Source organism: Shewanella sp. SM74 (assembly GCF_025653725.1).
In the GTDB taxonomy this organism is placed as follows: domain Bacteria; phylum Pseudomonadota; class Gammaproteobacteria; order Enterobacterales; family Shewanellaceae; genus Shewanella; species Shewanella oncorhynchi.
The window spans coordinates 1-57,671 of the sequence record NZ_JAKKRZ010000013.1 but is presented as its reverse complement, the minus strand read 5'-3'; the positions used below and the strand labels follow the sequence as shown (position 1 = coordinate 57,671).

The 57,671-nt window shown below is 46.0% G+C and carries 53 protein-coding genes, 1 tRNA gene and 1 pseudogene (1 of these 55 running past the window's edge); 17 read left to right on the top strand and 38 right to left on the bottom strand.

The window, feature by feature from the left end; translation table 11 throughout:
* Together L5M49_RS14395 and L5M49_RS14390 are read right to left on the bottom strand one after the other, a co-directional pair.
* Positions 1-474, bottom strand: partial view of an NnrS family protein gene (locus tag L5M49_RS14395; protein ID WP_263266322.1) — the beginning only. It extends 738 nt beyond the left edge of the window; only the first 474 of its 1,212 coding nucleotides appear in the window; it begins with the start codon at positions 472-474; its stop codon lies off the left edge, out of view.
* Positions 475-1,146: 672 nt separating this feature from the next.
* A tRNA-Trp gene (locus L5M49_RS14390) sits at positions 1,147-1,223 on the bottom strand.
* Positions 1,224-1,604: 381 nt separating this feature from the next.
* Between L5M49_RS14390 and L5M49_RS14385 the strand changes: the two genes are divergently transcribed.
* Positions 1,605-1,943, top strand: coding sequence for a PBPRA1643 family SWIM/SEC-C metal-binding motif protein (locus L5M49_RS14385; protein ID WP_028761503.1), 339 nt, complete (start codon positions 1,605-1,607; stop codon positions 1,941-1,943).
* Between the two features lie 104 nt (positions 1,944-2,047).
* Here L5M49_RS14385 and L5M49_RS14380 read toward each other — a convergent pair whose 3' ends face one another.
* From L5M49_RS14380 to L5M49_RS14365, 4 genes are read right to left on the bottom strand one after another with little or no spacing between them, the layout of a single operon-like run.
* Positions 2,048-2,992, bottom strand: coding sequence for a hypothetical protein (locus L5M49_RS14380; protein WP_263266321.1), 945 nt, complete (start codon positions 2,990-2,992; stop codon positions 2,048-2,050).
* A gap of 40 nt (positions 2,993-3,032) precedes the next feature.
* Complete coding sequence (locus L5M49_RS14375; RefSeq protein ID WP_263221772.1) at positions 3,033-3,191, bottom strand: hypothetical protein; 159 nt, start codon at positions 3,189-3,191, stop codon at positions 3,033-3,035.
* Complete coding sequence (locus L5M49_RS14370; RefSeq protein WP_263221771.1) at positions 3,188-4,120, bottom strand: 3'-5' exonuclease; 933 nt, start codon at positions 4,118-4,120, stop codon at positions 3,188-3,190. The genes L5M49_RS14375 and L5M49_RS14370 overlap by 4 nt, the downstream gene beginning before the upstream one ends.
* A gap of 35 nt (positions 4,121-4,155) precedes the next feature.
* Complete coding sequence (locus L5M49_RS14365) at positions 4,156-5,088, bottom strand: DUF808 domain-containing protein (RefSeq protein WP_105251669.1); 933 nt, start codon at positions 5,086-5,088, stop codon at positions 4,156-4,158.
* Between the two features lie 251 nt (positions 5,089-5,339).
* On the opposite strand from L5M49_RS14365, the gene rpiA reads away from it, so the two are divergent.
* Complete coding sequence (rpiA, locus tag L5M49_RS14360) at positions 5,340-6,002, top strand: ribose-5-phosphate isomerase RpiA (RefSeq protein ID WP_263266320.1); 663 nt, start codon at positions 5,340-5,342, stop codon at positions 6,000-6,002.
* Between the two features lie 181 nt (positions 6,003-6,183).
* On the opposite strand, the gene L5M49_RS14355 is transcribed toward rpiA, so the two are convergent.
* Together L5M49_RS14355 and L5M49_RS14350 are read right to left on the bottom strand one after the other, a co-directional pair.
* Positions 6,184-7,374, bottom strand: coding sequence for a class I SAM-dependent rRNA methyltransferase (locus L5M49_RS14355; RefSeq protein ID WP_263266319.1), 1,191 nt, complete (start codon positions 7,372-7,374; stop codon positions 6,184-6,186).
* A gap of 278 nt (positions 7,375-7,652) precedes the next feature.
* Positions 7,653-8,858 (bottom strand): endonuclease/exonuclease/phosphatase family protein, encoded by a 1,206-nt coding sequence (locus L5M49_RS14350; protein ID WP_263140024.1) that lies wholly within the window; start codon positions 8,856-8,858, stop codon positions 7,653-7,655.
* 784 nt (positions 8,859-9,642) lie between these two features.
* Between L5M49_RS14350 and L5M49_RS14345 the strand changes: the two genes are divergently transcribed.
* From L5M49_RS14345 to L5M49_RS14330, 4 genes are all read left to right on the top strand, one after another.
* Positions 9,643-10,350: a hypothetical protein gene (locus L5M49_RS14345; protein WP_263221770.1), complete on the top strand. Its 708-nt coding sequence runs from the start codon at positions 9,643-9,645 to the stop codon at positions 10,348-10,350.
* A 19-nt stretch (positions 10,351-10,369) separates the two neighbouring features.
* On the top strand, positions 10,370-11,743 hold the full coding sequence (gene mgtE / locus L5M49_RS14340) for a magnesium transporter (protein WP_263266318.1): 1,374 nt from the start codon (positions 10,370-10,372) through the stop codon (positions 11,741-11,743).
* Between the two features lie 265 nt (positions 11,744-12,008).
* Positions 12,009-13,097, top strand: a complete 1,089-nt coding sequence (locus L5M49_RS14335; RefSeq protein ID WP_028761511.1) for a methyl-accepting chemotaxis protein — start codon at positions 12,009-12,011, stop codon at positions 13,095-13,097.
* Between the two features lie 216 nt (positions 13,098-13,313).
* The gene (locus L5M49_RS14330) at positions 13,314-14,087 is read left to right on the top strand and encodes a substrate-binding periplasmic protein (protein WP_263266317.1); all 774 of its coding nucleotides are present in this window, start codon (positions 13,314-13,316) and stop codon (positions 14,085-14,087) included.
* 66 nt (positions 14,088-14,153) lie between these two features.
* On the opposite strand, the gene L5M49_RS14325 is transcribed toward L5M49_RS14330, so the two are convergent.
* From L5M49_RS14325 to L5M49_RS14290, 8 genes are all read right to left on the bottom strand, one after another.
* Positions 14,154-14,885, bottom strand: coding sequence for an RluA family pseudouridine synthase (locus L5M49_RS14325; RefSeq protein WP_263238453.1), 732 nt, complete (start codon positions 14,883-14,885; stop codon positions 14,154-14,156).
* A 172-nt stretch (positions 14,886-15,057) separates the two neighbouring features.
* The gene (gene carB / locus L5M49_RS14320) at positions 15,058-18,282 is read right to left on the bottom strand and encodes a carbamoyl-phosphate synthase large subunit (RefSeq protein ID WP_131523202.1); all 3,225 of its coding nucleotides are present in this window, start codon (positions 18,280-18,282) and stop codon (positions 15,058-15,060) included.
* A 27-nt stretch (positions 18,283-18,309) separates the two neighbouring features.
* Complete coding sequence (gene carA, locus L5M49_RS14315) at positions 18,310-19,470, bottom strand: glutamine-hydrolyzing carbamoyl-phosphate synthase small subunit (protein WP_113941188.1); 1,161 nt, start codon at positions 19,468-19,470, stop codon at positions 18,310-18,312.
* Between the two features lie 168 nt (positions 19,471-19,638).
* A complete protein-coding gene (gene dapB, locus L5M49_RS14310; RefSeq protein WP_105251661.1) occupies positions 19,639-20,451 on the bottom strand; it encodes a 4-hydroxy-tetrahydrodipicolinate reductase in 813 nt (270 codons plus the stop codon).
* Between the two features lie 70 nt (positions 20,452-20,521).
* Entirely contained in the window at positions 20,522-21,139 is a 618-nt protein-coding gene (locus tag L5M49_RS14305; RefSeq protein WP_006083907.1) for an FKBP-type peptidyl-prolyl cis-trans isomerase, read from the bottom strand.
* A 219-nt stretch (positions 21,140-21,358) separates the two neighbouring features.
* Positions 21,359-22,168: a M48 family metallopeptidase gene (locus tag L5M49_RS14300; RefSeq protein WP_028759303.1), complete on the bottom strand. Its 810-nt coding sequence runs from the start codon at positions 22,166-22,168 to the stop codon at positions 21,359-21,361.
* A gap of 149 nt (positions 22,169-22,317) precedes the next feature.
* A complete protein-coding gene (locus tag L5M49_RS14295) occupies positions 22,318-22,902 on the bottom strand; it encodes a GNAT family N-acetyltransferase (RefSeq protein WP_263238451.1) in 585 nt (194 codons plus the stop codon).
* Positions 22,903-23,039: 137 nt separating this feature from the next.
* Positions 23,040-24,371: a DEAD/DEAH box helicase gene (locus L5M49_RS14290; protein WP_263266316.1), complete on the bottom strand. Its 1,332-nt coding sequence runs from the start codon at positions 24,369-24,371 to the stop codon at positions 23,040-23,042.
* Between the two features lie 543 nt (positions 24,372-24,914).
* Between L5M49_RS14290 and L5M49_RS14285 the strand changes: the two genes are divergently transcribed.
* Positions 24,915-25,193: a DNA polymerase III subunit epsilon gene (locus tag L5M49_RS14285; RefSeq protein ID WP_263161691.1), complete on the top strand. Its 279-nt coding sequence runs from the start codon at positions 24,915-24,917 to the stop codon at positions 25,191-25,193.
* A 322-nt stretch (positions 25,194-25,515) separates the two neighbouring features.
* Entirely contained in the window at positions 25,516-26,523 is a 1,008-nt protein-coding gene (locus L5M49_RS14280; RefSeq protein WP_263266315.1) for a sugar-binding protein, read from the top strand.
* A 749-nt stretch (positions 26,524-27,272) separates the two neighbouring features.
* On the opposite strand, the gene L5M49_RS14275 is transcribed toward L5M49_RS14280, so the two are convergent.
* The 3 genes from L5M49_RS14275 to dnaK form a co-directional block, all read right to left on the bottom strand.
* The gene (locus L5M49_RS14275; RefSeq protein ID WP_263161686.1) at positions 27,273-27,866 is read right to left on the bottom strand and encodes a hypothetical protein; all 594 of its coding nucleotides are present in this window, start codon (positions 27,864-27,866) and stop codon (positions 27,273-27,275) included.
* Positions 27,867-28,162: 296 nt separating this feature from the next.
* Complete coding sequence (dnaJ, locus tag L5M49_RS14270; RefSeq protein ID WP_113941183.1) at positions 28,163-29,299, bottom strand: molecular chaperone DnaJ; 1,137 nt, start codon at positions 29,297-29,299, stop codon at positions 28,163-28,165.
* 110 nt (positions 29,300-29,409) lie between these two features.
* Positions 29,410-31,329: a molecular chaperone DnaK gene (gene dnaK / locus L5M49_RS14265; protein WP_105251655.1), complete on the bottom strand. Its 1,920-nt coding sequence runs from the start codon at positions 31,327-31,329 to the stop codon at positions 29,410-29,412.
* 288 nt (positions 31,330-31,617) lie between these two features.
* Here dnaK and L5M49_RS14260 point away from each other — a divergent pair, with 288 nt between their 5' ends.
* The 3 genes from L5M49_RS14260 (at position 31,618) to L5M49_RS14250 (ending at position 33,658) form a co-directional block, all read left to right on the top strand.
* The gene (locus tag L5M49_RS14260) at positions 31,618-32,538 is read left to right on the top strand and encodes a DMT family transporter (protein WP_263207321.1); all 921 of its coding nucleotides are present in this window, start codon (positions 31,618-31,620) and stop codon (positions 32,536-32,538) included.
* Positions 32,539-32,657: 119 nt separating this feature from the next.
* On the top strand, positions 32,658-33,134 hold the full coding sequence (ybaK, locus tag L5M49_RS14255; RefSeq protein ID WP_263161682.1) for a Cys-tRNA(Pro) deacylase: 477 nt from the start codon (positions 32,658-32,660) through the stop codon (positions 33,132-33,134).
* Between the two features lie 215 nt (positions 33,135-33,349).
* Positions 33,350-33,658 (top strand): hypothetical protein, encoded by a 309-nt coding sequence (locus L5M49_RS14250; RefSeq protein WP_212599364.1) that lies wholly within the window; start codon positions 33,350-33,352, stop codon positions 33,656-33,658.
* Positions 33,659-33,762: 104 nt separating this feature from the next.
* Here L5M49_RS14250 and L5M49_RS14245 read toward each other — a convergent pair whose 3' ends face one another.
* The 5 genes from L5M49_RS14245 to L5M49_RS14225 all read right to left on the bottom strand — a co-directional run bounded on the left by L5M49_RS14245 (position 33,763) and on the right by L5M49_RS14225 (position 38,596).
* A complete protein-coding gene (locus L5M49_RS14245; protein WP_263266314.1) occupies positions 33,763-35,040 on the bottom strand; it encodes a glutamate-5-semialdehyde dehydrogenase in 1,278 nt (425 codons plus the stop codon).
* 12 nt (positions 35,041-35,052) lie between these two features.
* Positions 35,053-36,171: a glutamate 5-kinase gene (gene proB / locus L5M49_RS14240; RefSeq protein ID WP_105251651.1), complete on the bottom strand. Its 1,119-nt coding sequence runs from the start codon at positions 36,169-36,171 to the stop codon at positions 35,053-35,055.
* A 203-nt stretch (positions 36,172-36,374) separates the two neighbouring features.
* Positions 36,375-37,664, bottom strand: coding sequence for an NCS2 family permease (locus tag L5M49_RS14235; RefSeq protein ID WP_131523194.1), 1,290 nt, complete (start codon positions 37,662-37,664; stop codon positions 36,375-36,377).
* Between the two features lie 241 nt (positions 37,665-37,905).
* The gene (locus tag L5M49_RS14230; protein ID WP_263161677.1) at positions 37,906-38,244 is read right to left on the bottom strand and encodes a carbon starvation protein CstA; all 339 of its coding nucleotides are present in this window, start codon (positions 38,242-38,244) and stop codon (positions 37,906-37,908) included.
* A 25-nt stretch (positions 38,245-38,269) separates the two neighbouring features.
* The gene (locus L5M49_RS14225) at positions 38,270-38,596 is read right to left on the bottom strand and encodes a winged helix-turn-helix domain-containing protein (RefSeq protein ID WP_219255339.1); all 327 of its coding nucleotides are present in this window, start codon (positions 38,594-38,596) and stop codon (positions 38,270-38,272) included.
* Between the two features lie 207 nt (positions 38,597-38,803).
* Between L5M49_RS14225 and L5M49_RS14220 the strand changes: the two genes are divergently transcribed.
* Both L5M49_RS14220 and L5M49_RS14215 read left to right on the top strand, forming a co-directional pair.
* Positions 38,804-39,355, top strand: a complete 552-nt coding sequence (locus L5M49_RS14220; RefSeq protein WP_113941177.1) for a DUF924 family protein — start codon at positions 38,804-38,806, stop codon at positions 39,353-39,355.
* Positions 39,356-39,506: 151 nt separating this feature from the next.
* The gene (locus tag L5M49_RS14215; protein WP_263139984.1) at positions 39,507-40,364 is read left to right on the top strand and encodes a substrate-binding periplasmic protein; all 858 of its coding nucleotides are present in this window, start codon (positions 39,507-39,509) and stop codon (positions 40,362-40,364) included.
* 15 nt (positions 40,365-40,379) lie between these two features.
* Here L5M49_RS14215 and L5M49_RS14210 read toward each other — a convergent pair whose 3' ends face one another.
* The 3 genes from L5M49_RS14210 to L5M49_RS14200 form a co-directional block, all read right to left on the bottom strand.
* A complete protein-coding gene (locus L5M49_RS14210; RefSeq protein WP_219251157.1) occupies positions 40,380-40,817 on the bottom strand; it encodes a universal stress protein in 438 nt (145 codons plus the stop codon).
* A 171-nt stretch (positions 40,818-40,988) separates the two neighbouring features.
* Entirely contained in the window at positions 40,989-41,420 is a 432-nt protein-coding gene (locus tag L5M49_RS14205) for a universal stress protein (protein ID WP_263139983.1), read from the bottom strand.
* A 108-nt stretch (positions 41,421-41,528) separates the two neighbouring features.
* Positions 41,529-41,912, bottom strand: coding sequence for an STAS/SEC14 domain-containing protein (locus L5M49_RS14200; RefSeq protein WP_028761699.1), 384 nt, complete (start codon positions 41,910-41,912; stop codon positions 41,529-41,531).
* 226 nt (positions 41,913-42,138) lie between these two features.
* Between L5M49_RS14200 and L5M49_RS14195 the strand changes: the two genes are divergently transcribed.
* Complete coding sequence (locus L5M49_RS14195) at positions 42,139-43,563, top strand: coniferyl aldehyde dehydrogenase (protein WP_263266313.1); 1,425 nt, start codon at positions 42,139-42,141, stop codon at positions 43,561-43,563.
* A gap of 17 nt (positions 43,564-43,580) precedes the next feature.
* A complete protein-coding gene (locus L5M49_RS14190) occupies positions 43,581-44,186 on the top strand; it encodes a TetR/AcrR family transcriptional regulator (protein ID WP_181800896.1) in 606 nt (201 codons plus the stop codon).
* Positions 44,187-44,333: 147 nt separating this feature from the next.
* On the opposite strand, the gene L5M49_RS14185 is transcribed toward L5M49_RS14190, so the two are convergent.
* From L5M49_RS14185 to L5M49_RS14140, 10 genes are all read right to left on the bottom strand, one after another.
* Complete coding sequence (locus L5M49_RS14185) at positions 44,334-45,140, bottom strand: CsgG/HfaB family protein (RefSeq protein ID WP_105251644.1); 807 nt, start codon at positions 45,138-45,140, stop codon at positions 44,334-44,336.
* Positions 45,140-45,535 (bottom strand): curli assembly protein CsgF, encoded by a 396-nt coding sequence (locus L5M49_RS14180; RefSeq protein ID WP_106649655.1) that lies wholly within the window; start codon positions 45,533-45,535, stop codon positions 45,140-45,142. Before L5M49_RS14180 ends, L5M49_RS14185 begins: the two co-directional genes overlap by 1 nt.
* 10 nt (positions 45,536-45,545) lie before the next feature.
* On the bottom strand, positions 45,546-45,956 hold the full coding sequence (locus L5M49_RS14175) for a curli production assembly/transport protein CsgE (protein ID WP_131523186.1): 411 nt from the start codon (positions 45,954-45,956) through the stop codon (positions 45,546-45,548).
* Positions 45,957-46,255: 299 nt separating this feature from the next.
* Positions 46,256-47,944 carry a sensor histidine kinase gene (locus tag L5M49_RS14170; RefSeq protein WP_263139976.1) on the bottom strand — a complete coding sequence of 563 codons (1,689 nt, stop codon included), beginning with the start codon at positions 47,942-47,944 and terminating at the stop codon, positions 46,256-46,258.
* A gap of 39 nt (positions 47,945-47,983) precedes the next feature.
* Positions 47,984-49,462 carry a sigma-54-dependent transcriptional regulator gene (locus tag L5M49_RS14165; RefSeq protein ID WP_263139974.1) on the bottom strand — a complete coding sequence of 493 codons (1,479 nt, stop codon included), beginning with the start codon at positions 49,460-49,462 and terminating at the stop codon, positions 47,984-47,986.
* Positions 49,463-49,585: 123 nt separating this feature from the next.
* Positions 49,586-50,785: an FtsX-like permease family protein gene (locus tag L5M49_RS14160; protein ID WP_263186663.1), complete on the bottom strand. Its 1,200-nt coding sequence runs from the start codon at positions 50,783-50,785 to the stop codon at positions 49,586-49,588.
* A gap of 10 nt (positions 50,786-50,795) precedes the next feature.
* Positions 50,796-52,106: an ABC transporter permease gene (locus L5M49_RS14155; protein ID WP_198571797.1), complete on the bottom strand. Its 1,311-nt coding sequence runs from the start codon at positions 52,104-52,106 to the stop codon at positions 50,796-50,798.
* A gap of 11 nt (positions 52,107-52,117) precedes the next feature.
* Positions 52,118-52,867 carry an ABC transporter ATP-binding protein gene (locus L5M49_RS14150; protein WP_028761691.1) on the bottom strand — a complete coding sequence of 250 codons (750 nt, stop codon included), beginning with the start codon at positions 52,865-52,867 and terminating at the stop codon, positions 52,118-52,120.
* Positions 52,868-52,966: 99 nt separating this feature from the next.
* A complete protein-coding gene (locus L5M49_RS14145) occupies positions 52,967-53,230 on the bottom strand; it encodes a hypothetical protein (protein ID WP_028761690.1) in 264 nt (87 codons plus the stop codon).
* 122 nt (positions 53,231-53,352) lie between these two features.
* Positions 53,353-54,615 (bottom strand): efflux RND transporter periplasmic adaptor subunit, encoded by a 1,263-nt coding sequence (locus L5M49_RS14140; RefSeq protein ID WP_131523180.1) that lies wholly within the window; start codon positions 54,613-54,615, stop codon positions 53,353-53,355.
* A 399-nt stretch (positions 54,616-55,014) separates the two neighbouring features.
* On the opposite strand from L5M49_RS14140, the gene pyrC reads away from it, so the two are divergent.
* Entirely contained in the window at positions 55,015-56,046 is a 1,032-nt protein-coding gene (pyrC, locus tag L5M49_RS14135; protein WP_263266312.1) for a dihydroorotase, read from the top strand.
* 131 nt (positions 56,047-56,177) lie between these two features.
* Entirely contained in the window at positions 56,178-57,224 is a 1,047-nt protein-coding gene (locus L5M49_RS14130) for a hypothetical protein (RefSeq protein WP_263266311.1), read from the top strand.
* Between the two features lie 215 nt (positions 57,225-57,439).
* Here the strand turns inward: L5M49_RS14130 and L5M49_RS14125 are convergent.
* Positions 57,440-57,671, bottom strand: a pseudogene (locus tag L5M49_RS14125) (IS4 family transposase); the annotation flags it as partial.

Sequence of the window (57,671 nt, the reverse complement as noted above, 5' to 3'; positions counted from 1 at the left end):
CATGATCGGAAAACCAATATTGCGCCATTGCTTCACCTTATAAATACAGCGCCATAGGGTAAGGCTTGCCATACCAAGGAACAATGAATCAAACACGGCGGGCAAAATGAGCGGAACTTGCATTGGGAGTAAGAGTAATAATCGTGCCAATAGCCAGCAGCTAAAGGTCAATGCGAGTGGCCATCCCTTTAATGTGGGTTGGTTCGTCCAATTTTGAACGGCAGTCAGCAAAAATCCACACACAATTGCCATAGCAAAACCGAACAGCATTTCATGTGGATGCCACCATAGCGGCAATATCTTGCTCCAAAAGGATGAAGGGAAAAAACTATATTGGGGAGTAAACCAAGTTAATAGCCATAAAGGGATATATAGCGCAGCTAATATTGCTCCCCCAAGGAAAAAAGGTCTAAAGCCTAAGCGCCATAACGCGTGAGTACGTTCGGTTTGTGTAGGATCATCAATATTTAGCATAGTAGTTAGCCGAGTAGCAGAACGATGATGAACACACTTAAGATGCATTCAATATAGTTCTTATATTGTACTGTTATGGCCTTCAATTCAAACTAAATCTTAGATTTTGGAACTAAGATCCCAAAGATGAACAAAAAATAAAGTGTCGTGGAATACTCATTTCTGACGGCTAATAGTCTTGATCAATGTACTGTGGGTTCATGACAGGCAAAGGTTCAATGCAGACTTTTACACAAGTAACGGCACAAACCAGTCACACATTCGTAAATTTTAGATAGGATAAATACCGTTTTGATTTAAATAACCGTGGTTTTATCAGCCTATCTTATTTTGAACAAAGCCAAGACTTTGATAGCACAGGCAGCTCGATTTATAACGGCGATGACAGTTGCAGATGATTATGTGGTAACTCGCTTTAGCATCGATTATCAGTCTAAAAACTGGCGGATTAGTGACTTCGCCAACAACCTATTTGATGAACAAGCATTGACAGTAAATGAGCCTACAAGCCGCAGTTATGTAGAGGGTTACGACAAAAAAATGGAAATAATACTGGCAATTGGTAGCGTTAAAAAATGGCGAGTTATTCAATCCAAGCAAAATCATTTTTTCCGTTTTATTCGACACAAAATAAAACGGCTCGCATATTTCTATGCAAGCCGTTGTTTTATTTGGCAGGGGTGGCAGGACTCGAACCCGCAACCATCGGTTTTGGAGACCGCTGTTCTACCAATTGGAACTACACCCCTGTTGACGTGGGGCATTATGCTAAAAGCACTTCCAAAGGTAAAGTACTTTTTATGGCAAAACTCATTAACTGAAGGTTTTTCAAACAAGTTAGGCTATTGCTGTTGATTTAACTGCCACTGAGATTAAAAAGCCATCGCATATTAGCGATATGACGTAGTAGATACTTAGTTTAGAGCCCATAGGTTAATAGTAACTCGACTAAATGATCCCACAACAAATCAGTTTGATGACGTCGAATAAGTGTGCCGTTTCGGCCATTTTGAGGTGCTTAAGGGTTAAAGACGCGCATTTATCGAAAAAAGATCTGAGTTCGATTTATAAAATCGGCGTTTTATAGTATAAGCATCGTCAATTTCATACACAGCTCGACGGAACCACTCATGTCTGACAAATTTTTCTTCAAGGGTCGTAAAACCCCTAAGCCGAAGCACGAAAGCTATGGCTACAACACTAAGCGTGCCGCTAAACCGGGTACAGAAGCATTACCATTACAATTAATTGTTGCCGACGAAGCGCGTAAACTCGAAGTTGCCGCGATTGTTGCCGAACACCAGCTGTTCGCCAATATCGAAGTCAATGCCGACGTCGCTGAAGATATTGTTGAATTAGAAGGTTTATTAAATAAGCCTAAGACCACGACTTTCGAGAAAAAACCGAATCGTAACGAGCCCTGCGTGTGTGGTAGCGGTCAAAAATTCAAGAAGTGCTGCGGCAAGTAAGCGCTTTCATCAGCGTGATATAGATAGGGACTTTTACTGTAACGCTTTTGTGCGTCGGGAATAGCCCCTTTTCTCCCCTCTTTTTTTTCTCTCACCAAAGCCAATTAATCTTCCAACTTGGAGATAAAAATCCGCTGCAAATCGTTATTCCATAGCTGAATAATTTTGCGGGTCTTTTCTTTATTCCAAAAACATTTACCAAATAAAATCAAACCAGCACCTTCAAAGCAGCGTTTATCTTCTATTTCAAATTGCGCTAATAATGGTTGCTTTATCCCATCGATAGGAATGCCGATATCTTTGCTGTCGGCGGGGTTAAGCCAGCTCATCGTCGGGTCAGTGTGGGATATCGTGCCCCAATACATGTGGGGTTTATTGTCGCTTGGGTCCGCATCGGCAAAATTGACAAACAGGTTCTTCGCCCGCCAACGGTATTTTCGCTCAGCGTCTGTGTATACCCAGAGATCCGATTTCGCCAAATCTGTGCCGCGCAATAAACTGTGGAGTAACTTTTCGAGCCCTTGGCTGGGCACTCGTTTTTCAGTGGTATGTTCAGCGGTGTTAACTTGGTAGCCTGTTTTCGACTCTTGTATTCGATCATCCACTGACGATGCAATAGACACTTTCGATGGCTCAGGCATAGAGGACAATTTAGGCGTTGGCTCAGTCTTGCTGGTTAATACCTGTGCAGTCGAAACTTTGTTTGCAGGTGAATGGCGACGAGGTTTACGGCTAAAGTCGATCATTAAGGCATCGGCGTCCACCAGCTGTTGCTGCACTTCGAGGGCATCTTGTTCTTCACGGGACTTTTGTGCTGAAGGTTTAAATTCAATGCAATCGGCTTGGTGATATCGCGAGCCAAAACAAGCGGCTTTACCGTCTTTTGAGGATTTACGGAAATATGCTTTACCACCGCAGGCGGGGCAAATTAACCATTGCCGCAAACGCTCGATATCCTCATCGGGTAATTGTTGAAACTTAAAAACACTATAAGTCGTTCTCGCAATTAAATGATCCTCTGTTTCGAGTTCACAAATAGCATCTAACATAGTGTTCTCCTTTATTTTCAACTGCTGGCAATACCGCTATCTATGCCCAAGCATTAATCCCAAAAGTGATAACACTTAACAGAAGCAAGATGCCAAATACGCGGTAAATCAAACCTAAAGTACTGGTGCCTTGCGAGCTCGCATCCGAATGTAATGACATGATTTTAACTTTTGCGGCATCTTGGGTTTTGTGTTTCATTCGGCATCCTTAAAATATTTCGCCAATGGCATTATCAAACTTGAAGGAATTAATAATGCGGCTTTTGCGGCACTTGATGCATGATAAAAGGGTGTCAACTGAGATATTAACGCGTTGAAGCATTTGAGTGCGGCCAAGGCATCGGCGGCAGCATAATGAATTTGCGCACTGGATAAAGGCACGTACTGCCAATTCGATAAGGTGACTTTTTTAGGTTTGTCGATACGAGCACCCAAAAGCGCCGCAACTAATTGGCGCGTCCCCATTTCCTTCTCCGCTCCAAGTTGAGCCAGTGCCCAATTTAAATCTAATGTTGAGGCGACATTAATGCCCCATTGCCGCCTGAGAGCGTGTGCATCACTGCGTAAACCAACCCCGACTTTGAGTATGGTTTCATCTTCTAATAAGGCTTTTAACTGGGTGAATTGCTCACCCAAAATGGCATGCTGAAATAAATAACAGGTATCCACTGTCGCGATTTGGATAAGACTCAAGGGGTGTTGCACGCCGCGCTCAAAGCTTGCACGGGTTTCAGTATCAAAACCTAAGACTTGCTCAACCTGTAATCGCGCGACAACCGCATCGAACTCCGACGGCTCAACTACCTCGATGCGGACATGTTGAAATTCAAAAGCTGCTAACGCTGCAAGTTCAATATCATCAATACGTGTAGTCAAAGCGATACGTTGCTGCAGCCACAAATATGCCCACTGACGCTGCGCTTGAAGTTGAGTTTTAGCTTTAATTGCATTTTCAGCCTCGGCCGATACCTGCTCACTTTTCTGCAGCTCGGTCAAGGCATTGAGGTTATCAAGATAAGCCGTGCCAGCAGCATCCATTGCCGCCATTAACCCATCGGCATCTTTGCCAAACTCTTTACGTAACCAAGCCAACTTACTCGGGGAGACACAGTACTTCATTAACTTCATCGTGCTCATCCTTGATGGTTGATGCGCGCAGCTAGTTAACTACGCAATTTCTGTATTCCTGTCATCGCAATAAGTGCAACAGCGCCAGCAACGACACCAAATAAGCCATTAAGAATACTTGGCGTCAGCACAGCAAACACAGGCCCAACAACACCAATGGCAGCAACCGCTTGTTCAGCATGGTGGATTTGCTCGCCGACTAGGTGTAGGCCATGAGTTAAAATCCCACCGCCCACCATAAACATGGCTGCCGTGCCAATAATCGTTAAACTTTTCATTAATACGGGAGCTGCACTCAATAAACCAAAACCTAATTTACGGTTCATTTGAGTTAATACAGAGGCGCCTTCACGTTGGCTCAAGTACAAACCCGCATCATCCATTTTCACAATTGCCGCCACTAAGCCATACACGCCTATGGTCATGACTATCCCTATGACAGCTAACGTAAAAAACTGTGTCGATAGGGATTTGTCCGCCACGATACCAAGGGTAATGGCAATAATTTCCGCCGATAACACAAAGTCGGTACGAATCGCCCCTTTGACTTTTTCGGCCTCGTAGGCGGCGAAATCTTTAATCTCAGGTAACTCATTCTCTACTTGGGTTTCGTGTTGTTGCTGGCCTTTTCTATGGCTATAGCTGTGATGCAGTTTTTCAAACCCTTCGTAGCATAAAAACAGTCCACCAAACATTAATAAAGGGGTGACAGCCCAGGGAATAAAAGCGCTGATAAGCATTGCTGCTGGCACTAAAATCAACTTATTACGGAATGATCCCTTGGCCACCGCCCACACGACGGGTAATTCACGATCGGCGCTTACGCCCGTCACTTGCTGGGCATTGAGGGCTAAATCATCCCCCAGTACACCCGCGGTTTTCTTTGCCGCTACTTTACTCATTACCGCTACGTCATCCAAAATCGATGCGATATCGTCGAGTAAGGTTAATAAACTCGCGCCTGCCATGCTAAATCCCTCTACAAATCATCTATAAACCATTCTGCTTTTGCCATAGTAGCTTAGTTAGATTAGTTGCGTATAGCGAAATGCTTTCCAACTTAACTGCTTAAGTTACTTACGTTATTGGGACTGGTTGCTAATGTAAAAATGCCAGCAATCTAGATCACACCCACGGTGGAATTGCGCCACATTATTTATCGGAAAAGAGTATACTAAGCGCAGAATTTTTTACTCATTTGCCGTTACAGGATGTCAACATGACTCAAGATGAAATGAAAAAAGCTGCCGGTTGGGCCGCACTCAAGTACGTTGAAAGAGACAGTATTGTTGGTGTTGGTACTGGTTCGACTGTGAATCACTTTATTGATGCACTGGCGACCATGAAAGCTGATATCGAAGGCGCCGTCTCTAGCTCTGAGGCATCAACTCAGAAAATGAAGGCGCTGGGTATTCCCGTTTATGACTTAAACAGCGTCGATCGTTTATCTGTCTATGTGGACGGTGCCGATGAAATCAACGGCCATATGGATATGATCAAAGGCGGCGGCGCGGCGTTAACTCGCGAGAAAATTGTTGCGGCTGTGGCTGAAAAGTTTATTTGTATCGTGGATAACACTAAGCAAGTCGACATCCTAGGTGAATTCCCACTGCCAGTTGAAGTCATTCCTATGGCGCGCTCTTATGTGGCACGTCAGTTAGTTAAGCTAGGCGGCGATCCTGTGTACCGTGAAGGCGTTGTGACAGATAACGGCAACGTGATCCTCGATGTGTACAATCTTAAGATCCTTAATCCAAAAGAATTGGAAAGTCAGATCAATGAGATAGTCGGTGTCGTCACTAACGGTCTGTTCGCTAAACGCGGCGCAGATGTGTTGTTAGTCGGCACCCCTGATGGCGTAAAAACCTTTACCGCCAAATAAGTTAAGCGTTAAAGCTTCCATCGCAGTCACAAGGCTGCTGATTGTAAAAATACGCTGTAAAAATGCCAGCCACTTTTTCAAAGGGCTGGCATTTTTTATGGTTCTTTTTATAGCTCTTTTTTATAGTTCAATGTTATCTGACTCAGCTGCCCATCGCAGACAGCTTATATCAAACGCTGGCTTACCAAGCTCTGGCAACTAGACCTTTTAAGTAGAATCCTTCTGGGAAGGCGCTACCGATAGGGTGATCGCTCGCTTGGCTTAAGCGTTCGATAAACTGGATTTCACGTTTCGCATCGAGCGCGGCATCGGCCACGATTTTTTGGAACAGATCCGCAGGCATTAATCCTGAGCAAGAGAAGGTCAATAACACGCCGCCCGGATTCAACAACTGCAATGCAATCATATTGATGTCTTTATAACCACGGCAAGCCCCGTTTAACTGTGCCTTGTTATCGGCAAACTTAGGCGGGTCGAGCACAATCACATCAAAGGTTTTGCCTTCATCACGGTACTGGCGCAACAACTTGAACACATCGGCTTCGTTGTAATGCACATTGTCATCACTCAAACCGTTCACTTGCATATTGAGGCGCGCTGTCGCCAAGGCGAGAGAAGACACATCGACGTTTTCAATACTGGCAGCGCCTGCTTTCGCAGCGTACAGACCAAAAGTCCCAGTGTAGCAAAAACAGTTCAATACCGATTTATCTTTGACAAAACGGGCGGCAATGGCGCGGTTATCACGTTGATCGAGATAGAAACCTGTCTTATGGCCTTTAATCACATCGACGGCGATCTTGATGCCGTTTTCTTCGATAATCACTGGCATTTCTGGCAGAGTGCCGTGCAGTAAACCCGTAACCAGCAACAGGCCTTCTTTCTTACGGGAATCCACATCAGAACGCTCATAAATAGCGCAATCAGGATATTGCTCAGCCAATAGCTCAACTAAGGTATCGCGCCATAAATCAGCACCTGTGCTCAGTAACTGGCACACCAGCACATTGGCATATCTGTCGATGGTAATCCCAGGTAAACCATCGGACTCAGCAGCCACTAAACGGTAACCCGTTAAGCCTTGCTCGCGGATTAAATCGTTACGGCCGATTTGCGCCCGATGTAAACGTCTGGCAAAAAACGCGCGATCAATTTCTTCTTCGCGATCGAAAGTCCAAATCCGCACTTGAATTTGCGACTCAGGCGACCAAGCACCACGACCTAACCAATGACCATCATGCGCGACCACATCGACTGTCTCACCCGCTTCAGGTTTTCCCTTAATGTTATGAATAGCATTGGAAAATACCCAAGGATGGCGACGCTCGAGTGACTTCTCGCGGCCGGGTTTAAGTTTGATTCTGATAGCCATAGTTGCCTTAAAAATAGTGCCGCCACTAAAAAGGGCTGCTGTCTAAAAATGGGAAACGGATGATATACCCAATGCCACCTAAGTGCGAGTACCGAACACGCCGAAGCGCTTATTTACCATCATCCACGGGTGGCCGATCATACCTTATTTTAACGGTTAATTCTGAATGATATTCATGCGAAATGATGTAGGGATGGTTAATGAAACAACGCTAACAAAACCGTAAAGACAACTGACATGATTTGAAATAAGACGAATTAATCAGTAAACACGAGAACTTAGCTACGTAGCGCTAACTCAACAATGACGGGCGCATGGTCAGTACTGTAGGCGTCGCGTTCATATTCAGGTCTGACTAAGTGTCTATCGCAGGTCTGATAATCTACGACTTGCGCTAAACTGCGGCCATGGCTCGCATCAAACTCACTCGAAAGCAAAATATAATCCAGCACTGAACCTTTAGGGCCATAGTAATGGGTCGCCGCTCTGTGTTCCCTATGGTAAGCGGTATTGCCAGTCAAACTGTCCCTCAAGTTCGCTTCAATAAATAACTCATAGGCATCCTTAAGTTGATACTGAGCAAACACCGCCGCTAACGCCGCATCAGATAAATGCCCAAGGCCAGCGGCTTTAATGTCATTACTGTGAATGCTCTCACCCTGTATCGTTAACGCATCTAAGGCGCCCATTGTCAGACTGTCATTAAAGTCCCCCATCACGATAACGGGATGTTTAGACTCTTGCCTGCGTACCAATATGCCATTGAATAATAACGCAGCTTCCGCGCCGCGCTGCATGGTGGATGCCCAGCGGCCTAAGGCTTGCTCTGTGAGTAGTTGGGTTTCTGAATGCAGTTTCATGCTCGCTGCGGGAGCCAAGTTATCTAACCCAAGTGGCTGATGTTCGAGAGGTTGATGTTCAAGGGACTGATGTTCAAATAGCTTAGGCTCGAGCGCTAATCCGGCACGTTTTGACTTAAAGTGCACCACATAATAGTCACACTTGCCGATGTGTGGCACTTCAACGGTTGCGCGCAGCACCTTACGGCTAAAGGCAAATTCACTCGATAATCCCATGGCAGCCACTAAACGCGCATCAGGTTCGACACTGCTAATTTCCACTATGGGATAACGGGAGGCAAGCGCGACCACAGGGCTACGATAAATGTAATCACTGATAAGAGTTGGCTCATCAACGACCGCAAAATACCCTAGACCTTGCTCGCTGGCGATTCGTTTGAGCGGTTCAGGGCTAAACACTTCTTGAAATCCCACAATATCGAGCTGGCGATGTACGAGAAACTCACTCAACCACTGACACTTTTTCTGCCATTGCCCATGGCTATAGATATTTTCAAAATCATAGTAAGCCAAAGGCGGCTCAATAAAGTTAAACAGATTGATACTGGCGATCTTGATATTCGCGGTGCACTTATGATCGATAGGTGCAGCCATTGATTCCAACTCATCGATATTGTGTGCCACAGCTTAATCCCCCCAAATCTGAATACAGCAAACTCTCTTAATCTGACTTAATCTGACTTAATCTGACTTAATCTGAGTGAGCACAATGACTCACCGCAGGCACGACAAGGGTATACCCGAAGTGCACTAATACCAAATCCCCATTATGGATAAAGTGTTAACTCATCTCTGGCGACTCAAACACAGCTTACTGAGATAAGTCATACCGTTAAAAACCACAATTCAATATCACAGTTAAATCCGACAACAAAAATCAACCGCTACCAGCCAAAAAACAAACAATTACACAACAATGATTAGTGCACAAAACCATCAGCACTCCCAACAAAATCACGCAAGCCCAAGAATGATCATAAAATTAACTTTTCCTCAAAGTGTAAATTCAAACAAAAAACATATGTAACAACATGTGCGGTTGACTTTACATTTCAGTCCCTTAGAATGTGGCGACTTTAATCATTGCGGAGACCCACTGTGGGCACACACATAAGCGACAGTAGATGCCCTGTCCAAAAGACAGGATTTAACGCCTAGCACTAGCCCGCAATATTTGCTGCTACCTGCTAAGCAGGGTAGTAGTGTGAACCATTCTTCACTCAGCCTCCCCAAAAATATCAATCACAGACAATAAGCCTGAGCCTATGGCTGCGCTTTAGCAATTCCAGCATTTTGCTGGGATTCAGTTATGTGTATTTATTGCATCTCAAAGCAAGTTTTTTGCCTCAGTGGACTTCGTTTTCCCTATGGATTTACACCTATGGGTTTACATCTGAGGAGCCTAAATATGGCTTACATAAACAACACATCAATTTTGCGATCTTTATCCTGTGCAAGTATCAGCTTGTACTACAGCATGAGTGCGGCGGCATCCCATCTCGAAGTAGATGATCCGGCCCTCGCGGAGCGCTGTGAATTAGAAATGGGCTGGCAACAACCTAGGTCGGATCATGCTCGCCCACAATTAAACGCGGCCACGACTTGCAGCCGCAATCAATGGGAATGGCATTTAGGATTAGCGTCCAATGCCAATGACGATATTCGTGAGGAGCAAGCAGAGGTCGGCATTAAGCTACCACTCAACGTAAACTCCCACTCAGATCCAGAGCAGCAACAGGATGATTGGCACAGCGCACTGGTGATTAACTTGCAGAAAAACCTCGATGCCAGTAACGAATTAGCCACCGAAGTCTTCGGCATTTTTGGCAAAACCTTAGGCGATTCTGATGTCAGTCTCTATGCCAATGTAGGTTTTACCCATGAGTTTAATCAATCAACCCAATTGCTTGTGGGTATCGCGGCGGCGTATGAACTCAGTAGTCACCATCGCGTGATAGCTGAGATTTATCAAAAAGAATTGAGCGAGACTACCTATCAGTTCGCTTATCAACACACACCGCAACAACAGCTACAGCTGGAATTGAGCTTAGGCAATGCCCTTCGTGGCAACGCGCTGCAACTTGGCGCAGACATCACCTTTTACTTTGGTCACTAGATCGTTGAGAGAATGAACTATGAACATGAATAACAGCACAAACAACACTAAAAAAATCATCCATAACCTGCAAATGATTATCGAGCAACGCAGTGCCAGCGCCATGGCTGAATTAGCCGAAAAACGCCACCCTGCCGATATTGCAGCCGTATTTAACGTCTTTAATCAAGCTCAACAAGTCCTATTATTGCAACTGGCCTCACCTAAGGTTTGCGCCAATTTGTTTCGCTATCTGACCGATGAATTGCAGGCGAGCTTAGTACAGCAATTAGATAAAACTACGCTATCTGCGCTGCTGGTTCACATGGCAGCAGATGAACGTGCCGACCTCTATAATCTGCTCGATGAAGCCCAGCAAGCGGCAATTTTACCTGCGCTAGCATTGGCCAAACGGGAAGATATGCGCACCCTCGCCGCCTATGATAAAGCTAAAGTCGGCGCGGTCATGACTTCGGATTACACCTTGCTCAATAGCCGCCATACTGCGGCAGAAGCCATCGATACTCTGCGTACTGAAGCGGCTGATAAAGAAACGATTTATCAAACCTATGTGGTGGATATGTTAGGCCGCTTAATAGGAACTGTATCTTTAAGGCAGTTATTGCTGGCGCAACCGCACGAGCGAGTGGTCGACTTTATGAAACCCGACCCCGTCGCGCTCGATGCCAATGCCTTTCGCGAAGAAGCGGTGCAGATGATCGCCCATTACGACTTAATGGCGCTGCCAGTAGTCAATGGCAAAGGCCAGCTCGTCGGTATCGTCACCTATGATGATGCTATGGATATCGCCAGCTCACAGGCGGATCTTGAGTTCACAAAAACTGCGGCCATCGGCAATATTGACCATAACCTTAAGACCGCCAGCATAGGCTTACTCTACCGCAAGCGCGTGGTTTGGCTGGTGATTTTGGTCTTTGGTAATATCTTCTCAGGGGCCGGTATCGCCTTCTTCGAAGACACGATTGCCAGTTATGTCTCTTTAGTCTTCTTCCTGCCGCTACTGATCGATAGCGGCGGTAATGCGGGATCACAATCGGCGACCTTAATGGTACGTGGCTTAGCCACAGGGGAAGTGGTTCTCAAGGATTGGTTATCTATGCTAGGGCGCGAGTTATTTGTCGCCGGATTATTAGGAGCCAGCATGGCAGCGGCAGTGTCCTTGCTAGGATTTTGGCGCGGCGGACCTGAAATCGCGCTGGTTGTGGCACTCACAATGCAAATTGTGGTGATTATTGGCAGCTTGATTGGTATGTCTCTGCCTTTCTTACTGAGCAAGTTAAAGATGGACCCTGCGGCCGCTAGTGCGCCACTCATCACCTCCATCGCCGATATCATAGGTGTACTCGTGTATTTCAGCATAGCCACAGTGGTGCTCGACTTACCTATGCCATAGGCCTAAGACCTAAGACCTCAAAGTGAACCAAGCTAAGTTAACCTTAGCGTGGTTCACTTATCATTCGATAGTACTAACCCATTTATGACAAAGCATAAAAGCTTCAATAACCTTAAAAAAATTAAGAATAAAGCTTAAAGATCAGTTAATATTTCCATACCTGAATCGTTTTACTTTTTATTAACATTGCAGTATTTACCGCTGAGCCCAGTCACAGTAAGTCGATAAGCAATAGTGATAGTCCTAGCGACTTGAGAGGTTTTATATGTGGTTTAATTCCCAGCTCAAAGCTGAAAACCAGGCGCTAAAAGAGCGACTCATCCAACTAGAACGCCAACACCAAAATGAAATAGATGAACTGCGTGGCATGATCCGTGAAAATGAGACTATGCAGCAACAGTCGCGCCAAAATGCAGACCACTACACTGAAGTGATCGCCTGCCAAAACCTAGGCGGAGATATGCTTAATGCCGTGCGCGAAGGCTTAGCCAGCAGTGCCGAATTACTCTCTGCGGAAAAAGAATCACTGTCTGAACTCAATCACGTTTTTGATCAAACCCGTGTGGCCATTGCCAATTTAGGCACTAGAGCAACTTATATTAATGATCAAGCATCGAACAGCATGAAAGCTGTCACAGAACTCGATGCTACGACCTCTTCAATCAATCAATTTGTCGCGGCTATTCAAGGAATTTCAGAACAAACAAACTTGCTGGCATTGAACGCCGCCATTGAAGCCGCCCGTGCAGGCGAAGCGGGACGGGGGTTTGCCGTGGTGGCCGATGAAGTGCGCCAGCTTGCAAGCAAAGCCCATGAAGCCAGTAGCCATATTGAAAAACTCGTGAAACAAATCGTCGCGCAAGCGGCTGAGATTAAAGAAATTGTTCATAATAATCAAAGTAGTGCCGTTGATGTAGCCACCTCCTCAACCCAAATTGGTCAAGTCGTTGAAGATGTCCTGCAACGCTCAAAACAAATGCAGCACGTTATCCATAACGCAGCCACAGCGTCATTCTTGAATACCACTAAGCTCGACCACGCAGTCTGGAAAAGTAGCGTTTATCAATTAATTGAAAAACCACAGCATAACCACAATGTGAACTCACACACTGAGTGCCGCCTAGGGCAATGGTATTTCAAAGGATTTGGTGCCGAGAATTATCAGCATTTAAGTAATTTCAAAGCATTAGATGCACCACATAAAGCGGTACACGAGGCAGGAAAAGCGGCGCTCAATGCGAGACAAAAAGGTAATTTGCCTGAGATGGTCAAACAACTGCACTCAATGGAAGACGCCAGTATGCGTGTTGTACATTGCATTGATAACCTTATGCGAGATGTATATCGAGCGTGATATATAGGCACAGAAAGATAAGCTATCACCCATAAATAAGCCTACCTAAGAGCGCCATACTCGCGCTCTTTTTTTATCGTTCAAAACGGTATAGTAAATTTAATCTTAGAAAATGAACCCCTAGCTATACTTGATTTAAGCACAGCCTTCATCTTTAATCGTTTCAAGAGCAAGCAGTGAGACTCAATTATAACATTCTAATTTTTAGGGTTATTAATGAAATTAGTCACAAGTTTATTGTTATCACTCACCCTTAGCAGCGCAGTTTCTCTTCGCGCGCAGCCGCTCAACATCTATACCGAAGAATGGTCACCAATCAGCTTTTCTGTCGATGGCAAACCCGATGGTCTAGCTGTACAGATAGTACAAGAAATTCAAAAGCGCATAAACAACCCAGATCCAATCAAGGTCGTACCTTGGGCTCGCGGCTGGAAAATGCTGACCGAGCAACCTAATACTGTGTTGTTTACTATGACGCGCACAGCAGAAAGGGAGCAAATGTTTACTATGATTGGGCCTGTTGCTGTCGGCACGACTAATTTTTATGCCTTAAAAAATAGCGGTATAAAAATAACCACTATAGATGATGCAAAGACAGCTAAGGCAATTGGTGTCTATCGTGCCTCGGTGGAAGAACGCCTATTGCTCGAACTGGGATTTACGAATGTTGCGGCCTCATCCGAGCCCTTATTGAGTGCCAAACAATTGATGAAGCAACGTGTCGATCTTTGGTGTAATGCCAATCTCACCGCGCCGAGTATTCTGTCGGATGCAGGCGCGAGCATTGATGATGTAGAGTCGCTCTTCACGATTAGTGCTAATCATCTTTACATTGCCTTCTCACAAGGCACGCCCAATGATGTGATCGAACAGTGGAAAAACAGCCTAGAAGCGATAAAAGCAGATGGCACCTTCGCAACGATTTACCGTACTTGGCTCCCCAACGATGCGCCGCCCATGCAAACCGAACGTATCGGGTTTAGCAACTAAACCCATTGATCTAAATTCTAAGTGCTGAATGCTGAGAGCTAAACTCTATTGCTCTTTTAAAAGCGCTTAAAAAGGACACTCACAAACCCAGTCGATACGCTCACCCGTGATAGGATGATTAAACGCTAAGCGGGTCGCATGCAGCATTAATCTGCTGCTCGTCGTATTAGTGATATCAGCTTCATCTGCATCAGCCTTATCAGTCACGCACTCACCCACGCCGCCGTAGAGATCGCACCCCAGTATTGAGTGACCCAATTGCTGACTGTGGATCCGCAGCTGATGAGTGCGACCAGAAACTGGGATAAACTCGACCCGCGTGGCGAAAGGTTCGGTTAATCGTTCCAGCACCTGATATTCACTGATCGCAACTTTGCCTGTGCTATGGCAAATCTTTTGTAGCGGGAAATGGTCACTATCTTTAGCAATCGGCAGATTAATCACACCGCTGTCAGCGGCGACATGCCCGTGCAGCAAGGCGGTATAACGCTTTTCAACCGTGCGCGCCTGAAACTGCTTTGTCAGCAAACCATTCACACTTTTATTCAGCGCCACCAGCATGATACCGGAAGTGCCAAAATCGAGCCTGTGCAGCAAAGTGGCCGTCGGGAAATCCTGCACTAAACGATAATGCACTGAGTCGAGGTTCAGCGGATTCTTCCCCGACAGACTCAATAATCCGCTCGGCTTATCAATCAGTAGAATATCGCTATCTTGATAGAGCACGCGTATTTGCCCGAGGCAAGGCGGCGCAATAAAAGTATCGACTTTGGCAAGGCTATCGGCTGGCACAGGCATAGTTTTCTCAGGCAACATAAGTAGGTGAAAAGTAGATCAATGGGCGATCACAACAAACTAAACCATTCAGTAAAACAGACTCATAAACTTAGCAAAACAGATATAGCCTAAATAATAAGGCCGCATAACCTAAGTTATGCGGCCCTCTAATTCACGGCATTAACGCTGTGGCTTATTTAGCCAATACGCGCAGATGCAGTTCTTGTACTGACGTCACGTTAGTACGGTCATCCGCAGCATGGGCCATACAAGTAGCGAATGCAGCATTCATGGTCGTCGTGTAGTTAACTTTGTAACGCAGAGCACCGCGGCGCAATTGACGAGAATCTTCAATCGCTTGGCGACCTTCGGTAGTGTTCACGATATAAGTGTATTCACCATTCTTGATGCGATCGAGAATGTGTGGACGCCCTTCGTGTACCTTGTTCACTAAACGTGGGTTGATACCCGCTTCGCCAAGGATAATCGCAGTACCGTGAGTGGCATCGATTTGGTAACCGAGCTCGATTAACTTAGCCGCTAAATCGGCAACGCGTTTCTTATCGCTGTTACGCACAGATAATAACGCACGACCCGACTTAGGCACTTCAGAAGTGGCTCCTAACTGCGCCTTAGCATAGGCTTCGGCGAACGTATCGCCCACGCCCATGACTTCACCGGTAGAGCGCATTTCTGGGCCTAACAGTGGGTCAACACCCGGGAACTTGTTAAATGGCAATACCACTTCTTTCACTGAGTAGAAAGGTGGGATCACTTCTTTAGTGAAGTTTTGCGACGTTAAGCTTTGACCCGCCATCACACGCGCGGCAATCTTAGCTAAAGGCACACCGGTCGCTTTGGACACAAATGGCACAGTACGGGCAGCACGTGGGTTAACTTCAATCATATAGATTTCGTTATCTTTCACGGCAAACTGTACGTTCATCAGGCCAACAACACCGAGTTCCATCGCCAACTTGCCGACTTGAACGCGCATGCGATCTTGGATTTCTTGGCTTAGCGTGTATGGCGGCAGCGAACAACCTGAGTCACCTGAGTGAACACCCGCTTGTTCGATATGCTCCATAATCGCGCCAATTACCACGATTTCACCGTCACATACTGCATCAATATCCACTTCAATCGCATCATCTAAGAAGCGATCGAGCAGTACTGGCGACGCGTTAGATACGCTCACGGCTTCGTTGAAGTAACGTAGCAAATCTTGCTTATCATAGACGATTTCCATCGCGCGGCCGCCCAGTACATAGGATGGACGCACAACTAGCGGATAACCGATACGCTCAGCGGCAATCACAGCACCTTCAACCGTAGTCACGGTATCATTTTCAGGCTGCTTCATCTCTAAGCGTTGAATAGCTTGCTGGAAACGCTCACGGTCTTCGGCGCGGTCGATGGCATCTGGGCTAGTACCAATTACAGGTACGCCAGCGGCTTCTAAGGCACGGGCCAATTTCAATGGCGTTTGACCACCGTACTGCACGATAACGCCCTTTGGCTTCTCGATACGGACGATTTCTAATACGTCTTCCAGTGTGACGGGTTCGAAGTACAGACGGTCTGAAGTGTCGTAGTCGGTTGAAACGGTTTCAGGGTTACAGTTCACCATGATGGTTTCATAACCGTCTTCACGTAGCGCTAACGCCGCGTGCACACAGCAATAATCGAACTCAATACCTTGACCGATACGGTTTGGCCCGCCACCTAACACCATGATTTTGTCACGGGTCGATGGGTTAGCTTCACATTCTTCTTCATACGTTGAGTACATGTAAGCCGTGTCTGTTGCAAACTCAGCCGCACAGGTATCCACACGCTTATAGACTGGGTGCAGGTCGAACTTATCACGCAGCTTACGCACTTCGGCTTCGTTCACGCCTAATACATCGGCCAAACGCGCATCGGCAAAACCTTTACGTTTCAGCTTACGCAGTAAGTCGATATCCAGACCCGCCAGACCCGCTTCAGCGACAACACCTTCGAGCTGAACCAGCTCTTCGATTTGCACGAGGAACCAAGGGTCGATATTGGTCAGTTTAAAGATTTCATCTAAGCTCAGCCCCGCACGCATCGCATCGGCTATGTACCAAATACGGTCGCAACCAGGCTCTTTCAGCTCGTGGCGAATACGCGACATCGCCTCAGGTTTAGACATATCTGTGACAGGATCTAGACCGTTACGGCTAACCTCTAAACCACGTAAGGCTTTTTGTAGTGACTCTTGGAAAGTACGGCCAATCGCCATCACTTCACCCACAGACTTCATCTGGGTTGTTAAGCGATCATTCGCACCGGCAAACTTTTCAAAGTTAAAGCGTGGCACTTTAGTCACAACGTAATCGATAGCAGGCTCGAATGACGCTGGCGTGCGACCGCCAGTGATGTCGTTCATCAGCTCATCAAGAGTGAAACCAACTGCTAACTTAGCAGCGATTTTCGCAATCGGGAAACCCGTTGCTTTTGATGCTAATGCTGAAGAGCGCGATACACGTGGGTTCATCTCGATGATAACCATACGGCCATCTTTCGGGTTGATACCAAACTGTACGTTCGAACCGCCGGTCTCAACACCAATCTCACGCAGTACGGCCATAGAGGCGTTACGCATGATTTGGTATTCTTTATCAGTCAGGGTTTGCGCGGGTGCAACTGTAATAGAGTCGCCCGTGTGCACGCCCATAGGATCGAAGTTTTCGATGGCGCAGACGATAATGCAGTTATCGTTGCGATCGCGGACCACTTCCATCTCGTATTCTTTCCAACCGATCAGTGATTCGTCGATCAGCAGTTCACTCGTTGGCGATAACTCTAAGCCCTGTGAACAGATCTCTTCGAACTCTTCCCTGTTGTAAGCGATACCGCCACCCGAGCCACCCATAGTAAAGGATGGGCGGATAATACAAGGGAAACCCACTTGATCAAGTACGCCATAAGCTTCGTCCATATTGTGGGCAATGCCCGCGCGTGGACAATCAAGACCAATACTTTTCATCGCTTTATCAAAGCGGCTACGGTCTTCAGCTTTATCGATAGCATCGGCAGTCGCGCCAATCATCTCGACGTTAAATTCTTTCAGTACACCTTTGGCTTCAAGTTCTAATGCGCAGTTCAGTGCGGTTTGGCCGCCCATGGTTGGCAGAATCGCATCTGGGCGTTCTTTAGCAATAATGTTACGGACCACTTCCCAGTGAATCGGCTCGATATAAGTGGCATCGGCCATTTCTGGATCAGTCATAATGGTGGCAGGGTTAGAGTTCACCAGAATGACACGGTAGCCTTCTTCACGCAGCGCTTTACACGCTTGTGCGCCAGAATAGTCAAATTCACATGCCTGACCAATCACGATTGGGCCGGCGCCTAGGATAAGAATACTCTTTATATCTGTACGTTTTGGCATTGCTTCTCTCTTCTCCTAGCTAGCGTACTACTTGGCGTTCTGACGGTATATGTCGATTAGCTCGATAAAGTGATCGAACAGCGGGGCGGCATCGTTCGGGCCAGGGCTCGCTTCAGGGTGACCTTGGAAGCTGAACGCGGGCTTGTCCGTGAGATGGATACCTTGGAGTGAACCATCAAACAGCGACTTATGCGTCACCTTAATGTTGGCGGGTAAGGTCGTTTCATCGGCAGCAAAACCGTGGTTTTGGCTGGTGATCATCACGTTACCTTTCTCGATATTGCTCACTGGGTGGTTTGCACCGTGGTGACCAAACTTCATCTTCAAGGTTTTTGCACCTGAGGCCAGCGCGAGTAGCTGATGACCTAAACAGATACCGAAAATCGGCGTGTCGGTTTTCAGAATTTGTTGAATCGCTTCAATCGCGTAATCGCATGGCTCTGGATCGCCAGGGCCGTTCGAAAGGAATACACCATCGGGATTCATCGCTAACACTTCGGCAGCTGAAGTTTTAGCAGGCACTACGGTGACGTCACAACCGCGGTCCACTAACATGCGCAGAATGTTTTGCTTAACGCCGTAGTCGTAGGCTACTACTTTGTATTTAAGCTCATTTGCTGGCGTATCTTCTGGTAAGCCGCCCACTAAACGCCAGCTACCTTTACGCCATGGATAGGCAGTTTTGGTCGTGACTTCTTTAGCCAGATCCATGCCTTTTAAACCGGGGAAAGCTTTGGCAGCGGCGAGCGCTTTTGCTTCGTCTAAGTCTGCACCTGCCATAATACAACCGGCTTGAGCACCTTTTTCACGGAGAATACGAGTTAACTTGCGAGTATCAATATCAGCTATGCCAACGACATTGTTCGCTTTGAGATAATCACTTAAGCTTTGTTGATTACGGAAACTACTTGCGATGAGCGGAAGATCACGAATGATAAGACCACAAGCGTGAACCCCATCGGATTCAATATCTTCATCATTGGTACCAGTGTTGCCTATGTGTGGGTAGGTTAATGTTACAATCTGGCGTGAGTAGGATGGATCAGTTAAAATTTCTTGGTATCCTGTCATGGAAGTGTTAAAAACAACTTCACCAACAGAGAGACCATCGGCACCAATTGCTGTGCCAGAGAATACAGTTCCATCTTCGAGTACGAGTAAGGCAGACTTTGTCAACGCGACCTCCATAAAGAGCCAAGCCACTGAAATATAATGTTTTTATGTTATGTTAAGATACCAATTTCCGCTAATTTACGAAATTTTGACAAATTCCAGCGAGTTTACAGTAAAAACGCGAAACCGTCCACCCACTGGTAACTGGGTGCAAAAAAAAACGCCATATCGGCGTTTTTAATATTAATGCAAACCTAAAACCTGCTGCATATCATACAAGCCCGGCTTTTGCTCCACGAGCCAGTGAGCGGCACGCATAGCACCATTAGCAAAGGTCATACGACTCGAAGCTTTATGGGTGATCTCTAAACGCTCACCGATATCGGCAAACATGGCCGTGTGTTCACCAACTAAATCACCGGCACGAATAGTCGCAAAACCGATAGTTTCACGGTCACGTTCACCCGTGATCCCTTCGCGGCCATATACGGCACATTTTTCAAGATCGCGACCTAAGGTCTTAGCAATCACTTCACCCATTTTCAGGGCTGTACCCGACGGCGCATCTTTTTTGTGTCTGTGGTGGCCTTCGATAATTTCGATATCCGTGTAATCACCCATGACTTCGGCAGCCAGTTCGAGTAATTTCCACATCAAATTGACACCCACAGACATATTCGGCGCCATCACGACCGGTGTTTGCTCGGCAAAGGCATTGATCTGTTCTTTTTGAGCATGATTGAAACCCGTTGTGCCAATCACCATGGCTTTCTTATGGCGAACACACCAATCTAAATGGACAATACTGGCGTCTGGCGCGGTGAAATCGATCAACACATCAAAATCATCGGTCGCATAATCGAGCGAATCCATGATCATGACGTTTAATTTACCCACACCAGCTAACTCACCCGCATCCACACCCACTAAACTTGAGCCTGCACGCTCAATGGCAGCACCCAGTAAAATATGGTCGTGATTGTAGGCCGCTTCAATAAGAGTGCGTCCCATACGACCACCGGCACCGACGATTGCCACTCTCACTTGTCCACTCATTTCAATCTCCTCAATCTTTCTTTGTATTCCATAAGAAAACGCCTAAGACAGGCTTAGGCGTTTTTCAATATTAGATGATATCTAATAATTCAACTTCGAATACCAAAGTTGAATAAGGAGGAATCGATGCCCCCGCGCCGCGCTCACCGTAAGCTAAGTGATGTGGCACAAATAATTTCAACTTAGTGCCTACTGGCATCAGTTGCAGTGCTTCAGTCCAGCCAGCGATAACGCCAGAAACTGGGAACTCAGCAGGTTGGCCACGAACTACAGAGCTGTCGAACACATCACCATTGATGAAAGAACCATGGTAGTGAGTACGAACAGTATCTTCGTAAGTTGGAGTAGCACCGTCACCTTGGACTAATACTTCGAACTGCAGACCAGAGTCAGTCACAGTCACGCCATCACGCTTAGCATTTTCAGCTAAGAAGGCATCGCCTTCAGCAGACGCAGCAGCAGCAGCTTGCTCTTGAGCAGCTTGAATACGACCGCTAATTTCAGTGAAAGCAACTTGCAGATCTTGCATAGACACAGCACTTTCTAAACCGGCAAACGCATCGGCTAAACCCGCTTGAACGGCTGGAATATCCACGCCATCAAAAGAATTGGCGGCCAGTTGCTCACCCATTTGACGGCCTACACCGTAGCTTGCTTGCTGTTCAACAGTACTGAATTTATCAGACATAATTAACGACTCTCAATTATCAGTGGAATTTTGCGCGCCAGTTTACCATAGTTCAGCGAGCTATGCTGATAAACTGACTGCTTATTTAACTAAGGAGGCTTTTTTACACACTTATTGCGTATTTATCCAAAAGCATAAATAGGTTAAGGACACATATCTCTCCACAAACGACAGCGAACACTCACCAAACGGGCACTTAGATCTTAAATAGACTTCAGCTTATTTCGGCGCCACACATTGATTCTTCACCTGCGCTTTAGCACTGGCATAAAGTGGCTGCATCTGTGCTTGCAATTGTTGTAGCTGAGCAATGCGATTACTGTTCGATGGATGGGTCGATAATAACTCCGGCCCTTGGCTACCGCCCACCTTCGACATATTTTGCCATAACTCAACACTCTGAGCCGGATTGAAACCCGCTCGAGCCATTAGCTCTACGCCCATAATATCGGCTTCGCTCTCTTGTGCGCGGCCAAAGGGCAGAATAACCCCTACCTGAGCACCGAGTCCCAATGCCGACATATATAAGTCGCGATTCGACACACCACTCGCCCCTAGCGCTGCATCGGCAATCTGCATTCCAACGCCCGTTAACTGTCCACGGGAAACCTGCTCGTTACCATGTTGCGCCAACACATGCGCGACTTCGTGACCGAGCACAGTAGCAAGCTGATCAGGTCCCTTAGCGACCTTAAGCAATCCGGTATAAACCCCAATATGCCCACCCGGCAGAGCAAAAGCGTTAACTTGTTCAGAGTCAAACAAAACCACATCCCAGCGCTGGGTTTGGTCCGGCAGCACTGCAGTAATACGATTAGCGACACAATTGACGTATTGCGTCAGCTTTTTATCACTACTCACTTTTTGCTGTTTTTTCATTTCCTCGAAGGAGGAATCGCCCATCTGCTGCATTTGCGCCGCTGAATACAACAAGGTCTGCCCTCGCCCCGTTGGCGATTGCGTGGTCGCACAGGCCGATAATCCGAGCGCGACCGCCATCCCCACTAAGCCTAAACGCATTGATTTCATGTGGCACTCCTTAAATCCCATGACGGGCGTGAAGATCTTTGAGCCAACAGGGACTCAACTAATGGAAAGATTTTACTGAGATAGACAAGATAAGCCAAATAGAGAAACACTGGCGGCGCGCGTTAGCGATACTTTGCACCTAAAAGGAATTAATACTCTTCCTTTAACAAGGCATAGACGAACTCATCGCCCCACGCGCCTTTAAAGAAGATGTTTTTCACATAATGGGCTTCGCGCCTAAAGCGGAGTTTTTCGAGTAAGCGACAGCAGGCAAGATTTTGTGCATCGGTGATGGCAATAACTCTATGCTTATGCAATTCAATAAAGAGGTAATCCAGCAATGCGCTGACGGCCTCAAAAGCAACATGTTTACCTTGATGTTCAGGCGCAATCGTAAAGCCAATTTCCACCTGCTGCTCATCAATAAAGTGCAGCGCCAGATCGCCAACTAATTGGGTTGGTGTAGTTCCCGACGCGCCACTGATAATCGCAAGCTGAAACCAAGTATCAACCGCACCAAATTGTGCATAATCCATCTTCTCGAACAACGCGAGTGCATCGCTATAGCGGTAATCCGTCCAGCTTTGATATTTGGCGACCTTAGGGTCGGCTCGATAGGCGGTAAAAGCCTCAAGATCCGCTCGCTGGAATGGCCTAAGAACAAAGTGCTCAGTCGTTAAACCGTTATTCACCACTTTATGAAGTGCTTTGCTTAACGCCAATGTCGATCCCATGACTTAGCTCCTTAATGTAAATAAGTCACTAAGTTACACCCAGAGCGAAAGTGATAACAGCGGCCAATGCGCTTTATTCTGTTATCAGTTTAGTGATTGAGGCACGCCAAGCTTGAACGCTATGAATAGCTTCAAACTCAGCGCTTACCTTTAAACTCTTTGGCGCTGTGCTTATTGATGCTACGGCGATTCGCCTGTTTATCCCGTGGTGGTCGCTTACGCTCAACTTGGATCTCAGTGGCGCCATCAGTGATTTTTTCACTCGGCTTATCCGTTACCGGAAAGTCAGCCAATAATGCCAGCGGTAACTCCCGCGCAGTTAAACTGCGGATCGCCGTTAAAGTTGCCATTTCACCGTGGCACACGAGGGAAATCGCCAGCCCTTTTTCGCCAGCGCGCGCGGTGCGGCCAATACGGTGCACGTACACAGGCGCACTCATGGGCAAATCCAAATTGATGACGACAGGCAAGGCATCAACATGAATACCGCGCGCCATCAAATCTGTCGCCACTAATACTTGGATCCGATTGGCTTTAAAGTCGGCCAAGGTTTGGCTGCGAACGGTTTGCTCTTTTTCACCGTGCAGCGCAGCGACTTTCATCCCCGCTTTGGCGAGTCGTTTAGCGACGGCATCGGCATCATCGCGGGCGCTGATAAACACCAACACCTGCGGCCATTGATATTGTTTTAACAGCGCAATCAATGCTTGTGCTTTGCTGCCCTTGTTGACTAAATAGAGCTGCTCTTCGATTTCACCAGCCACTGAATTCACCTTGTGGGCTTCGACCCGGAGCGGCTCATTCGCCAGTAGCTTGCCCGCCAATGCATCCAAAGCCTCGGGCAAGGTGGCAGAAAACAACAAGGTTTGCTTAAGCTTAGGCATAAACGCCATCAGCTTTTGCACATCAGGCCAAAACCCCATTTCTAACAGGCGGTCAGCTTCATCCAGCACAAGATGTTTTATCGAATCGAGGCTGATGTGGGACTGTTTGCATAAATCCAGTAAACGCCCAGGGGTTGCCACTAATACCCGCGGCTTGGCTGCAAGTTCGGCTAATTGGTCTTCCAGCGCGACCCCGCCACACAGAAGCTGAATGTTCAACGAAGTCGATAACTGGCTCGCCACTGTTTGCAGCGCCTCAGTCACTTGCAGCGCTAATTCCCGTGTAGGCACCAGCACTAACGCCAGTGCATTTGGAGGCTGTACAGACTTAGTGCTCTGCAACTGTGTTTGCTGTTGCAACAAAATTTGTTGTAGGAGTGGCAAACCAAAGGCTAAGGTTTTTCCGCTACCGGTTTGTGCTAAGGCTAACAAATCCCGTCCTGCAAGAATGGCCGGAATCGTGAGTTGCTGCACCTTTGTCGGATGTTTAAGACTTGCAGGCAAGGCCTTAAGTAACGTCGAATTTAAGCCAAGCTCAGCAAAAGTTAACGACTCAGGGGAAGAAGAAAGCTCAGGAAAGGACATCACAGCACCGGATCAAAACATGGGAGCGAAAGTTTACTGAGAGTTGCCTTTGAATACCAATGTTGTTTCGGCTTTTACCCAAGCCTTGGTACAGTTTGCAACGCTACTCATTACAACGGTACGGTTTGCAACGATACAGTTACGGCATTTGCGTTACGCCACTAAGAAAGTCTAGTTTGAAACTTCGATTGAATTTCTAAACCAAAGGTCAAATCAATAGCCGACCTAAAGAGAATCAACTGCAATCCCCTCTTGGATCTCCCCTGCCAACAAGGTCCATGTCTAACGGCCAGTTCGCAGGAATAGGTGAATTACTGTCGCTTCGGTGTTCGTGGTTTATCTTAAAAGAGACTCCAGCCGCATCTTTCTTATGTGCGCAAAGTTAACGCAGGTGATGGGATGGTAGATTTTAATCCCACAGCTTTCGTGAGCGCTTATGGTAGAATCCCGCCCAATCAGCTTTATGAATGTGCAACACAACTCATTTGTTTAACTGAACGTAGTGGAACACTACCGTGATTAACTAAATGAGGAGAAAAGATTATGAGTAAGTTAAATGCCGAAGAACGTAAAGCCCGCGATAACGCCCGTTTTTCACAACGCGTCGATGAACGCCGCACAAAAGGTGAAGACGTGGTCGCCTACGTGCTAGGCAACAAGCTCGCGTTTAAGTTTCTGACTAAACCAGAGAGACACGAATTTAAACAAAGAGAAGCTGCACTTGAAGAAGAAGCCAAGCTTAAAAAGCAGCAAGCGTTTCAGCTTAAAACCGAGCAAGAGTTAGAGAAAGTCGAAGCCGCATTTACTGATACTGAAGAGTAACCTCTCAAAAGAGCCATTGATCATCATTGATGGCTCACGCATACCCCATCTCCAAACTTCGTTTGGATCAAAGTCGTGGTGCTTCGCCCCTGATTTTTATTAGAGAATCGACCAAGGAGGGCTGATCATTACACCCTTCTCGGATCTCAATTGCCAAACAACGCTCATGTCTAACTGCCTGTTCGCCATTGTATTGTGAACTACTGATTCTGAACAATAATGTTCAATAACACGGATGTATCTCATATCTTTAAATCTATTCCTTTGCTACATTCGATTGTAAAGCGTTAAGTTGCTGTCTGATTATTTTTTAGGAGGAAGTGTGATCAGATTATTTTTGTTGTTCATTGCATTAAGCCAATTACTAATAACATCAGTCTATGGAAAAGAACTGAAATTTGCCGTAGTGCCAAAATTTTATAGTGTTTTTTTTGATCAAAGCAAAACGGGCTGTATAGATGCTGCACAAATAGAAGGCGTAGAATGTGTATATCGAGGACCTGAAATTAGCAGTGTTAGATTGCAAGATCAGGTAATAAATCAACTGATTGATGAAGGTATCGATGGTATCGCTGTCGCTGTTACACAATCTAAATACCTCGTTGAAAATAGCCTAAAAAGAGCCAAAGAAGCCGGAATTCCGGTTGTTACCTATGACTCTGATTTTGATGCTTCTATCAAAGAAGAACCTAAGAATTTACGCCTAGCTTATATAGGCACAGACAATTTTGAACTGGGTAAGTCATTGGGTGAACAGTTAAAAAAACTACGGCCAAATGGCGGAACGTTAATAATGCATTCTGGGCGGCCAGATTCTCCCAATCTGAATTTAAGACTTATGGGTGTACGCTCCGCCTTATCAGGAAAAAAATACGATGCTCCTCCTGGCGAATTACTCGATGGCGATTTAGGCTGGACAGAAGTTAGAGAACCTTTGTTTAACTTTGATCAGCTTAGTCAAGCCGTTAAACAAATGGAGTCCGTAATGAAAGGTAAGCCTGTGAAAGCAGACTCTTTTATCGCAGTGGGTGGTTGGGCGCAAAATAATGATGCGCTCTATCGTGAAATGATTGCTCCATACCAAGAAAAAATTAATAACAAAGAAATCGTCATTATTATTACCGATACATCTCCAGAGCAGTTAACGATGCTGAAAGATGGTCTTGCTCATGTCAATGTGGGTCAAAATCCATATGAAATGGGAAGACAGGCAATTTTGACGCTTTATAAAATTGTCACAAAACAAAAGTATGAAGAAACAATCTACACACCTGTTACGTTTTGTACTCCTCAGAACGTTGATACCTGCGATAAGCGTACCGGAATGTGACGCCAAAATGATGGATTAAGCCAGTACACATCTCAAAGGAGCCATTGATTATAATTGATGGCTCACGCATACCCCATTTCCAAACTTCGTTTGGATTTTTAAATCAAAATCTACATCAAAGTCGTGGGGCTTCACCCCACACCCTACCAAAAGGGAAAAAGCGCCTGTTCCCCTTTTGGAAATCCCGCGGCGAACAACGTCCATGTCTAACTGCCAGTTCGCCATCCCAGGCTCTCGTTCGAAACGCTGCTACGCAGCACTCACCCTAGCGAAGTTACATGCATTAGTTAGTAGTCTCATACTCCAACAAAAATAGCCTAACGGCTTAGATGGCACATCCAATGGCACATCCATGTGTCCCCGAGCCTGCGCCATCATCCATGATGTCGCCACAGCATTTTTAATCCGTATTTAGACAACTTCGCAGGGAATATGAACTCCTGAAGTTTCAGTGTTACTTATTCGTATTTAAAAAAAGAACTAACACTCCATCTTTCTAAAATTTAATAATGAGTGTCTCAATAACATTTCCTGCCTGTCCAATCATTTCAATGGCACGGCATACAAACCTCCTTATTCAATGCTTAAGCAAAGCTGGAGATTAACTACCACGCAATTACTGTGGATGCCCGTCTGATCTTCTGGGCGTTATCATGAAGGGAGTAGTGGTTATATTTAAATTTGGTACAAGTTTTATTATTTAGTGGACAATTAAATTAATAGGTTTGCAAGTCCGTGGTCTGCTCTTGTTAGCTACATTGATTGTCTGCATATACATTACCAGTTTTAGGGCAGATTCTAAAAACACATAAAACATTTTCTGCATCACCATCATCGCCCCAAAGAGAAACTTCATAACCAGCTTGAGGAGGAATGACTATTATTATTTCTTCACTATTGTTAGTGAATTGGCCTTGTGGAAGTAGATTTTTGAAATCATTAAAATCCATTTTTAGGATTTGTTCGTGTGCAAATTTCACTTTTAAAAAGGAAGTTGGGTAATTTTCATAGGGCCAATCATTTTCAGCTTCTCGGGGATGGACTGATTGTATCTTGATACTTCCGTCACATCTTATTTGATATTTGATTGAACCACCATCATGCATAAAGGGATAAATTAATGCTATGCTAGAAAACTGGATGTTGTCGAATAAATCTAATATATCTCTGTTTAATGTAAACAAAAGATGTAACTTTGCTGTCTCGGGAAAGTTAGATATTAATGGTAAGTTACCGCCAAAATATGACTCAGACTCTTCAGATATATTCAATGCTACGAGATTTCCCTTATAGTAAATTAAGGGTTTTCTGATTTGTCCATATTCTCCAGTTATTGAATCCATAGTTACTCTCTCATTAGCAGTTACGGTGCATATTAAGTGTTACTTTTCATTATAGTAACGCTATTTACGGTCATAGTCATTTTGTTTTATAGCAACTGCTTGATTCCGAATTCAACTCCGAAGTACGACACAGGACAATTAAGCAGCTAATTGGTGAAACACCACCGCAGGTTGCTCCAACTTCAAACACTTTAATATTTGGGCATAAATCCGAATATAAAAAAGCCCTGCAAGGTTAACCATTGCAGGGCTTTTTTCTTCTAGTGCGCAGCTAACCGCTGCGCCACTAGACCAAGTTAGCTATTCAGATCTTGAAAGAACTTTTTCACGCCATCGAAAAAGCCCTCAGCCTTTGGGCTGTGTTTTTTCGACTCACCTGTTAAGGTTGCTTCAAATTCGCGTAACAGTTCTTTTTGACGATCATTTAAGTTAACTGGGGTTTCCATAACCACTTTGCAGAGCAAGTCGCCTACCGCATGGCTGCGAACCGACTTGACGCCTTTGCCACGTAAACGGAACATACGGCCCGTTTGCGTTTCGGCTGGGATCTTCAGGCTGACTTTACCATCCAGTGTTGGCACTTCAATCTCACCGCCTAGGGCCGCTTTACTGAAGGATATCGGCACTTCGCAGTAAAGGTTGTTGCCATCACGGACGAAAATCGCATGCTCACGCACGCTGACCTGAACGTATAAATCCCCTGGAGGCGCACCAAACTCACCCGCTTCGCCTTCACCCGCTAAACGAATACGGTCGCCCGTATCGACGCCAGCTGGGATTTTAACTGATAAGGTTTTGCTCTTTTCAACACGGCCATCGCCATGACACTTAGTGCAAGGATCTTTGATGATCTTGCCGCGGCCATGACAGGTTGGACAAGGCTGTTGCACCGCAAAGAAACCTTGGCGCATTTGGACTTGGCCTTGACCATGACAGGTGCCACAAGTGGTTGCAGAGGTGCCTTTTTTAGCGCCGCTGCCTTCACATAGATCGCAAGTCGCCAGTGTTGGGATACGCAGTTCTTTGGTTAAGCCTTTAACGGCTTCTTCCAGTGATAATTCTAGGTTGTAACGTAAATCTGAGCCGCGGGCCGCTTGGCGTTGACCGCCACCACGACGTCCACCGCCGAAAATATCGCCAAAGACATCACCGAAAATATCACCGAAATCGCCTTGACCACCACCGTAACCACCGCCACCGCGATTAGGATCCACACCCGCATGACCAAATTGGTCATAGGCCGCTTTTTTGTCGGCGTCGGTTAGGATCTCGTAGGCTTCTTTAATTTCTTTAAAGTTAGCTTCTGCGGTTTTGTCGCCTGGGTTGCGATCTGGGTGAAATTTCATGGCCAGACGTTTGTAGGCCTTTTTAATTTCACGTTCGCTGGTGTCACGACTGACACCTAATACTTCGTAATAATCTCGCTTTGACATAATCTCATGCTTCTCAGCTGGTGTTGAACAAACGGGCGTTAGGGTTGCCCCGTAACGCCCGCCTAGAAATTAACGCTTTGAAATCAATCTATTTGATTGAAAACAAGTCATTATTTCTTGTCGTCTTTCACTTCTTCGAATTCAGCATCGACAACGTCATCGGCAGCAGCGTTAGCCTGTTTGCCCGCGTCGGCATTGTCGCCGCCTTGAGCTTGAGACTTAGCTTGAGCGATTTCCATCAGCTTAGCAGATGCTTCGATCAAGTTTTGAGTTGCCTTTTCAATGGCTTCTTTGTCATTGCCTTTGCTGGCAGTGTCAACAGCGGCCATAGCAGCTTGGATTTTCTCTTTATCTTCGCTTGGCAATGCATCACCCGCTTCTTCCACTTGTTTCTTAGTCGCGTGGACTAAGCCGTCAGCTTGGTTGCGTGCTTGCACTAACTCTTCAAACTTCTTGTCTTCATCTGCGTGAGCTTCGGCATCACGTACCATTTGCGCCACTTCTTCTTCGCTTAAGCCAGAAGAAGCTTTGATGGTAATGTTTTGTTTCTTGCCGGTTTTCTTGTCTGTCGCAGACACATGCAGAATACCGTCGGCATCGATGTCGAACATCACTTCAATTTGTGGCTGGCCACGTGGAGCTGGCTCAATACCGTCTAAGTTGAACTGGCCTAATGACTTGTTCGCGCTCGCTTGCTTACGCTCACCTTGCAGTACGTGAATCGTCACTGCGTTTTGGTTGTCATCGGCTGTTGAGAACACTTGCTGCGCCTTAGTAGGAATAGTGGTGTTCTTTTCAATCAACTTAGTCATCACGCTGCCCATGGTTTCGATACCCAGAGACAGTGGTGTTACGTCTAACAGTAATACGTCTTTCACGTCGCCTGACAGAACGCCCGCTTGAATTGCAGCACCTACGGCTACCGCTTCGTCTGGGTTCACGTCTTTACGAGGTTCTTTGCCGAAGAAGTTTGTCACTGCTTCTTGAACCTTAGGCATACGTGTTTGACCACCCACTAGAATCACTTCGTTGATGTCTGTTACAGATAAATCTGCATCAGCCAGGGCAACTTTTAGTGGCTCTAATGTACGGATAATCAAGTCTTCAACCAGTGATTCCAATTTAGCACGAGTGATTTTAATCACTAAATGCTTAGGACCTGTTGCGTCTGCCGTGATGTATGGCAGGTTCACTTCAGTGTGGTTGGTGCTTGAAAGTTCAATTTTCGCTTTTTCTGCTGCCTCTTTCAGACGTTGCATTGCTAATGGATCTTTACGCAGATCTAAGCCTTGCTCTTTCTTGAATTCGTCAGCTAAGTAGTTGATCAAACGGTTGTCAAAGTCTTCACCACCTAAGTGGGTGTCACCGTTGGTTGCCAACACTTCAAATGTTTGGTCGCCATCGTTGCTGTCGATTTCGATGATAGAGATATCGAATGTACCACCACCTAAATCGTATACTGCAACAATGTTGTCGCCTTGTTTCTTATCGATACCGTAGGCTAATGCTGCAGCCGTTGGTTCGTTGATAATACGTTTAACATCAAGACCTGCGATACGACCCGCATCTTTAGTCGCTTGACGTTGTGAATCGTTAAAGTAAGCAGGAACAGTAATAACCGCTTCTGTTACTTCTTCACCTAAAAAGTCTTCTGCGGTTTTTTTCATCTTTTTCAAGATTTCTGCAGAAACTTGTGGTGGAGCCATCTTGTTGCCACGCGATTCAACCCATGCATCACCGTTGTCGGCTGCAATGATTTTGAATGGCATGATGTTCACGTCACGTTGGACTTCGTCATCTTTAAAGCGACGACCAATCAAACGCTTAATCGCGAAGAATGTGTTAGTCGGGTTAGTCACAGCTTGACGTTTTGCTGGCGAACCGACAATGGTTTCATCATCTGTATAAGCGATGATTGACGGGGTTGTGCGATCGCCTTCAGCGTTTTCTAACACACGTGCTTTGCCACCATCGAGGACAGCTACACAAGAGTTTGTTGTGCCTAAGTCGATACCAATAATTTTACCCATGAGGTCCTCCGAAAAATTTCATTCAATCTAAATTTGTTTAGTTGGTTTTGATATGGGGCTAGACGGTTTAAATATCAAGTCCATCGTTGGCCACCTTCTCTGCCTTGATACCTATATTGGGACAGGGAATTTAATTACAAGGGCGAACAAAAAAATTTTCTGATTTATCTTTCTCGCATCTACAGCGGGATAAAATATCCAATCACATAAAATAGTCTTGCTTATCAACCAAAGCTGTTATTCAATCTGCCCACATTTGGCGGATGTTTATCCTAGTAAGGTAGCAGAGTGAAGTCTTCGAATTTAGCGTACGTGTATGGCATGGCGGCGGTCTTTCTCTGGTCTACAGTGGCCACGGCCTTTAAGATTGCCTTGAGTTACTACACACCGCTGCAACTGGTGTTTGTTGCCGTACTCACTTCGATTATTGCCCTTGCCGGAATCCTTGCTTGGCAAAAAAAGCTTTCCTTACTCAAGCAACAGTTTTTACGCCGCCCCATGTTTTATCTGGTGACTGGACTCATCAATCCCTTCCTTTACTATGTCGTGTTATTTAAAGCGTATTCCTTACTGCCAGCGCAGCAAGCTTTGTCACTTAATTACACTTGGGCGGTATTACTGCCGTTACTGGCCGCGCCTTTGTTAAAGCAACATTTGCGTAAAAGCGACATTGCAGCGGCGCTGATTGCCTACACTGGTGTGTTTATTATTGCCACCGGCGGCGATATCAGCGGCTTTAGTTTTGATAGCCCGCTCGGTATCGGCCTTGCTCTCACCAGCACCTTACTCTGGTGCCTATATTGGATCGTCAACACTAAAGATCAAGGCGATCCTGTGGTGAGTTTATTATTGAGTTTTCTTATCGGCTTACCTTTTGTTGCCGTCACCTTAGTGCTGACAGATACCCTGCCCAGTTTTAGTATTAAGGCGATATTTGCAGGTATGTATGTGGGCTTATTTGAGATGGGCATTACCTTCGTGCTCTGGTTAATGGCGCTGAAAACCGCCACTCGCACCGCGAACATCAGCACTATGGTGTTTTTATCCCCTGTGATGTCGATTGGTTTTATTGCGTGGATTTTGCAAGAAACGATTGCGATGGCAACCTATCTCGGCCTAGCCTTTATTTTATCGGGGATGATGTTGCAGCAACTTCTGCCCCGTTATTTAGAGCGTAAAAACAAGATAAGCACAAAGCTAGCGGAATAATCGTTGAGTAGCAGCCTTAAATAATGTTAGCTCACGGCAATGAGCCAATTAAAAGAGCTGGCTAACATTTTAAGCCAAGATTAAGCGCTAATATCTCCCATTTTGTGAAGGAGTATAAAATGACCCCGGCCGTCCGATTGGCGAAAAAAGCCAAGATCGCGTTTGATATCTTAGAGTACAGCCACGATCCACACTGCGCCGCCTACGGCGAAGAAGCCGCTAACACCTTAGGGCTTGAACCAGCGCAAGTATTTAAAACCCTTTTAGTTGCCATCGACAAAGCCCATGCGCCGATTGCCGTTGCGCTCGTGCCCGTCGATCATCAGCTTAATCTAAAAGCCGTAGCTAAATGCTTAAGACAAAAGAAACTACAAATGGCCGATGCCGACCTAGCACAAAAATCCTCAGGCTATCTGGTTGGCGGTATTAGTCCCTTAGCGCAAAAGAAACAATTGCCAACCTTGATTGATGCCAGCGCTCAAGGCTTCGACAGGATTTATGTCAGCGCGGGCAGACGCGGTTTAGAGATAAGCTTAGCGGCCACAGACTTAGCTCAGCTTTGCAAAGGCGAATTTGCCGATATCAAGACACTTTAAGCGATCTCGACCACATTAAGCACAAGTCATTCGACGTTAAGTAAGTAATTCACTCCACTTTAAGTTGTACGCACTCATGTTAGATAAATGGTGAACAAGGCTCAAACGGCAACAAACTGGCCAGCGTACTGAGTCTAACAGTGGAAAGCGTTTGATAAAGCCGTGATATCCGTCTATAAATTGTACTGAGGTACAAATCGACTAAGGATAGTCAGATGGAAAAATCAACCCAATGGAATCCAGAAAATAGCATCAGCCCTATCAGTTGGTGCGCCATGCTACTCTGCATCGCCTTATTTATTTATGAGCATTTCTGGGGAAACAGTTTTACCACTATGGTAGTCATGCTCTATTGCAGTTTTATGCTACCTTCGGTTTTACTCACTCGCAGAGTACAAGAAAAGTACTTTATTTATACCTTGGAATACATCAAGGCCTTTCGTAAATTCACTGTCGTTATGTCGACGATATTTTTCTGTATCTGGTTACTTGTTACTTATACCCCGCTCACCATAAGCAGCTAAACTTGTTAGCCAAACACATTAATGTCGCTATTCAGTTGGATACCGCAAACAAAAAAGCCGTCAACGTAGTAGGTTAACGGCTTTGGGTTTATCGGTATTTACCGCTAAACACGACTAGTGTAATCACCCCAAGCTAACCACTTATATGTGGTTAATGCCTCAAGCCCCATTGGACCGCGGGCGTGCAGTTTTTGGGTGCTCACAGCCACTTCAGCGCCAAGACCAAACTGACCGCCATCGGTAAAACGAGTACTGGCATTCACATACACGGCGGCTGAGTTCACTTCATTCATAAAGTGCGCCGCTGCATGAATATCATCGGTCAAAATGGCTTCCGAATGGCCGCTAGAATACTGGCGAATATGACTAACGGCGGCATCGATATCGCTCACGACTTTAATACCTAAGGTTAATGACAGCCATTCAATACCAAAATCCTCAGACTTAGCAAGCGTCACATCGAACCCTAAACCATCCAGCAGACTAAAACTTGTGTCACAAACTGAAAAACGCACGCCTAGACGATGCAGATATTCGGCAATTTGCGGTACAAAGCTGCTAGCCACGCGCTCATCCACCAGCAAGGTATCAAGAGCATTGCACACAGTTGGACGCTGCACTTTGGCATTAGCGATTACGCCTAAGGCACGCTCAAGGTCGGCATTTTTATCGACATACAAGTGGCAAATACCTATGCCACCTAAGATCACCGGAATGGTCGCTTGCTCAGCACATAAGCGCTGCAATGCTTGACCGCCGCGCGGCACTATCATGTCGACATATTGATCGAGCTTAAGTAAACCTGTCACTAGGGCTCTGTCTGAAGAATCAATAAATTGCACCGCATCTATGGGCAAACCTTGGGCGACAATCGCGCCGCGGATCACTTCGCTGATAAGCTTATTCGATTCAAGGGTTTCTTTACCGCCACGGAGGATCACCGCATTACCCGTTTTAAGGGCGAGTACCGCGATATCGACAGTCACATTCGGGCGCGCCTCGTAGATAACCCCAATCACGCCCAGCGGTACGCGGCGGCGAGTCAGCCTTAAACCGTTATCTAATAACTTGCTGCCAAACTCTTCGCCCACGGAATCAGCAAGGCGGATCACATCGCTGATATCACCGATAATGCCCGCTAAACGCGCATCATCGAGCAACAGTCTGTCGATCATCGCCTCAGTTAATCCATCGTTCTTAGCGGCGGCAACGTCTTTAGCATTAGCGGCTAAAATGGCGGCGGAGTTTGCCGTCAGCGCATCGGCAATAGCTTCGAGTAAGTCAGCCTTTTGGCTCGCCGTTAAGTTGGCTAAAGCATAACTGGCCTGTTTGGCATTTTGGCCAAGTTGCTGTAAATACTGATCTTGATTCATTTGACTCAAAACAGACCTCGCTTATAAGACAACCATGTCGTTGCGGTGCACTATTGCGTCACCATAATCGTAACCGAGTACAGACTCGATCTCGTCGGAATGCTTACCTGCAATCAAACTCAGGGCTTGGCCACAGTATCGTGTCATCCCTTTAGCAATCACTTTACCTTGTTGATCAACTAATTGTAGCGTCGCACCACGTTCAAACTGACCTTTAACGCCTACGATACCTTTAGACAATAGACTGCGGCCCTTGTCAGTCACGGCTTTGACCGCGCCCGCATCAAGCACTAAAGAACCTTGAGTCGCAGGTCCCGCTAGAATCCACTGTTTGCGGCTTTCGAGCGGGTTTTCGATGGCACTAAAGTGAGTACCGACTGACTCTTTGGCGACCACTTTTTTGATCACATCAGGGTGATGGCCAGAGGCGATAACCACTTCGATGCCAGCACGGCGAGCAATATCCGCCGCTTCCAATTTAGTCGACATACCACCCGTGCCTAAACCCGATACAGAACCGCCCGCCAACATACGCAGACTATCGTCAATCTTCACCACCTGTGAAATCAACTTAGCGTTCGGGTTAGTGCGCGGATCAGCATCGAATAAGCCCTTTTGATCCGTCAATAAAATCAATAAGTCAGCATCGCATAAGAGTGCTGCGCGCGCCGATAAATTGTCGTTATCGCCCACTTTGATCTCATTGGTGGCAACGGCATCGTTTTCATTGATGATCGGCACAATATTATTCGCCAACAAGGCATTAAGCGTGTCGCGGGCGTTAAGGTAACGCTCCCTATCCTGCAAGTCGGCACGGGTCAGCAGCAATTGGCCCACGTGCAGCCCATAAATACTAAAGAGTTGTGCCCAAGCGAGGATCAACTGACTTTGCCCGACAGCGGCTAACAATTGCTTATTGGCCATAGTGTCGGGCAGCGTCGGGTATTGGAGATGTTCACGCCCAGCGGCAATTGCCCCTGAGGTGCATAATACGACTTCGACCCCTGACTTCATCAGTGCGGCCATTTGACGAGCAAGCTCAACCATGTGGGCTTTATCTAGCTGTTTACTGCCAGAGGTAAGCACACTCGTCCCTAACTTCACTACCACGCGGCGATACGCAATCTCACTTAAGTTCATTATTCATTTGTAACAAAATAACCGAACAATCCTTATACCTAATCCGCTGAGTAATTGGTAGCAAGGAGTTATTAACTCGAGATAAATTTTCGTTTTTGCTTAGAATCGCGCATTAAAAAGGGCCATCGATTAGATGGCCCTCAAAAAAATGTAAACAATCTACGCTGCGAGTTTTTACTGTACAGGTGAATTAATCGACAGCATCAACCATAGACAAACTTAGCTACAAACAATGCGGCTAATACTAAAATGCCCACATTAAGATCGCTAAAGCGACCTGTGAGTAATTTGATTGCTGCATATGAGATGATCCCAAAGGCAATGCCCGTCGCGATAGAAAACGTTAGCGGCATTAATATACACACAACCACCACAGGCGCGGCTTCAGTCAAATCTTCCCATTCGACATGCACCAGTCCCGACATCATCAAAATCGCTACATAAAACAGTGTGCCCGCAGTCGCATAAGCCGGGATCATCCCCGCCAATGGCGATAAAAATAACGCAGCAATGAAGAGTAATCCCACCACAACGGCCGTTAAACCAGTACGGCCACCTGCGCTCACACCCGCAGTACTTTCGATATAACTTGTCGTGGTGGAAGTGCCAAAAGCCGCCCCCGCAATCGTTGCTAAACTGTCAGCGGTTAAGGCACGATTCAGGCGTGGTAAACGGCCTTTATCATCGAGAAAACCACCGCGCTGTGCAACCGCCACTAAGGTGCCAGAGGTATCGAAGAGATCCACAAATAAGAAGGCAAAAACGACTGATAACATAGTTACTTCAAATACTTGGGATAAATCCATCTTCATAAATGTAGGTGCGATTGAAGGTGGCATTGATACAATGCCCTGATACTGCACATCACCAAACACTAGTCCTAGGCCAGTGATAATCAGAATGCTGGCAATCACCGCCGACTTCATTCCCCGCTGCACCATAGCAATAATGAGGAAAAAGCCCAGCACAGCCATAACCGCCGGAAATGCCGTGATATCGCCCAGCGTCACTAGCGTAGCAGGACTTGCCACCACAATACCGGCGCTCTTAAGGCCAATCAGGGCAAGAAACAAACCAATACCTGCAGCAATACCGATACGTAACGACATGGGAATACTATTTACAATCCATTCTCGAATACGCACTAAGGACAAGATTAAAAAGCAAATTCCCGACAGGAATACCGCGCCTAACGCAGTCTCCCAGCTGTAACCCATTTCACCCACGACTGTGTAGGTAAAAAAGGCATTAAGTCCCATACCTGGAGCAAGCGCAATGGGATAATTCGCCATCAACCCCATAACCAAACAGCCGACAGCCGCCGCCAAACAGGTCGCCACAAATACAGCACCATGGTCCATGCCTGCATCGGCTAACATCATTGGGTTCACAAAAATGATGTAGGCCATCGTCATAAATGTTGTCAAACCTGCGACCGCTTCCTGCTTGAGGCTCGTTTGATTTTGTTTCAGTTTGAACAGTTTTTCTAACATGGAACAAGGTTCCTTTTTATTTTAAGTATGTAGGGTATTTAGATGTGAACACTATGTAACGTGATGACATTTGCAGCCGATTATAGGGAGTTTAGGCTGGTCAGGCCAGAAAATTGGCAAAGGAGTAATGAAGAGAAAATGCTCAAATATCTATGCAAACGAATGCAATATCCTCGGGTGAGACTCGCGTTGAAGGTTAAGCATAAAAAATGAACATATTATGAACAAGATGATTAACTCGTTAGCGACCAATGCTGATTTGTAGCCATAAACAGCCCACATAAAGAGTAACAAGGATATATACAGCAGAAATAACTAAATTCAATTTCCACAGACTCAACCAAAAACTCCCTTTAAAATATGTACGTAGCCTTACTTCTGATTTGCATAATGTTAAAGAAGAAGGTACCAACATTAACGCAGAACAGCCAAAGGTTGGTAATACCATAAAAATCATGCCTAAACCCGCAGCCCCAGCAGAAGCTTCAGATGTTTGACAGTCAATAGATGCTAGCGTTATATATCCTAAAATGACGCCTGCAATGGCAAGAATAAAACCTAACAGTTGAAGAGTTCTCAAATTCATCCTTGGTAACAAACAGCGTTTAAATTGACTTATCGTAAAATCCTATCAGCTCAGCGATTTCGCTTAGATGGGTATCGACCCAAGCGCTGCTGATCGGCCCCCAGGTGACTATGCGGTAATAACCTGAATTGTTACGGCTGCCTTCCTGCACAAACTCGACTCGAATACCTATATCCTCAAAAGCTGCGATAGCGTCCTGTAAAGTTCGGCGAGGCATTCCGGTTAACTTATTGAGTGATAATAGATTATGGCGGTCATCATCCATTAAATGCGCCAAATATAACTTACGCAGAAACGCCTTATTTTGCTTTGAAACCTGTTCGGATGCTGGCATTGAAAGTGACATAGGATGACCTGTCTGGAAACAAAAGTAATTATCATCAAAACTACTTTATATTCAGTCAATAAGGCAATAGCCAATACTAAATACTTACGGTTCGCGACAAGATCATCAGATAACAAATCTGCACTTAAATCAAACAAAACGACTTGTCATCCTCCCCCAACAACTGTTATTTCTAATATCACTCAACACCTATGAAGAAAGGCTAAAATGAGCCAGACAATCACAGCAGACCAAATACTGACATTTTGGTTTGAAGACATTGACCCAAAGCTTTGGTGGATTAAAGATGTTGAATTTGATACCCAGATCAAACAGCGCTTCGAAGGTGTACTACTTCAAGCTAAACGGGGAGAGCTTTCACATTGGCGAATCACGCCTCAAGGTCGATTAGCTGAGATCATAGTGCTCGATCAATTCTCCCGTAATATTTACCGCAATACGCCTGCCGCATTCGAAGCCGATGCGATAGCCCTAGTGCTCGCCCAAGAGGCCGTTGCCCAACGGGTCGACACAGCACTAAAATCCAAACAAGTCCCTTTTCTATTTATGCCCTATATGCACAGCGAATCGGCAGCCATTCACCAAGTAGCAGTAAAACTGTTTAATCGCGAAGCTGCGATAACAAACCTCGCGTTTGAACTGCGCCATAAAGCGATTATCGACAGGTTTGGCCGCTATCCACATAGAAATATTATCTTAGGCAGGGAGTCTACGGCGGAAGAAATTGCTTTTCTGACTGAACCGGGCTCATCCTTTTGAGCCTGTAATAGGTTAAAGCGTTAATGTGTATTTGATAAATAAAGCCGTGCTGAGTTCACAGACACACTACACTTACTCAAGAAAGTCATGGAATGACTTGGCGAGTATCAAACACAGTTGCAAGTGTATACCGCGGAGGTGTTGGTAACTTATGGCGCATAAACTAAATAAGCCAAATAGCTCAGTGGCTCGTCGTAACCGCTATAAATTGATGGGGTTACTCATCCTATGCGGCGCTCAGCTCGGCCAAGCGGCTGAAATTAAGATAGGCGTCAGCCTGTCTATCCCGCCCTATGTCATCCAAGCAACCAATAGCGGGATCGAACTCGAATTACTTAACCAAGCCCTCGCCGTTAAAGGCCATACTGCTTCTATCCACTACTTACCACTGGCGCGCACTTTCCATGAACTCAGGGAGGGTAAACTCGATGGCATCATCAACATCAAAGAAGGAATGATTAACAACGTTTTTTATTCCAACGTTGCGATAACCTACCAAAACTGCGCCATTAGCCTCGAGAGTAATCAATTTAACATCAATAGCATAGAAGACTTAAACAACAAACAAGTCGTCGCCTTTCAACGTGCATCATCGTTACTGGGGGAAGAGTTTGCCAACATGGTTAAGACCAATAGCGGCTACCAAGAACAAGCGAGGCAAGTGCAGCAGGTTTATATGCTGATGAAGCGCAGAGCCGATGTCGTTGTGATGGATAAAAATATTTTCAAATACTACTTAAAGCAGGCCTATCTTGAGGGCAAACTCACTGAGAAAGACTTAAAACAACAGGCGATTTGCCACCAAATATTCCCACCTACAGAATACAAGTTCGCGTTTCTCAGTGAACAAATTCGGGATGATTTTAATGCGGGACTCAAACAAATTACCCAAGATGGTAGCTTAGTGGCTCTGCAGGAAAAGTATCGACGCCTGATGTCATTTGACAATGAAGCCGAGGCGTCGACTAAGTTAACAGAACCTAAAATGATCAAAAATGATTCCTACTAAACTTATCCCATAGTGTTATTTCACCACCAACACAGGGCACTTAGCGTACTTAACAATATCCTGTGTAACGTGGGGTTTTAAAAAGTCAGCTAAACCGCTGCTCCCATGACTAGCGATAACCACCATGCCTACATCAACGGCTTCCGCTAAAATCTCATCAATAGCATCACCATGGCGCACGACTAACTTAATATTGAGCCCTTCGGTAAGGTTCTGCTGCATTTCCTGCTGCAAACTTTGCATTTTTGCATCAACGAAAGCTTTGAGTTCATTTTCCAATGTAGCGGGAATATCGACCGCAATACCATAACAATGGGCGCCACGGGCAGGGCTAGTCACATGCAACAACCGAATATCGACGTGATAAACATTTGCCATTTCAACCGCATATTTTAACGCATGGGCCGCAGTGGATGAAAAATCCGTAGGGCATAACACTTCTTGAGTACGCATAAGCTTATCCATCATTTGAGTTTTTAATTAAGCTAATTATTAAGGCCAAAATACCACTATTTTATAGCAGTTTGCTATGCTTCTTGCGTACCCATTTCAATTAATTATTCTTTATCAATCAAAAAGAAAGGACGCTATAAGCGCCCTTTGGATTTATAGAGTCAAAGCCAGTTACTTAACCACAAGCACAGGACAAGTTGCACCATTCGCCACCGCTTCTGAGACATTGGTGTGTAAAAAATGCGAAATCCCAGTTCGGCCATGGCTAGCAATTACTACCATGCCAATGTCTTTACTGTTGGCCTCTTCTAAAATTTGATAGACAGGATCGCCACGGCGGATCAAGGTAGTGATAGGAAGCTCAGTATTCAATCCATCCAATAGTGCTCGCATTTTAGTTGCCGCCGCTTCCTCCATGCTTTTAGCAAGCTCTTCAGGGGTAATAGATAGAATCATAAAGTTTTCATCACCGATCGGCTGTTCAACCACATGTAAGATTTTTAGCCCTACATGGTATAGATTAGCCATTTCAATGGCATAACTCAGTGCATGGGCCGCAGTTTCCGAAAAATCTGTGGGCCAGAGTATTTGACCTGTACGCATAATTTGTACTCCTTCTATGGCGCGAATGGATTGCTGGGTGAATCTTTACTGTGCTGCTATAACGCCCGATTTAGCGCATTGGCAGACCACAAACTTCATCTCACAACCTTAGTCTCTTAGCCAAGCAACAGCATCGCCATTATCAACAAAAAACCTTACCTCAGCAGGCGTAAACCAGTTTGCCAATTTAGCCAACACTTCCTGCAAAGTCGTCTTACCGACGATAGCTATTTTCTCGAAATGACGAATATGCTTCACCCCAAGTTTGAGATCGTCCCAAGCGGCCTGTAGTTCCAAGCCTTCCAACTCGGTGACATCTACCAAGGCAAAGATATCAGGATCTTTCACCCCAGCTAATGCAGACTCCAACACAGGCACCATCATTTCGTAGTCTTGATGAGTTAAGGTACCGATAGCTTTAAAGGTAACGAAAAAATCATCATCACCATAACGCTCAATACCAATCGAAATTCCGTGCTTTAACAATGCCATACATACTCCTTATGTAACAACCCTTGATTTAGTGTAAAAGCTAACGCCACAACAAGCCGTGATCTTGCTCAAAAATACACCAGATACCTTGCACCATCTCACTAAGCAAGCTAGGATAAACCGACTAATCAGTCGGTGCTGATTTAATAAAAGACTCAATCGAGACGATTACTTAAATAAAGTACTGAATAAGACTCAGCCTACCATTTCCCTTGGAGCAACCACTATGAATATGGCCACCGAACACCTTAATACTTCGCCACTGACTCAGTTGCTCCAACGCCAACGCAGCAGTTATTTAGCGGCGCCGAATCCTAATTACGCTACGCGAGTGGAGCAATTAACTCGACTGAAGGCGGCCATACTGCAATTTCAAACACCCTTAGTCGAAGCCTTAAGCCAAGACTACGGCCATAGATCGATTGATGACAGCCTGATCTCAGACATTATGCCTGTCATCAACAACATCAATTACAGCTTGAAAAATCTCAAAAAATGGCTCAAACCCAGCGCTCGCCATGCGGGCATCTTACTCGCACCCGCCAAAGTCACAGTGCATTATCAACCTTTGGGGGTGATCGGTATTATCGTGCCGTGGAATTTCCCCGTCATGCTGTCAATTGGCCCGCTAGTGACTGCTATTGCCGCGGGTAATCATGCCATGCTCAAAATGTCAGAATTTACCCCAGCGACCAACCAAGTAATCAAACAGTTATTGGCACAAGTCTTCGATGAATCCCACGTGGCGGTTGTTGAAGGTGAGGCGGACATTGCTGCCCAATTTTCTGCCCTGCCCTTCGATCATTTACTCTTTACAGGCTCGACCACAGTCGGCCGCCATGTGATGCGCGCCGCAGCGAATAACCTCACCCCTGTAACACTCGAATTGGGTGGTAAATCGCCTGTGATTATCGCCCCCGATATGCCGCTTGAGATAGCAGTAGAACGAATGATTTACGGTAAGTGTTTGAATGCCGGACAAATCTGCGTCGCCCCTGATTATGTGCTTTGCCCTAAAGCCAAGGTGGATGACTTTATCGCCGCCTACCAAGCTAAGTTTAAATCCATGTACGGTGCAATTAATCACAATAAGGACTATGGCAGCATCATTAATACACGTCAGTTTGACCGCTTGATGACAGTGCTCGAAGACGCTAAAGCAAAAGGTGCCCGTGTTATTTCGGCGACGGACGAAGCCATAGATAGCCAACATCGTAAACTCGCAACTCAGTTGATAACTCACACCAGTGAAGACATGCTATTGATGCAAGAGGAAATCTTTGGTCCATTGTTACCGATTATTAGCTACGACTCCTTAGATGAAGCGATTCAGTACATCAACCACAGAGCCAGACCCTTAGCGCTTTATGTGATGAGTTTCGATGAGCCAACTCAGCAAAAGATCCTCCAGCAGACCCATTCTGGCGGTGTTTGTATCAATGAAACCGTATTTCATGTCGCCGCCGACGATGCGCCCTTTGGCGGAATAGGCCCGTCGGGCATGGGGCATTACCATGGCAAGGAAGGCTTTTTGACCTTCAGCCACGCTAAAACGGTACTCAGCCGTGGCCGATTCAACACAGGCAAATTTGTTCACCCGCCCTACGGCACTTTTATCCAGCGCATCTTAATGAAGCTATTTTTGCGCTAGTCATTGGGGGATAAATCTTGAATAAACCATCAACAACACAACCCATTAAAACCATGACAGATAAACGCCAAGCTATTCTCGATACTGCTTTAGCGCTCTTTGTCAGCCAAGGATTTCATGGCACGTCTACCGCCTCGATTGCGAAACAAGCAGGTGTAGCAACGGGCACCTTGTTCCATCACTTCCCTTCTAAGGAAGCCTTGATGGAATCTTTGTTTCTTACCATAAAACAAGAATTTGCCGATGCCTTACTGTTAAACACCCATAAGGGCAGCGATCTTAAACACAATGCCCTACAACTATGGCAAAGTGCGATAGATTGGTCGCTGGATAACCCTGTCAAACAACTGTTTTTTCAGCAATATTCAATGTCGCCCATGATTGCCGCTAAGGTGCGCGATCAAGCGATGAATAGCATCTTAGGCTTTATTAGCGAACTCATTAAGCAGGGACAAATGATGGGGCTAATCGCCCATTATCCAGTGGAATTGATGCTAGAAAACTGCCACGGCCAATATCTAGCAGCAACCCGATTCTTTATCGATAACCCGCACTTGGGGACAGATAAAACATACCGCGATGCCAGTTTTGAACTGTTTTGGAAGGCCATGCAAGCGGACTAAAATAGCCTAATATCAACTGACTGCTGCAATAACTGCAATAAAAAACCGAGTCAGCTTAACTGGCTCGGTTTTCTTTTACGCTATCGCGACTAAGTGCTAAAGCAGAAGCCTGCTTTGCTCTAGCATCTAATACCGGCTTTCAGACACCTAGCCCTGACTCAACTCCTGGGCTTTTTCTGCTGGCTGCGCCACTTGAGTTGGGCTCCAGTAACCTTGTTTGATACCCTTATCAATCAGCTCAGCGACCGCCAATTCAATGGCTTGTAATACGCAAAACTGCACTGGCTCATTGGTAGTAAAACCGACTTCAGCCTCGGCTAATCGATTTAAACTCGTGTAACGGAACAAACCCGCACGCATTTCTTGGGACAAGACTCGTTTGCTGGTTGAGACCGACATCATAACTTTACCTGTGTGTACATCCACGGCTCGTAGATAAATGGTCACCAGATCTTCACGGTACATTTCAGAGGCGCCAATACCATAGTATTCGACCCCGCTACCGCCTGTGCTAGTGTTGGTCTCATAACTAATCACTCCACCTTCGAGTAACAATCTGGCGGTGGATAATACGGGCACTTCATCGCCCTTAGTACCGCTCTGTTTATTGCTGATCTTACGCTCGGTAAGCAAATTTTGTAGCCCTTCACGCTCAACGGGTGTAAACCATTTAGAGTCGAGCAAAGTCTGCATCAACATCGATGTTGCACCCTGAGTAACCGCGGTCGAAAATGAACTCACGTTAGCCTGCGGCTTATATTGGCCAGTTTGATCGCGAAAGGAATACACGGCCACAGGGATAGGAAACTTAGGTCCTGGTTGAGTTTGCAACCCACGCATCACCTCACTCAAGGGGTTAACCTCGGCAGCCGTGATATTTAAATCGGGTTTGGAGATCAGGCTACAGGCCGACACACTTAGCAGTAATAAACTCACTAACACTAGACGGGCCATTAGTTGACTCCTCCGAATGTCGGCATTTCAATCACAGTGACTTCACCGGTTTCAGTATTAGTAATAGTTAGCATCACGCCATTTCCCGTAGAAGCCACTTCAATCCGAAAATCACCTGTATCGTAAACACCATCGGTAATTTCACCATCAGCAACACCGCGGGTGATTGAGTTAATGATATTACGCTCTAGGGATTCTTTAAAACGGGTGACAAAGTCCTTCTCGGTCGAGGTAGATTTATTGTCATTCTGGGCTTGAGCTTTATTTAATAAGAAAGCCCCATTTTGTGGATTGCCGCCAAAGCTGGGATTCACTGGCGTATAAATCAATTCAGTGGCTTGGCCACTGCTTGCCACACATAGCGTGACAAGAGCAAGTAACGTCCTGTATGTCATTATTATTATCCTAAAAGTCGTCCGATGTTCCTGAAAAATCACCTGTTATTGCATTGGCTCTGACTTGCGCTAAATAATCAATCGTAAGCAAAATCGCCTGCTCTGCGCTCTCTTTAATCGGATTTGCACGACGACCAAAATGGGTGGTGTAAATCCGAGTCCCGTTTACCTCTAAGGTTAAAACGGTTCCAGCTTGTGGAAACACTGTCTCATATAGAGTGACGTTAAAGCCTTGAGTAAAGGGCAGTTCGCGCCAATAGCTTGAGTAGTAAAAGCCAAAGTCCTTACCAAACCGAGTCAAGGTTCTATCTATTACTAAGCCACTAATTTCAATGTCGTTATCGGCAATAGTGATAGGGGAAGCCAGCAGCAGGAATGGACATAAAACGTAAGTAAGCAGACGCTGTTTTAACTGTTTCACTTATCCCTCCTTAACCTTTTTAATCGAACCTTAAAAACCGCGCTAACCTCTGTTAGAACAAGGTGAGTTTTAACGCAAATTTTCGATAAAACAGGTTAACAGGGTTAAAGATCTCCCGTCATTACGCTGGGGGGCAAATTAGCCCGAAGAGCTAAGGTAAAAAGGCAAAAATAGCCCATTTGGCTAATACGCCAAGAGGCAGTTGAGGATAGGAGTTATGCTTTAAACAAGCGGATAAGATAAGCAATAAAAAATGCGACTTAAGAGTCGCATTACGGTGTTTATTCAAAACGCGAGCATTATTGTGGTAACCATAGTCGAACCAACAGGCCACCGTCACTGCGATTATGCATGCTAATACTGCCATCGTGGGCTTCAATAATTTCACGGCACAAAGGTAAACCTAAGCCTGTACCCGATTGTTTTGTTGAGTAAAACGGCAGTAGCGCCTGCTCTAATACTTCACCAGACATACCTGCGCCGCGATCCTCAATCACAATACTAAAACCTGCACCATCCACTAAGGTTTGATACCGAATCGATAGAGTGACATCCTCGGGGTTTGAGCCAGATTCATGGGCGTTTTTAAGTAAATTGAGGAGCACTTGCTCCATCTGTCCTTGATCGAAAAAACCATCAACCTCAGGTAACTCATGAATGAGTTTAAAGGGATAATGCTGAGTTAACTGGGCAGTAAATTGCCCCCAATTTACCTGACGCCGTTGCGGGAGCGGCAACTTAGCAAAACGGGCATAGTTGAAGATAAACTGGCTTAGATGACTGGTACGATTCTCGATCGTATCGAAAATTAAGGTTAGCTTGGGATTATCAATATCTTTGGTGAGCAGTCGGCCCGAGTTCACCATAGAGGCTATGGGCGCCACTGAGTTATTGAGTTCATGGCTAATAATGCGGATGACTTTTTTCCATACTGCCACCTCTTGACGATTGAGCTCGCGGGTCATCTGCTTGAGCAAAATTAAGTTATGCTGTTGGTTATTCAATAAAAATTGGCCGCGACTTAAATACCAAGTTTCCACATCATCTTCACCCATGGCGAAGAGTCCGTTCTTTTCATGTTTAAGCGCCAAGGCCAATACTTCGGGCAAATCCACCAGCAATTCATCTAGGCTCAAGCCTTCCATTCTGCCCTTTTTATGGAATAGGTGACGCGCCGCATCATTGGCGTAAATGAGCCGCTGATGATCGTCCAGTAACAACATCACATTGGGAGAACTTTGAATCACCTTATCCAGTAATAACTCCCGCTGGTAAATGTACTGCCTTTCTTGGCGCAATTTTGCCGCCGAATGGTTAAATAACTGCGCTAAGGTTTTGAGCTGACCTTCGCCATGTTCAGGAATACTCACACTAAAGTCATTATCACTAAAATTTAGCAAGCCGACTTCAAGGGAATCTAAACTGCGGCCGAGATGTCGAGTCAACCAAGCAATACCTAAACCACAGACAGCACAAGCGAGAAGCAACACGATCAAACCTTCACCTAAGGTCAAACTCGATACACGATCTCCCTTAGCTATATCAGCGGATATCGCAGGAGATACAGGTGCTTTGGGCGGTAAAATGGATAGCGGTTCTATACGTAAAGGCTCAACCACATGAGGAATAGAATTAAACAGCCCTTCTTTAAGTTGTTCTAACTTGAAGAGTTTTATTTGTAACTGCTCTTGTTTAAGTTGTTCAAGCTTTTGCAGCTCGGCTTTAATCTGCTCGGCCCTCTGGTGCGCTTGCATCGCCGCAGCCTCCTGCAATTGCTCACTATTGTTAAGGGCGAGTTCGATGGAGGCGACCGTTTTCTCAAGCTCCGCAAAATCCAGTTGCACATTCACATCAGGGATTTCAATCGTGTTAGACGTGGCAACAGACGAAGCATAGGGTGAGATATACTTCACCAAAGCAAAACTCAGCAAGACGCCAAAGGCGCAGCAAGCCATTGAAAAAATGATAAGTTTAGTTCGAATTAACACTCAGATTCCTTAATCGATAGCCTAGCATCTGCATTTAGCCTATGACTTATCTAAACCAAACTTGTCCATCCGCCGATACAGCGCTTGGCGACTGAGTCCAAGCGCTTTTGCCACCCGAGCAATTACGCCATGATGCTGTTTTAGCGCCGCTTCGATATCTTCTCGGCTCACGTCTATCGCCTCATTGGCATCTGACACTTGGGCACGAACAGACTCATGATAAAATGCGGTATTTACGGGGATGGAAGCGGGCGAATAAACAGGCAGAGGATCAGAGTGTCTCAAGCCAGATAGCCGCGACTCAGATACAGCCGAAACACTGGAAGCAGATTTGATGACACTCGCAACAGGTGCCAAACCAAAGTCAGCCTCAGCCAGCACATGGCTTTGCGCCAACAATACGGCCCGCTTACAGGCGTTTTCAAGCTCGCGCACATTTCCCGGCCAGCGGTGCTGTAATAACGCCTGCAAAGCAGGTTTACTCAAGCTAAAATCGCTGCCAATAAAATGCTGCACTAAAGGTAAAATGTCATCGGTGCGTTGATTCAGCGGTGGCAATGCCAGTTCAATCACGTTTAAGCGGTAAAACAAATCCTCACGGAATCGCCCTTCGGCGATATCTTGGGCCAGATCCGCATTGGTCGCACTGATCACCCGCACTTTTACTTTCTGGGTTTTATGGCTTCCTAAGCGTTCAAATTCGCCGGTTTGTAGCACCCGCAATAATTTCACTTGACCAGACAAAGGTAAATTGCCAATTTCATCTAAAAACAGCGTGCCGCCGTCGGCCGCTTCGAAACGGCCAATACGTGCTTTAGTTGCGCCCGTAAAAGCGCCCGCCTCGGCACCAAACAGCTCGGCCTCTAATAAATCCATCGGCAAAGCACCGACATTGACCTTAATGAAAGGTTTGTTTTTTAAGGGAGAATTGGCATGGAGAATATCGGCAAGCTTGTCTTTACCAGCGCCATTGGGGCCAGTGATCAAGACCGACACATCGGAGCGCGCCAGTTGCAAGGCTAAATCAATGCAACGCTGCATAGCACCGCTACCAAAGACAATACCGCAGAGATCCGCATCGGCGATCGCCACTTGGCGTTGATGATTCACCCGCTCCAAGCGGTGGTTAGCACGGGAGAGTTTATAAAGCGCAATCAGATTAGTGATGCTATTGAGTAGCTTAGCGTCATCCCAAGGTTTGCCCATATAATCGGCGGCGCCCGCTTTGACTAATTCAACTGCGGTTTCGAGTTGCGTCCACGCCGTCATCAAAATAATCGGCAAATCCCCTTGGCGTTCGCGCAGGGCGTAAAACAGCTGCCGACCTTCCTCACCCGAGGTGGTATCTCGGGTAAAGTTCATATCTTGGATCACTAAATCCACATCTTGAGTCGCCAATAACCCAAGGGCGTCCTCTGGGCTATGGCAAATCAGCACCCGATAATCATTGAGTTCTAGCATCAAACCTAGGGCTTGGCAGATGGCATGATTGTCATCGACGATAAGGATAGTATCCATAAGTGTGAGTGTTGTCCTAAGTAAAACTGTTAACCGTAAAGTAACAAAAAGTGCAATAACATCCTATTGTTATCGCACTTTTGTCGAGCTTTTATCGTACCTTGAGTGACATCAAATATTCCGCTATACGCTGCGGGTTGCGGTTGCTGGCGAAATATTTGCCGCCTTACGCGCTGGTAAGTAAACCGCTAATGTGGTGACAATAAATAAACCTGCCACAGTAATTAGTGGGTAGCTTAAGTCCAACATAGGCAAGCTATAGATTTTCATTAACTGTTGGCCTAACTGTATCGCTAACAAGCCGCCCAGCACGCCTCCCGCTAAGCAAATCAAATAGTTCTCCACGAGGAAGTAACTGATAATATCGCGCTTTTTAGCACCCAATGCGCGGCGGGTACCTATCTGCTTAGTGCGGCGCTGGATATTAAACATCACCATGCCCGTTAAACCGAGCGAGGTGATAAGCAATAACAACACCACCATCATAGTTAACACAGTAATCATCAATTTATGATCTCGGTATGAACTATCTTTTAAGGCCTCGATTGACTTAAAGCCATCGAGCACTCGGTTTGGATTCTCCGCCAGCAGCGCTTTTTTTATCGTGTCTTTAAGCTCGGCGTGAAACTCAGGTTTGGCCCGTACCATGTAAGAACTGCTGCCATAATCCACATTTTGAATCACACTATTTTCAAGGCTAGAACTGTCAATCCACGCGCCTTGCAGTTTTTCGACTACGCCAATCACAGTGATCTGTGCATCCTTGCCCTCGTACAACACTTTACCAAGTGCGGATTCATCAGGCCAAATGGCTTTGGCTAACACACTGGAGATGATCGCTAATCGGCTAGGGCTATCGAGGTTATCCTTAAGTTCATGGGGGTAAAAGTTACGCCCCTCAATCAGCTTAATGCCTAAGGTCTCAATGGTGTGATCTGTCCCTAAATACATGGCAAATTGCGGTGTCGATTTAGCGCTATCTGGGTCGGGGCCCAGATTTAACGTGCTCGACCAGCCGCCACCGCTTAACGGCAACATATTGGTTGAGGTCGCATCAATCACATTGGGTAGCCCCCGCAAAATTTGCTGATCAATTTTGTTTTGCGCGGTTTTATCAATCAATGGATCAAAGTTAAACAAGCTAAAGGTCAATACTTCTGACTCTTTAATCCCCGAATCACGCTGCATCAGGACTAAACGCTCTTGAATAATAAAGCTCGCATTCGCCACAATCGCCACAGACAAGATAATCTGAATAAGCAGTAAGATTGGGCCACTTTTACTGCGAAATAAACTGCTGAGAATAGGTTTAATATGCAACATAATAAGTCCCTTACTGGCTTTTTAGATAAACACTAGGTTTAGTGCGACACACAACCCATGCGGGATACAAGCCAGCCAACAAGGCTGTGCCTACCGCAATACTTGGGGTGATAATCCACATACTCGCCGATAAATGGGTTAAGCCCTTCGCGACCTCAAACTGGGCCGATAACCCATAAAGCGAAGCGTAGGCCCAAGCGAGTCCAAGCAAACCACCGAATAAGCCAATCATGCCCACTTCAACCATATATTGAGCGAAGATTTGACCACGGCTAGCACCAATAGCGCGGCGCACTCCCACCTCGGGAGCTCGCTTGAGGAACTTTGTCAGCATTAAACCTAATATATTGACTAAACAAACACTTAAAAACAGCGCACTCAAGCCAACCAAGATTTTATTGTCTTCGGGCACCACATGATTGTATTCAAGCCAAGTTGCCACATCGGATACTTTGACTGAGTCAGCGGCAGATTTATTATCCGTAAAACGGCCTAGGGCTTTTTGCTCCGCCACATAATTGCTGAGCCAAGAACGGTAACTGGCTACTGCGTCTTTATTTGGTAACTCAACCCAATACAGCAGCCACACTTTTTCAGAGTTAAGGCGATCACTGTAACTATTCATCGTCTCAAACTTCCAACCTGACGTGTTACCCCATATATCAAACTCTTCGATAGGCGTCAGCGAAAACGGCACAAAAATTTGTTCCGTGTCGTTAAAGGCACCGTTAGTGGGATCATAATATTTAGGCTTAGGATCCCAAGCATCAATCACACCAACCACTTGATAAGGTTTACGATTAAGATAGATAACTTTGCCAACACTGTTTTGACCCGCAAATAACTTTTGATTGAGTTTATCGTTAATCACCACTTGATAAGCAGGCTCAGTGTCGACGGATTTATCCCACGCATTACCGTACAAAAATGGCACGTCAAACAGCTTGAAAAAGTCACTGTCCGTCACCCGAATGCTTTCTAAAATAGGCGCAAAATTGGCATCCTCCGTTTGCACTGCCATCCCAGTGCGAAACATCGCAGCTTGGCGTTTAGGTAAGGTATTGTTGCGCAGATTCATCGCGTCTTGGTAAGTCACTAACGAGTTTAACTCATCCCAAGAATCAGGACCTTGGCTCCAAAGCTGTACCGCATTTAACTCATCAGAGCGTTCACCCGCAGGATTAAATGACATCATTTTGTACACGTTTAACGTGGTGATTGTGATGCCAATACCAATCGAAATCGCCAACACCATCAACAGCGACAGCACTGGGGTTTTCTTAATGCTGCGCCAAGCTAAATCAACATAATAAAAGAACATAATGCATATCCTTAACGGTCGGCGTTGGCGACAAGTTTGTCGATATCAGTCGCAGCAGTGATATCACTGACATGTCGATGACCTTGATGATACATAGTAAAATCACACACTTGACCATCGACAATTTGAATGTTGCGTTGGGCGCGGCGAGCGAGTTCAGGATCGTGCGTCACCATGATAATGGTCGTGCCCGCTTGATTGATATTTTCGAGTAATTCCATCACTTGACGTGCCATTAAGCTGTCGAGGTTTCCCGTAGGTTCGTCGGCGAGTAGGAAGCGTGGCTCCCCCGCCAAAGCACGAGCAATCGCCACCCTTTGTTGTTGTCCACCCGACAACTGCGTCGGTAAATGTTTGAGCCGTGAAGCTAAGCCCACTTGCTCTAATGCCTCTTGTACACGACGTTGACGCTCCTTGGCATTAAAACCACGATAGCGCAGCGGCACTTCAATATTCTCAGCTAAGTTAAGATCGGGAATTAAGTTAAAACCTTGGAAAATAAAGCCAATTTTCTCATTTCGGATAGTGGCGCTCTTGTTATCGCTCAAGTTAGACACGTTAATCCCATCGAGAAAATAGTCGCCATGGGTAAAACCTTCGAGTAAACCTGCAATATTTAAAAAGGTGGTTTTACCCGAGCCAGAAGGACCTGTGACTGCGACAAATTCGCCTTCGTTCACCTCGAGGTTAAAATCGCGCAGGGCGTGGGTTTCTACTAAATCCGTTTTAAAAACCTTGCTCACATTCTTCATTGATAACATGTTAATTTCCTTTAAATAATCAAATCTATTTTTGCGCCTAGACTCTGCGTCTACACCTTAGGCATCGACTCATGTACGACCGTAATCAGCACAGCTTTATCAGCCAAAGAATGGCTCAACGACACACTCTAAAAACCACATAAAAGCGCCCAGCATAAGGTTGGCAGTTTCGGTGGAAACCTCACCCACTTGGCGAAACTCATCCAAAGGATTGCTCCATTCCAACAAATTGAGTCCGAGGAAAAACCAGCTATTGGCCTCACCGATACTTAGTTCCACCGCAACCACCAGTAATAATAAGGCTAGTACTCCAAACATTTTGGATGACATCAACACGCTGATATCAAATTGTTTATCACGCATATCCGGCTCCTATTCTTGCCTATGCCACCGAGTTTCTTGTTACTACAGCGAGTCCCTACCGTTAGCCACTGCGCTGTTAAATTCATCAGATTGGTTGTTTAATAATTTACGAATATCGGTCATCAATGAATTCTGACCTGTTCGGCGTGATTAAAGGGGTCGACACTTGAAATAACCCACTCATCTCCGGCTTTGCCACCATCAAGCACTTCGACTTGGCTCAGGCTAGTACTGCCGAGCTTAACCTCACGACGACTGGCTAAATCGCCCTCGATTTGATAAGCCACATTACCTCCACCGCTGGTCATAAAGGCGCCGCGTTTTACCATAAGAACATTGGGTCTGTGCTCTAATAACACTCGGGCCGAGATGCGTTGATTCTGGCGCAGTGTTAGGCTGTCGCTTTGGTCAAATTGCACCCTAGCGGTCACTTCACGGTTACGCACTTCAGGGGAAATTGACGATAACTTGCCCATTAACTTAATACTGCCAAAACTCAACTCGACTTCCATGCCTAAACCCAGATCGTCCGCATAGGACTCAGGCACGGCTAACTCAGCCTCATAGGCGCTTAAATCCACGACGGTTAAAATCGGTTGGTTAGCGCTAAGACGGGTTTTCTGCTCGGTAATCCAGTTACCGATAATGCCGTTAACAGGTGCAACAATATTCAAGGCATCGACTTGACGTTCTAATTCACGCACCGCGAGAGTTTGACGCTCAACTTCTAGGGCTTTATTTTTAATTTCAAAGGTTAACGTATCTTTCGTTAACGCCACTTCTTGCTCTGCATGCTTAAACTTCAGCTTGGCTTTGTGTAAATCATCTTTGCCCTTTTCATAATCAATCTGGCCAATAAGCTGACTTTGAATCAGCTCCTCTCCGCGTCGACTTTCCCTATCCGCCGCTTCAAGATCGACCGTTGCGATATCTAAGGTTTGATAAGCTTGTAATTGATCGCGTCTTGCATCCAACTTAGCGCGCTCTAATGCACTCTCCATGCCCGCTAATAGGGACTTGGCTTGCTCTAGCTGATTAGTGAGTCTTGGACTATCGAGTTTGGCGACCACATCGCCCTTATTAACAGTATCGCCAGGATTGCTGAGCAGGGTCACAGTGCCTTCCTCTGTGCTATACAAAATAGGCGCATTGGCCGCCACGATTTTACCTGTGGTCGCCACATCGCGGGTTAACGTTCCAACGAAGAGTTTTGCAGTAGTGATGTCGCTGCGGCTTAAGGATTTGCTAACACTATCAGAGCCTAAACTTGCCCACACTAAGGCGCTGACTAATAAGGCGCAACCGCCAATGATCAGCGGTAACTTAAGACGTTTAGAGGTCGATGGCACAAGTACTGTATCTTGGCCGCTAGTATCTTTAATCATGGCTTTACTCGCTTCCCTGTTGGAATCATCAGTGCCGGAACGTATCAACGGACACTATTGGAAATCTCTACCCTAGAGTTAGCAAAGCCTATGCCAAACAAGTAAAATCATTTATTTTCATAACTTTAATAAAAAATCGCAGATAAAAGTGTCCGCGGACACTGGGGCTTTTATTTAAAAGTGTCCGCAGCAGATTAATCAAAAGTGTCCGCAGCAGATTAATCAAAAGTGTCCGATGCTAAAAACAGTGACATAGTACGGGCCATGCGGCTAAGCGCTTCAATTACATGTCCTAACAGATTTATTGGCCGAAACAGCCGAGTTTCCCTTTACAGTAAAATCCTTGCCACATAAGATCCCGCCACCCTCGCAGCAAAAACGATCAAAAGACCAAACCCTATGACTACAATAACAATCACTCGCCCAGACGACTGGCATATTCATTTAAGAGACGGCGCCCAGCTTAAAGATACAGTGCGCGACATCAGCCGCTATATGGGCCGCGCCATCGTGATGCCAAACTTAGTGCCCCCCGCTATCGATACTGAAACCGCACTGGCCTATTACGATCGCATTAAAGCGCAAGTGCCCGCGGGCTCACAATTCGAACCTTTGATGGTGTTGTATTTAACCGACAAAACCAGCCCAGATGAAATCCGCAAGGCTAAAGCTTCGGGTAAAATTGTTGCCGCTAAACTCTACCCAGCGGGCGCGACGACTAACTCTGATTCCGGCGTAACCGATGTTAAAAACATCTATCCCGTACTCCAAACCATGCAAGAAGTCGGTATGCTGTTTTTAGTCCACGGTGAAGTCACAGATTCAGCTATTGATATTTTCGACCGCGAGCGTGTCTTTATTGAAAATATCCTCAGTAAAATTGTCGCCGATTTCCCAGCGCTTAAAATCGTGCTTGAGCATATCACCACCAAAGATGCAGTCGATTTTGTCACTCAAGCCTCAGACAATGTGGCCGCGACTATCACGGCCCACCATTTGCTGTATAACCGTAACCACATGCTGGCTGGCGGTATTCGTCCGCATTTTTACTGCCTGCCGATTTTAAAACGCAACACCCACCAGCAGGCGTTGTTAGGTGCAGCGGCAAGCGGCAGCAAGAAGTTTTTCCTAGGTACAGATTCAGCGCCACACGCCAAGGATAAGAAAGAAGCCGCCTGTGGCTGCGCGGGTTCCTACACGGCTCATGCCGCCATTGAGCTGTACGCCGAAGCATTTGAGTCGGTCAATGCGCTGGATAAACTCGAAGCGTTCACAAGCTTTAACGGCCCAGACTTTTACCATCTGCCACGCAATACCGATACCATCAAGCTGGTCAAAAAGTCATGGGATGTCCCTACAACTTACCCGCTTGGCGATACTAACGTAGTGCCAATTCGTGCTGGAGAAGCCATTGATTGGCAAGTTGAGTAAGCCTTAAGTCTTTAACATCAAGTCGCCTACGGGCGACTTTTTTATCAGATTTTGATTTTTAATCCACAATCGGTCAGTATCCTGCGCTTAGAATACGGCCCTTACTTATCACCTTTTAAGAGAAAATCAGTATGCCCACAAGGATGTTATTCTCCGTTTTATCTTCAAGCCTGTTGCTGACCGCCACGATCTCTTTGCCGACCTTTGCGGCCAATGAACTCACAGGGATCTGGCAGGGACAGTTAGGTAAAAGCAAGGTCAGAATTTGTTTTAATCAATATGGAACAGGCAGTTATTACTATCAACGCTACTTAACGCCGATAAGACTCGAGCAACAAGATGAACTGTGGAAAGAAGAAGGCAATACAGGAAATTGGCAGTTTGATAGTGTCACGCCACAAAAACTGAGCGGCCATTGGTTTAAAGATACCGCGAGTAAATCTTTACCAGTGCAACTTGAGCGAGAAATCAGCCCAGATAAGGTCGAGGATTGTGGTGCCGATGCTTACAATCTACCGCTAGAAACCACGCCAAAACTCAGCCGAGGTAAATGGCAAAGCTACGAAAATATTGAGTATCGCCCGCTGACTTTTGGCACAGATGTAGGTATCGAATTTAAAGGCCCACAAACGGGTATATTGGCAATTAATCAATGGCTTGAACATAAGCTCACCGATGAAGTCCAACTAGCACAAACCTTTGACACTCGCCGCAGAATGCTGGCACAAATGGGCAGTTTTGTAACTGACGAAACCTTTGCCGAACCGATTTTTATTAATCAGCATTGGCTCAGTGTGCGCCTATATCGCTGGGCGGCAGGTTATGGCGCCAATGGTATCAGCCAAGAATTTGTGAGTTTCTCCCTTACCGACGGCAAACCTTTCCACCCGTGGCAGTGGTTTCTCGCCGATACTCAACCACAAAGTATGCTCGAGGGTATGAGTCATCCTTTACCCCCTGCATTAAGGGACAAATTGTTTGCTGGCAAAGCACCGGACGCAGAATGCCCCACATCAGACGGCTCGGGATATTACCAGCTCACCATTGAGCCAAAGGGCATCAAATTCTGGGAAACGCCCCGCGGCGATGGCTGTGAAAATGAGTTTATCCTCAGCCCGCAAGAAGCCATGCCCTATGCCACCCAATGGGGAAAAACACAGCTTAAGATATTGGAATAGTGTACTTAACTGAGAAAATATTAGAGGGAAAGAAAGCTGTCATGGCGATGATAGTAGTGCGATGATAGTAGCGCGACGACAAGCACTCTTTCCCTCCCGACACAGCAATCCATTTCGAGCTAATTCATTTCAGTAAGGAATCATCTTTGAGCAATTTAACCGCAAAAATAGCGACACCCGAAGCCTTAGTGCAAGCTCAGCTCTGAAGGATCCCCTCATAAATCAGCCATAGCATAGCCATATTTGAGCAACTGATTGGCGAATAATACCCAGGCCGCCAGCAATTCTTTCTCCGTGATTTGATAATCAGGCCGCCTGAGTACCTCCAATCCCAAGCGAATCGTTGAGAGTACCGTTCGATGCCCAATGGTATTGGCCTGAAAATGCTTATCCCAGCCCTGTTGCTGTGCGTGTAAACCAACTAGCCACAACAGGCATTGAACCATC

Bases quoted from the DNA above. Each gene is read 5' to 3' on its own strand.
- L5M49_RS14385 (WP_028761503.1), top strand. From the start codon at position 1,605: ATGTCTGACAAATTTTTCTTCAAGGGTCGTAAAACCCCTAAGCCGAAG.
- L5M49_RS14380 (WP_263266321.1), bottom strand. From the start codon at position 2,992: ATGTTAGATGCTATTTGTGAACTCGAAACAGAGGATCATTTAATTGCG.
- L5M49_RS14375 (WP_263221772.1), bottom strand. From the start codon at position 3,191: ATGAAACACAAAACCCAAGATGCCGCAAAAGTTAAAATCATGTCATTA.
- L5M49_RS14370 (WP_263221771.1), bottom strand. From the start codon at position 4,120: ATGAAGTTAATGAAGTACTGTGTCTCCCCGAGTAAGTTGGCTTGGTTA.
- L5M49_RS14365 (WP_105251669.1), bottom strand. From the start codon at position 5,088: ATGGCAGGCGCGAGTTTATTAACCTTACTCGACGATATCGCATCGATT.
- rpiA (WP_263266320.1), top strand. From the start codon at position 5,340: ATGACTCAAGATGAAATGAAAAAAGCTGCCGGTTGGGCCGCACTCAAG.
- L5M49_RS14355 (WP_263266319.1), bottom strand. From the start codon at position 7,374: ATGGCTATCAGAATCAAACTTAAACCCGGCCGCGAGAAGTCACTCGAG.
- L5M49_RS14345 (WP_263221770.1), top strand. From the start codon at position 9,643: ATGGCTTACATAAACAACACATCAATTTTGCGATCTTTATCCTGTGCA.
- mgtE (WP_263266318.1), top strand. From the start codon at position 10,370: ATGAACATGAATAACAGCACAAACAACACTAAAAAAATCATCCATAAC.
- L5M49_RS14335 (WP_028761511.1), top strand. From the start codon at position 12,009: ATGTGGTTTAATTCCCAGCTCAAAGCTGAAAACCAGGCGCTAAAAGAG.
- L5M49_RS14330 (WP_263266317.1), top strand. From the start codon at position 13,314: ATGAAATTAGTCACAAGTTTATTGTTATCACTCACCCTTAGCAGCGCA.
- L5M49_RS14325 (WP_263238453.1), bottom strand. From the start codon at position 14,885: ATGCCTGTGCCAGCCGATAGCCTTGCCAAAGTCGATACTTTTATTGCG.
- carB (WP_131523202.1), bottom strand. From the start codon at position 18,282: ATGCCAAAACGTACAGATATAAAGAGTATTCTTATCCTAGGCGCCGGC.
- carA (WP_113941188.1), bottom strand. From the start codon at position 19,470: ATGGAGGTCGCGTTGACAAAGTCTGCCTTACTCGTACTCGAAGATGGA.
- dapB (WP_105251661.1), bottom strand. From the start codon at position 20,451: ATGAGTGGACAAGTGAGAGTGGCAATCGTCGGTGCCGGTGGTCGTATG.
- L5M49_RS14305 (WP_006083907.1), bottom strand. From the start codon at position 21,139: ATGTCTGATAAATTCAGTACTGTTGAACAGCAAGCAAGCTACGGTGTA.
- L5M49_RS14300 (WP_028759303.1), bottom strand. From the start codon at position 22,168: ATGAAATCAATGCGTTTAGGCTTAGTGGGGATGGCGGTCGCGCTCGGA.
- L5M49_RS14295 (WP_263238451.1), bottom strand. From the start codon at position 22,902: ATGGGATCGACATTGGCGTTAAGCAAAGCACTTCATAAAGTGGTGAAT.
- L5M49_RS14290 (WP_263266316.1), bottom strand. From the start codon at position 24,371: ATGTCCTTTCCTGAGCTTTCTTCTTCCCCTGAGTCGTTAACTTTTGCT.
- L5M49_RS14285 (WP_263161691.1), top strand. From the start codon at position 24,915: ATGAGTAAGTTAAATGCCGAAGAACGTAAAGCCCGCGATAACGCCCGT.
- L5M49_RS14275 (WP_263161686.1), bottom strand. From the start codon at position 27,866: ATGGATTCAATAACTGGAGAATATGGACAAATCAGAAAACCCTTAATT.
- dnaJ (WP_113941183.1), bottom strand. From the start codon at position 29,299: ATGTCAAAGCGAGATTATTACGAAGTATTAGGTGTCAGTCGTGACACC.
- dnaK (WP_105251655.1), bottom strand. From the start codon at position 31,329: ATGGGTAAAATTATTGGTATCGACTTAGGCACAACAAACTCTTGTGTA.
- ybaK (WP_263161682.1), top strand. From the start codon at position 32,658: ATGACCCCGGCCGTCCGATTGGCGAAAAAAGCCAAGATCGCGTTTGAT.
- L5M49_RS14250 (WP_212599364.1), top strand. From the start codon at position 33,350: ATGGAAAAATCAACCCAATGGAATCCAGAAAATAGCATCAGCCCTATC.
- proB (WP_105251651.1), bottom strand. From the start codon at position 36,171: ATGAACTTAAGTGAGATTGCGTATCGCCGCGTGGTAGTGAAGTTAGGG.
- L5M49_RS14235 (WP_131523194.1), bottom strand. From the start codon at position 37,664: ATGTTAGAAAAACTGTTCAAACTGAAACAAAATCAAACGAGCCTCAAG.
- L5M49_RS14225 (WP_219255339.1), bottom strand. From the start codon at position 38,596: ATGTCACTTTCAATGCCAGCATCCGAACAGGTTTCAAAGCAAAATAAG.
- L5M49_RS14220 (WP_113941177.1), top strand. From the start codon at position 38,804: ATGAGCCAGACAATCACAGCAGACCAAATACTGACATTTTGGTTTGAA.
- L5M49_RS14215 (WP_263139984.1), top strand. From the start codon at position 39,507: ATGGCGCATAAACTAAATAAGCCAAATAGCTCAGTGGCTCGTCGTAAC.
- L5M49_RS14210 (WP_219251157.1), bottom strand. From the start codon at position 40,817: ATGCGTACTCAAGAAGTGTTATGCCCTACGGATTTTTCATCCACTGCG.
- L5M49_RS14205 (WP_263139983.1), bottom strand. From the start codon at position 41,420: ATGCGTACAGGTCAAATACTCTGGCCCACAGATTTTTCGGAAACTGCG.
- L5M49_RS14200 (WP_028761699.1), bottom strand. From the start codon at position 41,912: ATGGCATTGTTAAAGCACGGAATTTCGATTGGTATTGAGCGTTATGGT.
- L5M49_RS14195 (WP_263266313.1), top strand. From the start codon at position 42,139: ATGAATATGGCCACCGAACACCTTAATACTTCGCCACTGACTCAGTTG.
- L5M49_RS14185 (WP_105251644.1), bottom strand. From the start codon at position 45,140: ATGGCCCGTCTAGTGTTAGTGAGTTTATTACTGCTAAGTGTGTCGGCC.
- L5M49_RS14180 (WP_106649655.1), bottom strand. From the start codon at position 45,535: ATGACATACAGGACGTTACTTGCTCTTGTCACGCTATGTGTGGCAAGC.
- L5M49_RS14165 (WP_263139974.1), bottom strand. From the start codon at position 49,462: ATGGATACTATCCTTATCGTCGATGACAATCATGCCATCTGCCAAGCC.
- L5M49_RS14160 (WP_263186663.1), bottom strand. From the start codon at position 50,785: ATGTTGCATATTAAACCTATTCTCAGCAGTTTATTTCGCAGTAAAAGT.
- L5M49_RS14155 (WP_198571797.1), bottom strand. From the start codon at position 52,106: ATGTTCTTTTATTATGTTGATTTAGCTTGGCGCAGCATTAAGAAAACC.
- L5M49_RS14150 (WP_028761691.1), bottom strand. From the start codon at position 52,867: ATGTTATCAATGAAGAATGTGAGCAAGGTTTTTAAAACGGATTTAGTA.
- L5M49_RS14145 (WP_028761690.1), bottom strand. From the start codon at position 53,230: ATGCGTGATAAACAATTTGATATCAGCGTGTTGATGTCATCCAAAATG.
- L5M49_RS14140 (WP_131523180.1), bottom strand. From the start codon at position 54,615: ATGATTAAAGATACTAGCGGCCAAGATACAGTACTTGTGCCATCGACC.
- pyrC (WP_263266312.1), top strand. From the start codon at position 55,015: ATGACTACAATAACAATCACTCGCCCAGACGACTGGCATATTCATTTA.
- L5M49_RS14130 (WP_263266311.1), top strand. From the start codon at position 56,178: ATGCCCACAAGGATGTTATTCTCCGTTTTATCTTCAAGCCTGTTGCTG.